Source organism: Microcoleus pseudofavosus SVA1_A4 (assembly GCF_036700565.1).
In the GTDB taxonomy this organism is placed as follows: domain Bacteria; phylum Cyanobacteriota; class Cyanobacteriia; order Cyanobacteriales; family Microcoleaceae; genus Microcoleus.
This window is the reverse complement of record NZ_JAUBPE010000036.1, coordinates 1-56724: the sequence shown is the minus strand read 5'-3', so window position 1 is coordinate 56724 and position 56724 is coordinate 1. Positions and strand designations below refer to the sequence as shown.

The following is a 56724-nucleotide window of genomic DNA, read 5'->3' as shown; positions in this document are numbered from 1 at the left end:
AGGGAAACGGCATTGCCGTTTCCTCTTGTTTCCTCTTCTACACAATCGATTATTTTGAGGTAGGGAAACGGCATTGCCGTGTCCTCTTGTGCCGCCAAGAGTCAACAGTCAACCGTCAACCGTCAACCAATTAACCTAATTCAAAATTACCTTTCCATCCTCTTGAATTTCCAGCGATTTAGTATCAACGCCCAAGTCAGTTGTCGCGCCGAAACTGACTTGCAACATTCCCGGCATCGCGGTGGCTTGCGGGCGAACCAGCATCAATCCGCCGTCTGGACGCTGGTAAGTGAGGGTGATTGGTACTTTGATGTTTGCGAGCAAAATTTCAGATTGTTCGCCCAGAGTGCGCGGTGGGGTAACGCCAATCACTTGATAATTGATGACGGCATTGGTGGTATTCACGAGTTTAATTGCTACCATGCCCTCCATAGGCGTAACTCGCGCAGTTGGCATGGGGAAGCGGGCGGGGGCGTTTTGGGGTGCGGCAGGCATCCCGTTGGGGCCCGGGCTCATGGCGGGACTCGGTTCGCTGACGGGCTTTCCAGTTGCGGGACTGGCTGCGGGTTGGGAAACGGGTTTTCCTTGTTGGGGCGGGGGGCCGCCGGCTTGGGAAAGTGTTGCGAGACTGACGAGTAAACCCCCGCAGGTGGCTGCTAGCAAGCTGATTTTTTTCAACGGTAGATTGTGGCGAAACATAAATAACTCCTCACGAGTTCGATCGAGGTTTTCCAACAACGTTTATGTTAATCTATGGCGGAAATGAATTTTAATAGCTGGGTTTGGGCGCGAGGTAGGAAGAATCTGGGTTTGAGGGGTAGATTTTTTTAACCGCAGAGGGCGCAGAGGGCGCAGAGGAGAGGAAGAGGGGAAGTTTAGAGGCCAGATGCTTCTGATTTGCGGGCGGGGAGGGTGACGGTAACAACTGTACCTCGATCGACTTGGCTGTCAATGCGGATTTGGCCGCGGTGATTTTCGACAATTGCTTTGGCGATGGCTAATCCTAAACCGGAACCGGCGGCGCTGCGGTGGGTGCGGGCGGGATCGGCGCGGTAGAATCGATCGAACAAATGCGGCAGGGCTTCTGGGGAAATCCCGATGCCGGTGTCTGTTACTTTTATTTGCAGCGCTGGATTTAATATCGGCGAATTTCTTTTGTTTTTAGCTGCAAGCTGCAATTGTACTTGAATTTTGCCACCAGACGGCGTGTACTGCACGCAGTTGCTGACAAGATTGGTAAACAGTCGGGCTAGTTGATCCCAATCGCCTAAGACTGTAAAGTTATCCTCAGCGTTTGGTCGATCGACAATTTCTAAAGAAAGAGAGAGATTTTGGGCAGTGGCGATCGCGAGTTGTTCTTCAATTACCTCCATCAGCAAAGCATCGAGGGGAACATCAATCCACTGCTGCTGCACGATACCGCTATCTTGTCTGGCTAAAAATAGCAAATCGTCAACCAAGCGCCCCAAACGGCGGGTGAGGCGTTCGATAACTTGTAGCTGTTGGTACTGCTGCGGTTCGATATCCGGTTCCGCCAAAGCTACTTGGACGTTAGTTTGAATAGTGGCGATCGGATTTCTGAGTTCGTGGGAAGCATCAGCGGTAAACTGTTTGAGACGCCCATAAGATTCCCGCACAGGTTTCATAGCCAATCCCGACAGCAGCCAGCCAATAGCCGCCACGCAAATTAGAGTTAAACCAGCGCCCAAAATCAAATCGAGAATTAATTGGCGGATGGGTTTTGTCACTTCAAACCAAGGATGGCTGACTCGCAAATATCCCAGAACTTGGCGGCCGATTTCCACTCGCTGCGTCACTTGTCTGAGAGAATAGTTTTGAGTTGTCCGAATGCTAATCGGTTTGGTAGAAACGCGATTTGTATTTTGTGCGATCGAATCTCGATTCTCCTCCAAACTTGCATTCAAACCCCCATCAAAATCTCCAATTTCTCCCCTCAGCGCCCTCTGCGCCTCTGCGGTTAAAGCCCTCTTCTCTCTATCCATTAAATCCGTGACATCCCGTGCATTGCCCGTTGCCAAACTTTCTTCTGCCTGATTTGTGCCCTCAAACTGCAACTTATTATTAATTATCCAAACTGTTTCGCCGGTGCGGTTAGCGTGAATGGGAATATTCAGCGGTTCCGATAATGTAGACCACAGCAATTCGCCAGTAGGACTGAACCATTCTAAATCAATGTGGTCGTCTTCTACTGCATCGGTGCTATCTCGAAAACTGGCTTGAATATTAACTTGCAACTTAATTTTATCTTCTCTAGTAGGGAAAGTTAGCGGTTCGATAACGAGAGTTCGCTCTATTACTTCGACAACATGATTGAGGGTGTCATCAATGCGATCGATTAAAGTATTGCGGACGTAGAAATAGAAACCTGTCGCGAATACAAGTAACAACACGGCAGTAACGGCAGTGTACCAAATTGCAAGGCGGCGGCGGGTAGTTTGAAACATTAGGAATTGGGTAATTGGTAATTGGTTGCTTGTTATTTGTTACTTGTTATTTGTTATATCATGTGCGGGGAATCGCCGAGCTTTATTGTTGTTGTGTAGTGCGAGCTTCTAGCTCGCGTTCCGATAGCTCGCGAGCTAGAAGCTCGCACTGTTGTCGCAATCAATTACCAATTCCCAATTACCAATTACCAATTACCCATATTAATATTAATACTTCAGACAGATGTCAAGGTAGCTATCACCCTAGTATTATAAGCGCGAAACTTTTTAGGTAAAAGCCTGTGAACAAATTTTTATTTCGAGCCGCGATCGGGCTGTTAATGGCATTTTTTGGGGCAATTACCTATTTTACAAACGACGTACAAAATCCGGTAACTGGAGAGAGACAGCGGGTGCAGCTTTCTCCCCGCCAAGAGATAGTTTTGGGATTGCAGGCGCGAGATCAAATGGCCTCCAAGTACGGGGGGCTTTATCCCAGCCAGAGTATTCAGCAGTATGTCGATCGAGTAGGAGAACGAGTTGTCAACGGTTCGGCGGCGAAACAAGCAGGTTATCCGTTTGAATTCCACCTGCTGCGAGACGCCCAAACTGTCAATGCTTTTGCTTTACCGGGGGGACAAGTTTTCATTACTGCCGCACTGCTGGGACGGCTGAATTCCGAGGCTCAGTTGGCTGCTGTACTGGGGCACGAAAGCGGTCACGTTGTGGCGCGCCACGCTGCGGAACACTTGGCAAAACAGCAGTTGGGCAGGTCTTTGGTAACGGCGGTTGGGGTGGCGACTAGCGACGATCGCGGTGGCGGCCAGCAGGCAGCATTAATTGCTCAAGCTGTCAATCAAGTTGTCGGTTTGCGGTACGGTAGATCGGACGAACTTGAGAGCGATCGGCTCGGTTTTAGGTTTATGACCGAGGCGGGTTACGATCCGAGAGGTATTGTTGAGGTGATGCAAATTCTCGGTGCCGCTAGGAAGGGCGAAGCGCCGCCGGAGTTTTTGAGTTCTCACCCGAATCCTGAAAACCGGGTGGAAAAGTTGCAAGCTTTAATCGCGCAAAATTACCCTAACGGCGTTCCGGCTAATTTGGTGTCTGGACGCGAAGAGTTTGCTAAGAATGTGTCTGGCGGTTAGCGAGAATTGCATCGGGCTTTACAAAAGTTATTGCTAAAGGCGGATGGAAGTTCGGCTGTAAGTTGGGACGATCGACTTAATGAGCGATCGAGCAATTTGAAAGTTGAGAACCATGATTGAATCTTGGATGATTATCGGCGGTGTGACTTTCTCAGTCGCCTTCGGCACTCTGTTATTCAAACTCCGCGATATTAACTGGGCTGTCAAACTTCAAAGACCGGATTGGATGTTTTTTGAGCCTGCTATTCCGTTGATTTGGACGGTGATTTTTGCTTGCGGGGCCGGCAGCGCTGCTGTCGTGTGGGAACAGGAACCCGGAAGTCTCAAAACATGGCTGCTGATGGCTGTTTACTTGCTTTTAGAAATTGTAACAGTTGCTTATATTCCCGCTACTCTCAGAGCCAAAAGTCTGAAAGTCGGGACGATTTTGGGAGGGGTTGGCGAGATTTTGGGAGTTGTGCTGATGTTGGCTGTTTTGCCGATTTCTCAAACCGCGGCTTTGTTACTTTTGCCTTACGCGATTTGGGGTGCGATCGGCACTTATACTACTTGGGAAATGATTCAGTTAAACCCAGAAGCTGCATAAAGCTCAGGTGCTACTAACGAACCGCTTCGAGGTGCGAAGCTCGCGAAGGAAGATAAGAGCGATTCAGAAGTAATAACCATTAAGTAACTATTAACGAACCCTTCACAACTATAACGCTCTTCTCTTCTCTTCTCTTCTTCTCTTCCTTAGTGTCCTTCGCACCTCGAAGCGGTTCGTAAAAAAAAACATTGTTAATAATAGCAAATCCGTGCTACCGGGTTAACCGACCGATCGAGTGAGGAAATCCGCTTGACAGTATGTGCGTATTTGATGAGAAAATAAATCAATAAAAGTGGTTAAATTTAAAGGATGACCGTTATCAATGGCAATTAAAGACCAGCCCCAACCCCCTCGTTTTCGGCAAATTAGCAATATCTTGTTATTGCTATCAAGTTTGTTTCTGCTGGCAAATATCTTTTTGCCCAATTTGTTCGGACCGCAAATTCCGCAAGTGCCTTACAGCTTGTTCGTCCATCAGGTTCAAGAACAAGATGTGGCGCGAGCTTCCGTAGGCCAAAATGAAATTCGCTACCAGCTCAAAGGCGAAGGAGACAAACCCGGTCAAGTGCTGTCAACTACCCCGATTTTTGACCTGGATCTGCCTAAACTTTTACAAGAAAAAGGCGTTGAATTTGCGGCAACTCCCCCTTCCAAAAATGGCTGGATCGGCAGTGTTTTAAGCTGGGTGGTTCCGCCGCTGATTTTTGTGGCGATTTTTCAATTTTTCATGAACCGGGGCGGTGGCGGGCCGCAGGGTGCGCTGTCGATCGGCAAAAGCAAAGCTAAGGTCTATGTAGAAGGCGAATCGGCGAAAATTACTTTTGCTGATGTGGCTGGAGTAGAAGAGGCTAAAACTGAATTGGTCGAAGTTGTCGAATTCCTGAAAACTCCCGAGAGATTTACGGCAATTGGCGCGAGAATTCCGAAAGGTGTGCTGTTAGTAGGGCCTCCGGGAACTGGCAAAACGCTGTTGGCAAAAGCAGTGGCTGGTGAAGCGGGCGTGCCGTTTTTTAGCATCTCGGGTTCGGAATTTGTGGAACTGTTTGTAGGTGTTGGTTCTGCGAGGGTCAGAGATTTATTCGAGCAGGCTAAGAAGCAGGCTCCTTGTATTATTTTCATTGATGAATTGGACGCGATCGGCAAATCCCGCAGCAGTAACGCTAGCTTCGGTGGGAATGACGAACGCGAACAAACTCTCAATCAATTATTAACTGAAATGGACGGTTTTGCGGCAGGCAATACTACGGTAATTGTGCTGGCTGCAACTAACCGCCCGGAAAGTTTGGATGCTGCTTTGTTGCGCCCCGGCCGTTTCGATCGCCAAGTTTTAGTCGATCGCCCGGATTTATCCGGCCGCGAAGCAATTTTGAACATTCACTCTCAAAAAGTGAAGTTGGGCCCGGATATTGACTTGAAGGCGGTCGCCACTCGCACCCCCGGTTTTTCTGGCGCAGATTTGGCAAATTTGGTCAATGAAGCTGCCTTGCTAGCTGCTCGCAACAAGCGCCTAACTGTAGCTCAGGAAGACTTTTATGAGGCGTTTGAGCGCGTTGTCGCTGGCTTGGAAAAGAAAAGCCGGGTGCTCAACGAAAAAGAGAAAAAGATTGTGGCTTACCACGAAGTCGGGCACGCGATGGTGGGTGCTGCAATGACGGGCGGCGGCGAAGTGTCAAAAATCTCGATCGTCCCGCGCGGTATGGCTGCACTGGGTTACACGTTGCAAGTACCGACAGAAGACCGTTTCTTGTTAGATGAATCGGAGTTGCGCGGTCAAATTGCTACACTGCTTGGAGGGCGATCGGCTGAGGAAGTCGTGTTTGGTAGCATCACTACCGGCGCTTCAAACGACTTGCAAAGGGCCACAGATTTAGCGGAACGGATGGTAACAACTTACGGGATGAGTAAGGTTTTGGGGCCTCTTGCTTACGATCGAGGTCAACAAGCAATGTTCCTCAACGACGGTATGGGAAATGCGCGCCGCGCGGTGAGTGCTCAGACTGCTGAGGCGATCGACCAAGAAGTCAAGGAAATTGTCGAAACTGCACATCAACAAGCTTTGGATATTCTGAAAACAAATCGGGAATTGTTGGAAACAATTACGCAGAAACTGTTGGAAACTGAGGTGGTGGAAGGTGACGCACTTCGCGAATTCCTCGGTCTAGTGCGGCCTTTAGATAAGGTTGCGGCTTGAGTTTAAGAGGGTTAAATTAAACCGCAGATGAACGCAGATGATTGCAATATCATCTGCGTTTTTTGATTGACTACCCCAAAATTTATAATAATTTCAACTGTAAAGATTGTGGTCTGGGTCTAACCAGACAATATAAAAAATATTTTCACTAAAAAATCCATGCACCCTGCCGTATTCATTAGCAGATATTTGAAACTGGTAGGGGATATTTACTAGCTCATCTTCATTGGGAATGCCGAAGCCATTAGGTTCAGTTGTATCTTGCCAGACAATTCCATGACAGCGCAGGCTTTTACTCTGATTATTGATAATTTCTTGAGATTTCAATTGTGATAAATCGCGCAGCCTTCTCAATAGAGATGCCAGATATCTCGAATCTCGACCCCCCAGTGAAAATTTATCTTTATCATCCTGATAATACCTGAAAGAAAAACTAATTCCTTCGGGTATTTGTATTTCGACAACCACTCTCTTAGCTGAAGATGGCTGACTGCGAAGATTTGTGTCTTTTCTTTTTTTATTCTTCTTCGATGACACGGGTTTTGTAGTATGCTTTCATTAATTCTTTAGAAATAATAGCATGGCAAGGTTCATCTCTTGGCAATTCACCTCTAGCCTTAATCCAAGGGTCTTCGCGTCGCACCATCAATTCTAACTCATAAGCATCTCGAAAGAAATAATCATCGGATAACTCGTCTAAAAACTCTTGTACTTTCTGTGGAAAATCGGGTTTTTCGACTTCTTTAATAATTGGCTTAAACCCAAATTGTTCTTTGTATTCATAAAATAAAGCCGGGATAGTCGGCCCGTGCACCCAGGCTTCAAAATCTTCATCAAAAAGCGGTGTATCTTCAAAGGCTAGATACCATGCTTGGGCATAGTACAATAGTTTTTGTAGCTTGTGGTTGCTGAGGTAGGAGCCTACGTCATTAGCGAACCAGATATAGTAATCAGCCAGTTGGGAGGCTGTTGTTACTGTAGTTATTGTGGTCATATAATTCGACTCAATAAGTTTTGTATTCTATGATAGCACAGGGCGATCGTCCAAGAATTGCCCTAATCTGTTTTTTCACGTTTGCGTTTTTCTATTTCGGCGATCGGTAATAGCAACGTATTTTCAATTGCCTCTCTCAATCGTCGGAGATATTGAAGCTGTGCAAGATAGTCCAACTCATGTCAGTATTTTGCCAAGCGCTACAATGCTTTTAGAGAAATATGAAGCAGCCCTGGCCCAGACACAGAGCGAATGGGAGAAAGTTTGATAGTTTAATTAGTCAACGGGAGAACAGCAATGGCATGGGTGTTTAGCTTATCGGCTGAATGTGGCACAAAGCAATCGGAAGCACAGCAATTTGCTCAATATTTCAATAAAAGTTTCTGCGTGCTCTCAAACGGTAGAGTTTCCCAATGTCGGGCAGAAATTTTTCAGGATATAGAAGAAAATTGGTGGTGTCGAGTTTGTCCAAGTGGGATCAGTGAGATTGGCATTGACACTCCAGAAAGTGCTTATTTAATGACGGAAATAGGTAGATTTCTGTATCTACGTTTGCGGTTTGCTCCACCGTTTCGGTATGCTTTAGTTGGTATGGAAGTAGATGAGTTTAGAACCTACAGCGAATTGATTGAAGAGCCTGGCTTGGCTTTTCCTGGATTGGTTTTAGCTGAAGCTGTTTGGCAAGCAACGGGAGCATCTTCGGTTTTTCAATCGTTCAGTCTGGGATATGTTTGGAAGCCCTATGAAGGTGAAGTTTATAGACCACTACTAGCATCACCGGACTTAAAGAACAAGCCTGATGAATTGCTGCGTGGGGTAAATCCTTTCAATAAAGGCATCACGCCTCACAGTAAAGACAAAACTGTGCGATATTTACGGCCAAAGCGATCGCCCTTTACCTATCGAAATCACAGTTCGATATTTACGGAAAAAGCGATCGCCCTTCACCTATCGAAATCGAAGAATTAGTCGCTTCATACAGCGAGCATTATAAACAAACAGAAACCCGGCTGCTTCAAACAACCGGGTTTCTAAATATTGTTGCTGCATTTTCGACGATTAAATTCCGGGCACGTAGGCCATAACTGGAGTACCTTGCTGCTGCTGCGCCAGCGTCAAAAGCCGCTGAATCCGTTCTTCGGTAGAGGGGTGAGTGCGGAAAAGTGACTGCAAACCTTTAGTCGAAAAAGGATTCACAATCAGCAGCGGCGACATCGCAGGATTGCCGTGCATCGGAATTTCATGACCCATTTTCTCCAATTTCTGCAGCGCGTTTGCTAAACCGATGGGATTATTGGTAATTTCCACCGCACCGCTGTCTGCTGCAAATTCCCTCGTCCGAGAAATCGCCAATTGAATTACGGTTGCTGATAGCGGTGCTAAAATGATTAAAAATAGCAAACCAAAGGGATTTGGGCCTTGTCTGCTATCCCGCGTTACCGGGCCGTAAAGCGCTCCAAAAGTCAGAATTCGCCCGACAAATGTAATTGCACCGGCAATTGTTCCTGCAACTGCTTGAGTGAGGGTGTCGCGGTTGCGGATGTGCGTCAGTTCGTGGGCTAAAACGCCTTCCAATTCTTCGCGGGAAAGCAGCTTCATGATGCCTTCAGTAACTGCTATTGTAGCGTGTTCCGGGTCTCTTCCTGTGGCGAATGCGTTGGGAGATTGAGTGGGAACTACAAAGATTTTAGGTACCGGAATTTGGGCTTTTTCACTCAGCGATGCTACCATATCGTAGATTTCTGGTGCTTCGCTGCGGGCGATCGGCTGAGCGCGGTAAGCCATTAACGCGGCCGTGTCGGAATAGTACCAAGAGCTAAAACTTGAGAAGGCGGCTAGCGCTAAACCGATGTAAAGTCCTTGCTCGTTGCCGATTAAATAATAACTTCCTAAAACGAGAAGGCCGCTTAGGAGTCCTAAGAGAGCGGCTGTTCTGAGTTGATTTGTTCCTAACATGGCGGGTTGAGGGCGATCGCGAATTTTGATATTTTTGAGATTGTTATTAGATTTTCATATTTTCGGGCGATCGCGCCTCTATCTGCCGAAATAACTGCTGCCGCCAATAGTAGTATTTCACGTTTTCAGTGAGAAACTGGGAATGCCTCGGGAGGCTCTCTCGCCTGCTCTCAAGAGGCGGCATAGCCGCAGGATATGACATTTCCAGCCAGAACCTGGAAACCAGATTAAAAACAAAATAAACGCAGACAATCTTACATTTATCTGCGTTTACCTGCGTCGATCTGCGGTTGAATTCTCCAACCCTAAACCGCTTGCACTTCCTTTTCCTCAACAGCAACAGGTTCTTGATATACTGTTTGAGACTCGTTAGCCAAAAAGTCAGCTAATTGAGCTTCAATTTCATCCCGCACAATCTGGCGGTATTCCAGAAAATGCTCGTTGTGAGCACACACAGTCAAATAATGATCCCAAACCGCAGGATTGCGCTTGAAAATGCTGAACAAATGATGCCAGAACTTCCAGCGAGTGCTGCGCTTGACTCCTTGCCGCCAAACCACAGTTAACAGTGCTCGCAAATCGATCAAACTAGGAACTCTAGCAGGTATCTTTGCTGTAGGTGCACCTAACATTAAGAAATGGCGATAAGTCCGGTCTAAATATTTCTCAGCATCGTACACTTCGCAGAATGCCTCGACATATTCGCGGGCAATATCTTCGAGAGGCCGCGTCGGAATAAAGTTCATCAAAGTAGTCTGGTTGAGGTTGCCCGATTTGTCGCGCAACCGCCCTTCTTTTGCCAGTCTGTGGGACAATGCAGTGTGCGGCAAAGCTTGCAGCATTCCAAAGGTTGTGCTCGGAATTGCTGCTGCTTCGGCAAAGTCTACAATGCGCTGACCTGCACCGGGTTTTTCGCCGTCAAATCCGATGATAAATCCGGCCATTACTCGCAAACCAGTTTTCGCAATTAACTCTACTGATTCGATCAGGGAATTGCGGGTATTTTGGAATTTCTTGGTCATTTGCAGGCTTTCTTCATCAGGGGTTTCAATCCCTAAAAACACTGCATTGAAATTGCAAGCTACCATCATCTCCATCAATTCTTGGTCTTGGGCTAAATCGATGGATGCTTCTGTGTTGAAAGTAAAGGGGAATTTGTGTTCTTCTTGCCAAACTCTTAAGTCTTTTAGCAACAGTTTGACGCTGCGTTTGTTGCCGATAAAGTTGTCGTCTACCATGAACACGCCGCGCCGCCAGCCCAAGTTGTAGAGATAGTCTAATTCTGCTATCAATTGTTGGGGGTTTTTGGTGCGGGGTTTGCGGCCGTAGAGGACGATGATATCGCAGAATTCGCACTGGAAGGGACAGCCTCGGGAAAATTGAATTGACATCGAATCGTAGGCGTCTAATTCGAGCAAGTCGAAGCGGGGAACGGGGGTTGTGGTAACATCTGGTTTTACGCCGTCCGATCGATAAATTCCGCTTTTTTCGCCCCGCAGTACCGCTTCTACGAACATCGGCAAGGTGATTTCGCCTTCGTCGAGAATCAGGTAATCTATGCCCGCTGCTTGAGGTTCTTCGGGTACGGAAGTGGGGTAGGGGCCACCGCAAGCTACGGATTTACCGCGCTGTTTGGCTTCGCGAATGATGTCTAGCAAATCTTCTTTTTGGACAATCATTGCGGACAGAATAACGAGATCTGCCCATTCCCATTCTGCTTCTGTGATTTGTCTGATGTTGCGATCGACTAACTTAAATTCCCATTCTTGGGGTAAAATAGCTGCTACCGTTACCAAACCCAGCGGTGGCAGCAGCACTTTACGATCGACTAATTCTAGGATTTTCTCGTAAGACCAAAATGTTTTCGGAAACAGCGGGTAAACTAGAAGAACTCGCATTATATGTTAAACCTCACATCAGTAAACAACTTGCGATCGGGCTGGCGTGTTTGAGAGTTCGATCGACTCTCAAGACTTCATGTTAAGGCTAAAATTACGATCTTGCACTCGATCGAATATCTGGCGAGGGGTGATACCCCCTAAGATAAAGAGAATGGGCGCAATTTTTAGCTTGCAGTTCCCTGTTAAAGTTTGCAAATGCTGATATTTTATCGTATTTGACGGTTAATTAACGATAATCGCATTTAAAAAGCATGGGACTAAGGCAAAAAAGAACTTGAAACAGTAAATTAGTCGTTTGATGCACATTTCCCCTTCCTTTTCCCTCAACATTCATCCGTTAAATCCGTTACATCCGTTAAATCCCGTACATTGCTCGCTGCCGAACTTCCTTCTTGCCTACTTTGAATCTTTGCCGGGAATCCCGCTAGTTCTTAACATATCGGCAACTGTGCCGCAGTAACTCGGCATTCCTATGCTTTCGGGATTCACAAGATTTTGATAAGTAAAATGGCGGTAGCTGATGCAAAATCTATCCCAAGCAGCCACCTGAATTCGGAACAGCCAAATAAAGAAATTGGCTAGCCAAGCTGAAAGAGTAATCCGAAAAAATATTTTTTTATTCAAATACTGGCAAGCTTGTTCTACCACTTCGTTAGCTGTAATCGCCGGATTTCCTAGCACAAAATGTCGCGGTTCCTCGGAAGCAGGCGGATGTTCTACTAAATAATTAACTACTTTGGCAATATCTGCGCCGTGGATGAAGTGAAAACTCCCATCTGCCTTAAACCAGCGAATCAAACCAATCCATTTTGCGACAAGTGGCAGGCCCGATGACAAGTGAGAAACTGGTTTTTCTGCGTCTCCTCCCAATACTAATGTCGGGTAAAGTGCCGTAATTGGAGGCAAATTTTTCAAAGCTGACAAATGCACCATGCAGTTGTATTTTGAGCTAATATAATCTGTTCCCAGTTCGCCGGCTTCTTTGAGCAAATTGTTGTCTCGACCGAGAATGCTGGCAGTTGAAAAATAAATTACTTGCTGGCAAGTCTGTGGCGAAAGTAGTTGAATGAGGCGGAGAGTTTTGGTCACGTTAACGTCAAACACTTCTTGAGTTCCTCCCCAAGCAGTAGCGGCTACAATTGCTATATTTATTGTTTGAAGAAGTTCGGCAAATTGCTCGATATCTCGCATATCGCCTTGTATGATATTGATGCCGGGGCGGGCTTTCCAGTCAAATTTTAATTTTTCTGGGTTGCGAACTAATAAGTAAAGTTCGTGGTTTGTTTCTTGAATCAAAGTTTCGGTCATGTAGTGACCGATACAGCCACTTGCACCCGTCACAAAAATTTTTTTGGAGTTCATTTTGCCGGAGGGGAAGGGGGGAGGATTTGAGGATTTTTAGATGGTAGGGACAGGGCATTGCCCATTAGTGACAACTTAAGCCTGAAACCCCTGAGAAATCTCGCTTTTACCTAAGTCTAGATCCCCCTAAATCCCCTTAAGAAGGGGGACTTTGAGTGCTTCATGTCCCCCCCTTATTAAGGGGGGTTAGGGGGGATCTAGACTTTGATACAAACAAGAGAGACGGCCGGTTTTACCTTAAGTTGACACCAATGGGCATTGCCCTGTCGCTACAAATATAATGTGCAATTAACCGGATTCTCTCCGATTATATATTTTTTTCGACGGTAGGGACACGGCATTGCCGTGTCGCTACAAATATCAGGTGCAATTAACCGGATTCGATCGCATTCTACAATCAAAATCAAATCAAGCAGCAACTGCCAGCAATTTGTCGGCTTGTTTTGCCGTTTCAAAGAAGAAACGCACGTTATCTTCGGGAGTTCCCGGTAATACGCCGTGTCCCAAATTGAGGATGTGTCCGCGATCGCCCGCTTTGCGAATTGTATCAAGAATTCGATCGCGAATAAACGCTTGAGAACCAAACAACACGCCCGGATCGAGATTTCCCTGAACGTTCATATTGGGACCCAAACGGCGCCGCGCGTCGGCCATGTCAACAGTCCAATCAACGCTGACGATATCCGCGCCGGATGTTGCCATGCGTTCGAGAATGCCGGCACTTCCAGTGACTAACAGAATTAGCGGGGTGTCGGGATGGGTTTTTTTGACTTGCTCGAATACTTGTTTCTGGTAAGGTAGAGCGAAGGTGTCGTAGTCTTGCGGGGACAGTTGGCCGGCCCAGGAGTCGAACATTTGCACTACTTGCGCGCCGCAGTCGATTTGATAGCGCACGTAAACGGCGATCGCATCTGCGAATTTCGACAGCAACTGATGCAGTAAAGTTGGATCGGAAAATGCCATGTTTTTGATGATCGCATAATCCTTAGAACCTTTGCCCTCAACCGCATAAGCCGCCAGCGTCCACGGCGCGCCCACAAAACCGAGCACGGTGGATTTGTTGCCGACTTCCTGGCGCAGGGATTTGAGGATAGTTTTGATAAACGGCAAGCTTTCTTCCGGGTTCAGCGGTTGCAGGTTGTCGATTTGCTGCTGAGTGCGGATGGGTGCGTGGATAATCGGCCCTTTGCCTTCGGCGATGTCCATGTCGATGCCCAAACCGGGCATTGGGGTGACAATATCGGAAAACAGAATTACGCCGTCGGGTTGAAACGCGCGCCACGGCTGAAGGGAAACTTCGATCGCAACTTCGGGAATTTCGGAACGTTCGCGAAACGAGGGATACTTTTCTCGCAAATCTCGATAAGCCTTCATGTAGCGGCCGGCTTGGCGCATCATCCACACTGGCGGGCGGTCTAGGGTTTCGCCGCGGGCTGCCCGCAGGAGCAAGGGAACTTCATTTAATGCTGACATCTTAACTTTTCTCTGATTTAGGTATTTTAATGCCTTTGGTAGCTTACCACTGTGCGATCGTCCTTTTCGATCGAAAATTCATCTGTTGGCTGTGAGGGAGATGGGGGGAGTGGCTGAGTTCGATTTTGGGGAGTCGGAGTCAGGTTGGTTGCGAGGCTGGCAAATGGCATCTAGACTCCTTCCAATGTATGGGGATTATATTGGAAATATCCTCACTCGCAGGGCAAACTAATTGAATGGAAACGCTACGTGCAAACCGCACGTTTTATTTACTTTACCTCTCCCACTCGCTGGGGAAACTAACTGAATTATGATTGAAAGCATTTGGTATTTCACGGCGTCGGCGGCAGCTTTACCAGCGGTGTATTCACCACCCGCACCAAAGCGGAGGAATTTATTTCCCAACATAACCTGGAGGGTATTCTTACCAAGTACCCATTGGATGTTATCATTTATGATTGGGCAATAGAAAACGGTTTTTTCAAAGTAAAGAAGCCGCACCAGACAAGTCCCGAGTTTATCCAGCGCTTTACTACGGCCTGCCAAGAGCATTACCACTACGAAGCGGGGCGCTCCGCTTCCGACACTGCGGACTAATTCACCAGCAACCGCCCAGATTATACGGGGGATCTCTCCACTCGCTGGGGAGACTAATTAAACGTCTATTATCACACTCGATCGGCGGCTTTATTTCTGAGCTAATATTGCATCGTAATCGCCATGAGTCCCTATCCAAAACCAGACAATACCTTCAGGTTTCTCAACTCCCAAAGCTCGGTAACTATCGCCTACTCGCACCGATTGCAATTGCTTTCGCCTGCCAACTTTTTTAAAATGCAGCGAAGGGTGATACTGATCGACTTTGAGTAATTCGTAATTTTTATCGGCTAAGGCTTGTATTTCTTTAGGTAGCTGGTGATAGCAGTGCCAAAAACGCGGTAAAGTCAGATGCTTCATAACACTTTAGCCAATCCCGCTTCATACTCTGCATCGACTTCATCAAGTAGCGCATCTAACCGCCCATCCTCCAAATCGCCTTCAATTTGCCTATCCCAAACCTGTTGGCGATACTCTATCAGCCAAGCAGTGAGTTCGGATAGTTCCTTAACTGACAAATTCATAATTGCTGTTTCAAGTTCTTTAACGCTCATACATTTTGCCACATTATTAATATTATTAATATACCAATATTCTTGAACGCACGGGTAGTCATAAACCGGGTTTTTTCCGAAAAACGCGTTGCAGCCCACAGATGAGCGTGAAAAACCCGGTTTCTTTGGTTAGTTGTAGATTATACAGAGCGACGCACCCGTAAGTATGGTGCGTCGCTGCGAGATTTTCGAGTTTAGTTGTAGATGGTAAATAGCGACGCACCCACGGTATTTTGTATGGTGCGTCGCTGTGACATTTTCGAGCTTCGTTGTAGATTGTAGAGAGCGGCGCACCCTACTATCTCGTCACGCAGACTCCGCCCACCACTACCCGACATTGATCGCGGGGCTCATCGAACCTCCTATTATCATCAACCCTCGCCGAATCTAAATCTCTAGTCCGCGAATTGTAGTAATAATCTCCCGCCGGAAAGTTTCTAGTCGGGACAGCGCAGTAAGTCGAGTCTTGATTATTATCATCAAACCTTACTCTCACCACAGAACGTCTCTCGCTACAGTCGATCGATCGCAAGCCAAAATCATCTTGCAGAAGCTGTGATCTGTCATATCGCCCGTCATATCGCCCGTTATCTCGCCCGTTATCTCGCCCGGTGTACCAATCGTCCCGCGAATTGCCCGATCGTCTGTCGCCCCCATCAATTCCCGAAACTTCCAGCGTATAGTTACCGCCCCTGGCAGCATCTTTCGTTAACACTAAAAGCTTGTAATCGCCACTACGGGGAATTTGATAATTAAAAGAACGGTCTTGCGTAAAGGCGACTTGTTTGTTGTTACCGTAAAACAGCACCATGACGGGAGTAAAACCGCGACTTCTATCTGTATCTAAAAACACTTCAATGTTGTCGCCTTCCCGAGCGCTGAATGTGTATTCTTGACCCCGCAATTCTTCCGTCGGAGTTCCCGGTGTCCACATATTTCGGAAACGGTAAATCGGGGAAGTGCGGCGAATTACTCCGTCGATGCGATCGTTATTCTGTATCTGTTCGCCAACTGCACTAGACGAAATGCCAGTGAGTGCCAATCCTGCAACTAGCACAGTGGCAGCAATACTGTTTAACAAGTTGTGTGCTTTCATATCAACCTCTCGAAAATTTTAAAATCTTTTTGCTTTCTTGGCGCCGACATTTGCATACAATCCATTTTAAATGTAATTTCTGCCAACCGTGTCAACCTCACCCAACCCGGCTATTTAGCTGGTGCAAAATCTCAAGTTAAAGTTATAGACGTTGATCCTTAATCTAAAGTTGCGATTTATCGCCACAAATCAGCAATCCCGATTCAGCGTCGAGACAAGCCCTAATTCCCATCGGTAAAGCAGCGTTAACCCCCTCGTGCCCGAAGGGCAAATCCGAGACAACGGGAATATTCAAGTCCCCCAGCCGATCGCGCAAAACCTCTTCAATGCTAAAACTGGGAATACTCGGGTCAATCTCGCAGCGGCTGAAGCGCCCCAAAGCAATGCCCCGCACCCCAGCGAAAGCCCCCGCCATCCGCCACAAAGTCAGCATTCGATCGACTCTGTAAGGAGCCTCAGAAACATCCTCAAATGCGAGAATAACCCCGGTCAAATCCGGTTGATACGGGGTTCCGAGCAAATGAGAAGCAACCGTCAGATTCGCCGGAAATAGCCGTCCCGTGGCTTGTCCGCTGCCCCATCCTTTACCTTGCAAAGATTGTAAGGGACGACCTTCGATGCAGTCAAAAAGTCGATCGACAGACCAATCCGGTTCAGCAGCCAAAGTTGTCAGCATCGGCCCGTGAACGCCCCAAATCCCCAATTTGTCGTGATTCCACAGCAAAGCAGTAATGTCGGAAAAGCCGATCAACCATTTCGGCGAATGGTCAGCGGGAGGTGGAAATTGGGAGTTTTCCGCCTTTCCCACATTTCCTTTTTCCAAAAGTCGAGTGCTGCCGAAACCGCCACGAGCACACAGAATACCGCGACAATCCGGGTCATTTAGGGCATCTGCGAGCTGTCGGAGGCGGTTTTCATCGGAACCGGCCAAATAGCCCCAGCGATCGTCAAAACCCGGTGTTAATTCAACTCGATAGCCGCGAGATTTCCAAATTTCTACACCCTTTTCAAAGTTGGTTGATTCTCGCAAAGTGCCACTAGGGGCAATTACTTTGAGCCAATCTCCTGGTTGCAGAAATTTTATGTTAGTCATTAGGTTGATTGTTGACTGTTGACTGTTGACTGTTGGCTGTTGGCTGTTGGCTGTTGGCTGTTGACTGTTGGCTGTTGACTGTTGACTGTTGACTGTTGGCTGTTGACTGTTGACTGTTGGCTGTTGACTGTTGGCTGTTGACTGTTGACTGTTGACTGTTGGCTGTTGACTGTTGACTGTTAACCTTTGGCTTTTTTTAGTGAGTTAAGATAGGCATTAAGTTTTGGTGAAAGTTCATTTAATAAAGGATGCACTCGATCGATTTGTTCTTGAGTCAAAAGATTGCGAGCGTATGCAAGCCTCAACCAATGTCTTGTTTCGTTTAATGAACCCAAGAGCAATTTTCACAAAACGCTGATTATCTTGATAGCTATAGCGTCCATGTCCTTCTGCAATATTAGCACCAACACTATCCGCCGATCGCACTATTTGTTTGCCCATCGTATCCTTCGCAAAGTCGTCCCACTTTTTAACAATAAACCATATTTCGTTTGATATTTTTTCAGCTAACTGATAAACTTGTAGCTGTTGAAAGCTTTCCATATTAGTTCCTTTAAATAGTTGATGGCAAACCATTGACTGTCAACGGTCAACAGTCAACCGTCAACAATTAAGGCAAAGTCAAAATTTCCACCCCAGAATCAGTAACAGCCAGAGTGTGCTCGAATTGAGCCGAAAGCTTTCCATCTTGCGTGATCGCAGTCCAACCATCGCCCAAAATTTCCACTTCCCAAGTACCCTCATTAATCATCGGCTCGATCGTAAAAACCATGCCTTGTCTGAGCTTCTTTCCCGTGCCCCGCTTGCCGTAATGCAGAATTTCCGGTTCGGTGTGAAAGACTCGGTGAACGCCGTGTCCCGCAAAATTTCGCACTACCGAAAAACCCTGTGCTTCAGCATATTCTTGAATCGCTGCACCGATGTCCCCGGTACGAGCACCCGGTTTAACTTCCGCAATTCCTCTTCTTAAACATTCCTCGGTTACTTCCACTAATCTTTTAGCTACAGGCGAAGGTTTCCCGACAAAAAAAGTTTTGGAAGTATCGCCATGATAGCCGTCAACTAAAGGCGTTACATCAATATTAATAATGTCACCTTCTCTCAGAATTTGTTTAGCATTGGGGATGCCGTGACAGACAACTTCATTGACGCTAGCACACAGAGATTTAGGAAATCCTTTATAACCTAGCGGAGCGCTTTTTGCCCCGTGTGCCAAAGTCCAGCGTTCGGCTTCGTCGTTAATTGCTAAAGTGCTGACACCCGGTTTTACCATAGGTTCTAGATGTAGGAGAAGTTCGGCAGCTAAACGGCCTGCTTGGCGCATTTTTTCGATTTCTCTACTGGATAAAAGCACTAAACGTTCGGTTGCCATAGTTTTTTCTGTTTTCTTTTTTTGTGATCGATTAAGAGTTTATTTAACTCAATTTTAGAATAGATTTGAACCAGTGTTCAAAACGATCGCCCAAAGCTCCCAAAGAATATTCTACCTCTGCTTGTCGCCGGCAAGCGCTGCGGTCAATTTGGTCTAAGCGGGCGATCGCACCTACCAAGCCATTTACGCTGTCAGGCTCCACTAAAAAGCCCGTCAGTCCGTCTCGAACAATTTCGGCAGGCCCCCCGCGCTCGTAAGCAATCACGGGCACACCGCACGCTAAAGCCTCGATCGCGACATTTCCGAAAGCTTCCACCCAACGCGGCGTCATCAACAATGCTCGGCACTGCCGGACTTGCTCTTGCATTTGGGTTGTTGTCAAAAATCCTAAATATTCTACCGGAGCATCCGGGTAATCTGCACAAATTTTTTGCCAATAATCCTCATCTTGCATTTTGCCCATAATTTTTAGGGGAATGCCTGTAATTTTCGCTGCCGCTACTGCATCTTCTAAACCTTTCTCCGGGGCGATGCGGCCTAGCCAAGCTAATTTAGACTGCGGTTGGTTGCAAAATTCGTACAGGGATAAATCTATGCCATTTCCCAACAACTGACATTCATCGGCAAAGGCGAATGTTTTGGCTTGAGAAGCGGTATGAACTCCGATCGTACCAGGAAACTGGACGGCGGTTTGTCCGGCAATGCGATCGAGGGATGCCGAAAGGGAGCCCATGCTGATCAAATGTGCGATCGGAGTCCTAAAAAATGGCGTCAAATAAAACGGCAGCCAATCGTAAGCAAAGTTAAGAATGACATCCCATTCATCCTGAACTTGGCGAGCATATTCCCACATATTCGCCAGCACAGCATCGGCGGGCATCACAATACAAGCATTGTAATCTTGTGTTTGGGCGGTTACTTGCAAATCGCCTGTTATTTCGATTACTGGAATTGATTCTAAGACTGAACCTACTGGTGCTACGACTGCTATTTTATGACCGCGGCGCTGCAATTCTTTAGCAATGTTAAGGACTGTAAGTTCGACACCGCCGCCCAACCCGGAACCGAGTTTACCGACAGAAGTTGACAGGAACAATAGTTTTAAAGAGTCAGTAGTCATTAGTCATTAGTCATTAGTCAGCCGTCACTAATTATAACATAATCTAAATTATAAATTCTTCCCTCTCAAATCTAAAATATAAAATCACTTGAAAATTGCTATATTTATCAATCCCTCTCAGAATGAGGACGGATGCGATTCAACTGATTGATAGCCCAGCGAGCAGTTTCCTGAACTTCTGGATCGGGATCGTCCGTCGCACGGTGCAACAAGTGACTGATTTGATTCACCAATTCGTAAATCCGTGTCAAGTCGCGAATCGCATTTTTCCGCACTTCGGGGTTTTCATTTTGCAGCGAAATTGACCAGGCATTATTCATCGGTTTGAGCGTGCGAATGCCAATTTCCGAGAGACTTGCTAAAATTAAACTGTACTGCTTCGAGTCGGAATTTGCTAGCAAATCGAGCAACGGCTCAACTGCTCTGGAATCTCCCCGCTGGCCGAGTTCCCAAATTGCTTTGCGCCTCTTTGCCGGATTTAGGTGCTGCAAATCTTCAATCAGTGCTTCAATAATATCAACTTTAGGTCTACCATCTGTTTCGGGAAGGGAAATATCTTTCTTCCGACTCGCTAGGGAATCGGCTCGATTAGTTGTTTCGGGAATGTTGAAACCTGTGTCGCTGTAGCCGTTGCTGTTAGTTTCCAAGGGCGAGGTGTCGGAATTAATTCGATCGCCCTCGACTGCTGCATCCTCGGATTTTTGTTCCCCCGATTCCAGGATAAAGGGTAAAGGCCGATCGCTGCTGTCGAGACTGTAGCCCTTTGGGAAATCAACAGGGTAGGGCAATGCTGGCCGCGGTTTTTGTCCCCCAAAAGAAACCTCTTGCTGTCCAATTTCGTGCGAGTTTGTATGAGAATTGGGATTGGTGAATTGAGAGTTTCTTTGGTTGTGGCGATCGACTCTTCCGCGTCTTCGCTTAGAATTATTTGACTCGCCGCTGCTAACTAATTTGAGCAGGATAAATACTGCCGCTGCCGTGACGACAACTGCTGCCAAACCCAACATTAACAACCCCCGCTGGCGAGACAAAATGACGATCAAATTGGAGATCGGTTTCGGGATTTTGGAATTAGGTTTAGACGTTTTGGACGGCTTAGATTTGTTTTTATCGGGCGCTGGAGAGGGTTTTGGAGAATTGGAGTCCTGGCGATCGTCCCGGGGAGAGTTCGCCTGAGCAATTTCTTGGGAAACAGCCCCGTAGGAGGCATTGAGAGCCTGTGGCCTTCCGTCCGCACTTGGACTGAAGGCAGCGCCCAGACAGGCAATGCAGGTCAATAAACATAAAGTGGAGCGGTAGTGCGCCATAAGACTCAATCGGGGTTTTGAGAGGCAACGCCGCGTGACGAGCTTTAGTGTAACCTTGAGTTAGCTCGATCCTAGCTGCTATGCGCCCAACTAACTTACAAATAGCACCAGACTCGCGAAAAATTCTGGTTTGAGAGGCCAGCGAGCCGGATCTCATTAACACAATTGCGTCATTATCGGCGGCCGCGGGTAAAGCAGCGCATCCAGAAAGTTCAGTCCTGGACGCATCAATAAGGTATTTTTCTCATTGTTCGCTGTGCGGATAGATCGCAGCATCCGTTTTTCATCGGTTGCGGGTAAGTCCAGAAAGTTGATTCCCACCTCAGCAAGCGGAGTCTCAGCTACGTGCAGTGCAGGCACTGCGTCGCGGGCTGGCGATTCTTGGCAAGCCGTTGATTTCTCACCGATAGCGTGGCATGACAAAGAGTTTAACTGTTTCGTCGCTGCTGCGCCGATCGTGTTTGTCTTAATCTGGGCGGGTACTGGGACAAGGGGGATTGGCGGTGGAAACGAGAAACCGAGTTTTTGAGTGTATTTCTGGCGGCTTTACCGAAGATTTTCAGTATGTTTATTTTTACCTACTTAGTTAAGTTAAATCAATCGGTATTTAATCCTGTGCAGCCACATTTGATATAAGATCGAGCTAAATTTCTAGTGTGAGAGTAGACGCGTTTGTGAGCCAACAAGATATTTTAAATTTAGCAAAAGAAGGCGATGCCAGGGCGATCGCATTTCTGATCGGCCAAGCACTCCAAAGCTTCGGCGTCACGGCTAAAGCCAGCCGCGAACATGACAGCCTGCACCTGCTGCTGGAAGCAGAACAATTGCCCGCAGAAGAAGCCTGTCTCCGAGTCGCAGTCAAAGGGTTGCAGCGGCTGCAACCAAATAACGTTTACTCGGTGACAATTTACGGGCGGCGCAGCGGCCAGCAATTGCCTGCTTGGACTCAGACGGTAGAATTAAAAAAACGCTTGACTTCCGCACCCGTGAGTGCAGCAGTTGCCGTGAATGCAGCAGTAGCTGCGAGTGCAGCAGTAGCGGCTAGTGTACCAGCTTCCCCAATTCCTGTGGCTTTGCCAAAGCTAGAAAAAACTCAAAATTTCACAACTGGGCACACTCAAATACCAGAAAAATCCCCGCCCAAACCCCCTAAAATCCCAACTCCAAAACCCACTAACCAACGGCAGCGAAAGCCATCACCGCAGCCAGAGTTAGCAGCCGCTAAAACTAAAAAATCTAGGCTGTCAATCGGTGCTCTGAGTCTGATTCTCGTGCCGATATCCGGCTTTATTCTGGGTTCTCAATTTTACAAATCCTCAAGCACCGCTAATATTAACCCTCTAACGTCAAAGCCTGCGGTACAAAAAGCGATCTCGACACCCGCACCTGCACCCGCAACCACACCCTTGCCAGCTCCTAAATCGCGCTCCCAAGCTGCAAAAAAACCTGCCACTGTGCCCGCAACTGTCAGCATCAAAGCAGTTGGCGACATGATCCCCGGCACAAATTATCCCTACAACAAACTGCCGGCAAAAAAAGAGCTGTTATTAGAGTCGGTAAAACCGTACCTCAAAGGAGCTGATATTCTGTTTGGCAATTTTGAAAGCACGATGACCGATTATCCTTACAGTTCCAAAGGAGGCGGCGGACGAATGCTGTTTGCCTTTCGCACGCCTCCGAGTTATGCCAAAATTTTCAAAGATGTTGGTTTTGATATTTTGAATGTTGCCAACAATCACTCTTACGATTTTAACGAGCAGGGATTTAAGGACACGATTAAAAACATCGACAGCAACGGCATGAAGGCTGTCGGTAAAAGAGATCAAATTGTTTATCAAAATGTCAAGGGCGTGAATTTTGCCTTTATCGGTTTCAGCAACTACGGCGAAGTTCACAATTCCTTGCTGGAACTGAAAGCGGGGGCAGAAATTGTCAAAAAAGCGAAGCAAAACGCTGATATTGTAGTGATATCAGTTCATGCTGGAGCTGAAGGAACGGGAGCTCTGAATGTGAAAAATAAAAACGAATTATTTTACGGAGAAAACCGGGGAAATATGGTTTTGTTTTCGCGGACGATGATTGATGCGGGAGCAGATTTGATTTTGGGACACGGCCCGCACGTTACCAGAGCTATGGAACTTTATAAGGGGAAATTGATTGCTTATTCGCTGGGCAATTTTTTGGGTTATCGCACTTTGTCCACAGCAGGAGCGCTCGGTCAATCTCTAATTTTGGATGTGAAAATGACTCCGCAAGGGGATTTTGTTTCTGGTAAGATTATCCCCATCCAACTTGACAGGCAAGGTATTCCGTCTGTTGATAACAATTTTAGGACTGTGGGATTGATTGGCCGTTTGACAAAGAGCGATTTTCCCAATAGCGGTTTGACAATTGATGACAAGGGACAAATTTTGAAAAAGAGTAAGTAGTCATTAGTCAGTAGTCATTAGTCATTGGGCATTGGGCATTGGGCATTGGGCATTGGGCATTGGGCATTGGGCATTGGCAATTGGTGATTGGTAACAACAGTCAACAGTCAACAGTCAACAGTCAACAGTCAACAGTCAACAGTCAACAGTCAACAGTCAACCAATTACCAATTCCCAATTCCCAATCACCAATAATTAGTCATCAATCATTGCTGTCAAAGCTGCTTTCATTTCGTCTGCTGTCGTCGTTGCCGTACCGAATTGACGCACGACAATGCTAGCCGCCAAATTGCCCAAAACTGCCGCTTCCCAACCGGATGCACCGACGCACAAAGCTAAAGTCATTGCTGCTACTACTGTATCTCCAGCACCGGTTACGTCGAATACATCAGTCTTGTTAAAAGGGGGAATGTCCCAACTTTGAATGGCAAATTCCCCCTTTTCACAAATGGATGTTGGAGGGGGTGAATTTTTGATTTCTTCGCCGTTCGCCCTTTCAAACAAAGTCATCCCTTCTTCGCCGCGAGTAATCAGGATTTTTTGAGCTTGAGTTAAGTTCAACAAATCGCGTCCTGCTTGCATTAAAGTTTGAGGGTTTTTTATACCATATCCGACTGCTTGCTCGGCTTCTGGCAAGTTCGGAGTAAACAGCATCGCTCCAGAATATCGCTGCAAATTTGTTTGAGCGTCTACAATTGTTTTGCCGGGAACCACTGCCGATTCGATCGCCAAACGAGTCAAAACTCCGTCGCCGTAGTCGGAACAAACCACTGCATCTACTGTCGGTATTTGCTGCCGGATGTAGTCTGCCAGTTGCAACTGCAAGTCTAAATCCGGCAACTCGTCCGATTTGCGATCGACTCGGACAATTTGCTGAGTCACCGACTGCCGCGCGTGCCCGGAGATTCGAGTTTTGGTGACTGTTGGACGCTGCGAATCGATTAAAATCCCAGCCGTATCAATTCCCGCCGCCTCAAAAATACCGCACAAAGCCTTTCCCTGGTCGTCTTTTCCCACCAAACCAGCAACTTTTACCTTGCCTCCCAGTTTGGCTAAATTGTAGACAGCATTTGCGCCACCTCCGGGTAGTTGCCGAGTATTTTCGTAGCGCAAAATCAGCACAGGTGCTTCGCGGGAAATTCGCTCTACTTGTCCGGTAAGAAACTCGTCCAAGGTCAAATCTCCGATCGCTAATACCTGCGCTCGATGGAAGCAGTCTAATCTTTTCAATAATTGCTCTGTTGAGGCACGCAGTTGAGGCAAAAAATCGGAATAGTCGTTAGTCATTAACCAAAAAAATGAGACTGAGGAGTTGATAGTTGAGTGGGGAACGAGCGGGAATTAAAAATCCTAATATTAATTAATAATTAATTTCCTCCCTTGTTGTATTTTTAACTTTTAATTGATTTTCTGACTGGGATTTTGAGAAACCAGTTGCAGGCTGTTGGCGATCGCACTCGCTCAACCAATTTTGCCAAAAATTGCGGATACCAGCGAACCCATTGATACAAAGCGAGAAAGTTTCACGGTGTGGAAGTTTCCTTCTACATAAGTGCCTTCTACATAAGTGCCTTCAAAAGACAGCAGAATTATTTCAATTTCTGCTTGATGATCGTAATCACCTGAGTCATTTGTTTCTTGAGTGCATCAATTTCCGCTTGCATTTTCGCCATTTTCTCAGTCATCGCCTGAATGTCGCCGGCGCCCGCTGCGGAACTGGGTGCAGCAGCGGCGGCGGCTGGGGCTTCCGGTACCGGTTTCTTTTTGGCCAGTACCATCGCCGATTTGATCGCTTCAGTTAGCTGCTTTTTCTCGAAGGGTTTGGCGATAAATGCAAAAAAATGCTTCTCAAAGGGTTTAGGAATTTTCTCCATCACCTCTTCTTCCCGGCCAGACATGATCACCAAAGGTATCTTGCAAAGCGCCGGATGGGCTTGCACTTTTTGATACACTTCCCAACCGCTGACTTTGGGCAGTAGGAAATCTAACATAATTAGATTCGGTCGGGCTTCACGGATCAGTTTGAGTCCCTCTTCGCCGTCTTTTGCTTCTAGAACTTCAAAGTTACCTTGGGGTAACATCTCTCGGACTCGGACGCGGATGACTTTACTGTCATCGATTACCAAGATTTTTTGACCAGCCACGACTGACTCCTTCAGTAATGAGTGATGATTCGCAACCTTTAGTATATCCCTAACAGAATTCTACCCAGAATTCTGGGCGATTTTAGTTTTGCTGCACCTCGGCGCGATTCTGATTTCGGGCGAGACTGCTACAAGTTCAGCGACTTTGATTTCGGATACGATCGAAGGAATTAACTCGATCGCCACTTAATTATATGTCGCTTCCAACTCCTCAAACTCCTACTGTCAAAGCAATTGCCGCCCAAATGCGGGGTGAAATCGAGGCGATGCCGGAGTGGTTGCGCAGACCCGTTGGCAAAGCTAGCGAACTTTCCCAAGTGCAAAAAATTATTAAACAGCGGCAAATTCACACGATTTGCGAGGAGGGCAGATGTCCCAACCGGGGAGAGTGCTACGCCCAAAAAACGGCGACTTTTTTGTTGATGGGGCCGACTTGCACCCGCGCTTGTGCTTTTTGTCAAGTAGATAAAGGTCATTCTCCGATGCCCCTCGACCCGGAGGAACCGAAGAAGGTGGCGGAGGCGGTGCAGTTGTTGGGTTTGCGCTATGCGGTGCTGACTTCGGTGGCGAGGGACGATTTGCCGGATGGGGGTGCTGGTTGGTTTGCCAGGACGATCGCCCAAATCCGCCTTCTTAACCCCGATACTGAAGTTGAGGTACTGACGCCGGATTTTTGGGGGGGAACGGGGAGGACTTCAGAGGGGGAGAATTCCGGCCTCGATGAGTTGCAGCGAGATCGGATTCGCACGGTGGTGGAGGCTAAACCGGCTTGTTACAACCACAATATTGAGACGGTGCGCCGGTTGCAAGGGCCGGTGCGGAGGGGGGCTAAGTACGATCGCTCGATCGACGTTCTCCGTACTGTCAAGCAATTTGACCCCACTATTCCCACAAAATCCGGTTTGATGTTGGGGCACGGGGAAACCGAAGCCGAGATAGTCGAAGCGATGGCCGATTTGCGGGATGCCAAGTGCGATCGGCTCACCCTCGGTCAATACATGAGACCATCTCTAGAACACCTCCCAGTGCGCCAATACTGGACTCCAGCAGAATTTGACCGTTTTGGGTCGATCGCCCGTCAGATGGGGTTTGAGCGCGTGCGATCGGGGCCTCTCGTCCGCAGTTCCTACCACGCTGGAGAGAGCGATTAAAATCAATCAAAATTCAACTCGGTATAAACTCCTAGTTACAAAAAATAACACTAGAGGAATGTGCTTATGTGCGACGCTCTCTGCTATTTGTGAATAGAGTGACATTATGAATTAGGAGCTTTACCTATGGCAGAGATAGCGAAGAACCAATTAAAATCCGACTCCGTGATGAAAACGGGCAAATTCCCTTACACCTTTCGCGCAGGCTGGTTTCTGTTGCTGTTAGGTATCAACTTTGTGGTTGCAGCCTATTATTTCCATATCATTGAATAGTTCTGCAAGTTGACTTTTAGCAGACCCTGCTTTTCTCGACCTCAACGTCGGAGAGTGGGAGAGAGGAAGAGGGAGAGAGTGGGAGAGTGGGAGAGTGGGACAGTGGGACAGTTGGGAGAATAGGACTTCATCCTTCTTGCTTCTGACGAATGACTTCTTCCCTATTCCCTCTTCCCTCTTCCTTCTTGCTTCTGACGAATGACAACTGACGAATGACAACTGACAAACTTAGCGATTTCTCGACGCTTCTAGCTTAGACAACCGCTCTTGAATTTTGATCACATCTTGCTTAGTTTCAATTGCCAAAGTTGCTAAATTGTCAAACATCGGGTCTCCCGACAGCATTCTAGCATTTGTGCGACCCGAACCCGGACGGTTCGGAGACTGAGGCCGGTTAACTCCAGAACCTTGATTCTGCAAACTGTAGATTTGTCCCCTGAGCTCGGAAATTTGACTTTCTAATTGAGTAATGCGAAACTCTAATTGAGTGGTCGATTGAGCGGGCGTAAAAATTGGCGCAACAGCAATTGCTAAGGCGCAAGCAAGACACACAAGACAGATTTTTAGGGCGCGATGGCGAAGATTTTTCGGCATAGCTTTAATAATTTAAATCATACAATTTATAAAGTAACAAATCCCAGCTATTTTTGACCTCTATCAGAAGTATGTCTTATGCCAACTAGAAACGTAGCTATTTTAATGTTCGATGATGTCGAGGTACTGGACTTTGCAGGCCCTTTTGAAGTGTTTTCTGTGACATCAGAATTAAGTAAGGGCGAGCGACCTTTTGCAGTCTCTACCGTAGCCGAACATCCCGGTGCTGTCAACGCCCGCAACGGTTTGAGCGTAAATCCCCACTGCACCATTTCCGATTGTCCCCCACCGGATATTTTGATTGTACCGGGAGGACAAGGTACGAGAAAGTTAATCGATAATTCAGCAGTTATCAACTGGATAAAAGATTGTTCGCGAACAGCAGAATTAGTGCTTTCTGTCTGTACGGGTTCGCTGCTTTTGGCAAAAGCTGGCTTGTTGGAAGGTTTGCCAGCAACTACACACCATCGGGCGTTAGATTTGTTAAGAGAATTAGCTCCCAACACAACTATTATTGAAAATCAGCGATTTGTAGATAACGGCAAAATCATCACTTCTGGGGGAATTTCTGCGGGAATTGATATGTCTTTGCACGTTGTCGGCAAGCTTTTGGGAACAGCACAAGCCGAACAAACAGCAGAGCACATGGAATATAAAATTGGGAATTGGTAATTGCGAATCTAGTTCATTCCGTCCTTTTGCAAAACCTGTATATGTAGTAGGGTGCGCACTGCGCACCTTACTAACTCAAAAGCGAGCATCTGTAGGGACACGGCAATGCCGTGTCCGGCGCGGGGAGTAGGACACGGCATTGCCGTGTCCCTACCGTTCCCTTTTAATAATTGGTATAAGATTGAGGATTGTAGCAAGACTTTTTTAAATTGGTATTAAGCATCTTCGCCCCAAACTTTTAGTTGTAAATAAACTAATATCAAAGCTAAAGCCATCAGGAAAGTTGCCGCAGCGGCTGCATAGCCAAAATCAAATTGCGAAAAAGCTTGCTCGTAAATATAATAAACTAGCAAATTAGTAGAGTTCAAAGGGCCGCCGCCGGTGATGACGTAAACTTGCTCGAAACTCCGCAGAGTAAAAATAGCAGTAGTGACGGTAGCAAATACTAAAGTCGGCCGCAAACCGGGTAAAGTGATGTACAAAAATTGCTGCCAAGCATTAGCTCCATCCAATTCTGCGGCTTCGTAACGATTTACCGGAATTGCTTGCAATCCTGCTAAAAAGACTACCATGTTAAAGCCTAATTGTTTCCAAACACTGAGCAGAATTATCACTGGCATTGCCCAAACTGTGCTGCTGAGCCAAGGAATTTGATTTAAGCCGATCGCCATTAACACACTATTCACCGGGCCTTCCGTTTGAAACAACCACCGCCAACCCAAGCCAACTGCAACTAAAGAGGTAATCGAAGGAATAAAATAAGCGGTGCGGAGAGCTCCTCGCCAAGCAAGCGAGCGATTTAGCAAAACTGCCAAACCCAAGGGAATTACTAAGCTGGGAATGACTGTAGCAGTAGTAAAATAGATGGTGTTTTGGAGAACTTGCCAAAAATCCGGGTTTGTGACGAGACGCCAGTAGTTGTTCAAGCCAATCAAACGCACTCCCGACTGGGTAAAGCTACCGCTGGTAAAGCTGAGGTAAAATAAATAGGCGATCGGCCCAATCAAAAAAGTACCCAGAAACAGCAAAGCCGGCGCCAGAAAAGTCCAAGCTGCGATCGAATCATTATCCAACCAGTTAAAACGCCCAAATTTAATCGGAACCATTGGCTTGTAAATTTTAGCTTTTAGTTTTAAATGGTATCACAATATAGGTCAATCTCAAAATGAATCTTCTCGATATATTAGCCAATTTACCCACTATAGAAACTGAGAGACTGCTGCTGAGGAAAATTACTTTAAACGATGCCAGCGATATGTTTGAGTATGGTTTAGATCCTGAAGTATCAGAATACACAACCTGGTCAACTCATACCTCGATCGAAGACACTAAGTATTTTATAAAATCGCTGCTAAAAATGTACAAAAAACGAGAACTTGTGGATTGGGGAATAGTTCACAAAGCCGATAACAAATTTATCGGTACTTGCGGATACGTGGGATGGAGCATGACACACAGTCGCGCTGAAATGGGATACGCGATTTCTCGCAAATATTGGAATCAAGGATATATGAGCGAGGCTGTCAATGCAATGATGGAATTCGGCTTTCGGGAAATGCTGTTGAATAGAATTGAGGCTAAATGTAAAGTTAGTAATATTGGTTCGGCGCGCGTCATGGAAAAAGTGGGGATGCAATTGGAAGGAATATTGCGACAGCATCTATTTGTCAAAGGCGAATACTGGGATCTCAAAATTTATTCGATTCTCAGGGAGGATTTTTTTGCCGCTCGACCAGATTAGCACTCGTTACAGGTGGTACAATTATTTTGACGATCGGGCTTTAGTATTGATGAGCATAAAAAAGTTAAATATTTCCAGATTGCTGATTTGTGCCTGTTGCCTGTTACATTGGAGCAGAGTAGGTACAAGTGCGATCGCCGAACGACCAACTTTGCGATCGGCAATTATCTCTCAAGCAAATCCCCCAGCCAAAACTGTAGCAGAAAAATTGGTAGGACAGTGGCAACTGAAATATTTATCACCCACTCCTTTAACAGTAATTATCACACCAGAAGGCAAATTATTTATACTCAAGGGCTATCCTTTCCCTAATCCTAGCGCCTATGAATTTAGCTACAAAATTAACTCGCTCTTCCAACCCATGCAAATTGATTTAGCTAGCAGCAGCGATGAAACTTTGCGGACAATTTTTGAATTCAACAATCGCGGTCAACTGCGTGTAGAACTCATGGGTTTAAAGCCAGGAGAACCCAGACCAAATACTTTTACAGCAGGGGCAATTTTTCTCGAAAAAGTTTCTACAGTTACAGCTTTACCGCGAAATACAAAAATCGAAAGATTTAATCTGTTAGAACCAGAAAATCCGCGACGAGTGTATGAAGGCGAAGAATTTATTAGGTATGCGATTAGGGCGCAACAAAGCTTCTACGCCGAAAATACCAAATTTGCTACAACCCTTGAAGAACTGGGCATAGGAATGAGATTAGATACAGAAAATTATCGCTATCAAATTTTACCGGAAAGTGGTTCAACAGAAGGTGTAATTATGACCGTTCAAGCTAAAAAACCTCAATTTAGAAGTTATACAGGTGCAGTTTTTTTAGTTAAAGTTAAAGACGATGACGATAATGCTAAAACTAGCGTCGGATTTATTTGCGAAACAAATAAATCTTCTACTATACCTCCACCTAGACCTATAGTTCCGATAAATAACGACAAAGCCAACTTTAGATGCCCAATTAATTCCTCTTTGATATAAATAACTGGGACAGATATTTATTACCAACCACAGAATAAGGGTTTCAAGGCGATTCGATAATTGAGCTACGAACGGAAAATAAAGTGTTTCAGGCTGGGAATTGAAAACTGTTCGGACTATTGTGATATGAAGGTAAAAATTTTATGATAACAGCAAATACCAATTCCAGAGATTGTTTGATTGTTCCCCCAATTCCTGCCGCCAAAGTCGAAAAAAATGCTTCTCTTAGTAAGCCCTTAAAACTAGGAATTCTAGCATCAGGAAGCGGCAGCAACTTCGAGGTGATTGCTCAAGCCATCCAAAACCAACAACTCAACGCTCAAATCCCAATATTAATTTACAACAACCCCGAAGCCAAAGCCGCAGCCAGAGCCGAAAAATACGGCATTCCCGCGATTCTACTCAATCACCGCGACTGCAAAAGCCGCGAAGAATTAGATACAAAAATTGTCAAAACTTTCCAAGATTATGATGTAGAATGGGTAGTGATGGCGGGTTGGATGCGGATCGTTACCAAAGTTTTGTTGGATGCTTTTCCCGATCGCGTTATTAACATTCACCCCAGCTTACTGCCGAGTTTCCCCGGAATTCGCGCCGTCGAGCAAGCACTGGCCGCCAAGGTTAAAATCACCGGATGTACGGTGCATATAGCGCGTTTGGAAGTAGACAGCGGGCCGATTTTAATGCAGGCTGCCGTGCCGGTATTGCCTGACGATACCGCAGAAACGCTGCACGCGAGAATTCAGGTGCAAGAGCACAAGATTATGCTGGGCGCGATCGCACTTATTGCCGAATCCAATCGAAAATATTGTGACTAAAAACCTCACCAGTGCCGCATCTATCCCCGAATTGCCCGTCAGCGAATCACCCGAAACAGGCCCGCCGCTGACAGACTCCAATCGCCTCAAATTAATTCTCAAAGAAAGGCTCAAAAAGAACATCGGCATCAAGGGAGAATTTTATCTGCCTTGCTTGCCATCGATGCTAGACGACTATCTTAAATTACTGTCAGACTTCTTAAACATCCTCGGACAAAACATCGACGCTGCCCAAACCGAAAACTTGCGAACATTAATCGCCAATGCCTTAGCAGAAGGATTCAAAAATTCCCCCCACGCTAATCTAATAGTCTCATATTTTCCCGCCAATTCCCAAAGCGGTTTAGCCGGCGGCATTACTCTGAATACCAAGATTCAAGTCGAATCGATGGCCCAGAAATATCATAGCTGGCCGGATATTCGCCCCGAACCTTTATTCGGCAGCCATCCCGATGCCAAAGTCCTCGCCGCTGCCGCCGAATTAGGCGAACCGGGAAAAGCACCTATTTTAGATGTTGGTGCGGGTCCAGGGCGCAATAGTTTGCCCTTAGCAAGGTTAGGTCATTCCGTGGATGCGATCGAACTAACACCCATATTTGCCGAAAAACTATCAGCAGCAGCAACCGCCGAAAAGTTGCCGATAAATGTCACCCAAGGCGACGTTTTAGACCCATTATTGAGGATGAAAACTTATCGGTACAAATTAGCCATTGCTACCGAAGTTCTCTCTCATTTCCGCTACCCCGAACAAGTCCGCCTGTTCCTCGGCAAAATGTCCGATGCCGTGTTAAGCGGCGGGTTTATTTTATTCAGTGCTTTTTTAGCTGTAGATGGGTACGAACCCGATGAGATGGCAAAACAAATGTCTGAATTGTGTTGGTCTTATCTGATTACCCGACAAGAATTGCAAGCAGCAATAGAGGGTTTGCCGTTAGAAATTATTTCTGATGAATCTGTAATTGAATACGAACAAAAACATTTGGCTGATTCTGCATGGCCGCCGACACCTTGGTTTGTGAGTTGGGCCAGCGGGCGTGATTTATTTCCCGTGCAAGAAACGCCGCCGTTGGAGTTGCGCTGGATACTTGTTAAACGCTTGTAGCAAAGTAGTAGCTAGCTAGTAGGTGCGTCAGATTGTAGCTTGTCGATTTTTGATAAAATCATGCACTCTGACGCACCCTACGAGAATTTTTCGCGGTGAAAAATCTAATTCTAAACCTCGGATGCCCGCAATTGTCCGCAGGCGGCATCTGCTTCTAAGCCGCGAGAATATCGCACGCTAACTGCAATTTTCTTTTCCTTCAAAACCGAAACAAAACTGTTAATTCGATTGGGAGTCGGTCGCTGATATTCAGCTTCCTGAATCGGATTGTAAGGAATCAAATTGACGTGACACTGAAAACCGCGCAAGTGAGTTGCTAACTCGGCTGCGTGTTCCGGCAAGTCATTCACATTAGCTAAAAGCACGTATTCAAAACTCAATCTGCGCCCAGTCGATCGCACATATTCCCGACATTCTGCTACTAACTCACCCAAAGGATAAGGGCGGGCGCTAGGAATTAACTCTTCGCGCAATCTTTGATTGGAAGCGTGGAGGCTGACGGCGAGGGTAACTTGCAGTTGATGTTCGGCTAGTTGGCTGATGCGATTGCGAATTCCAACTGTGGAAATGGTGATGTTTCGCTGTCCAATTCCTACGTCTTGATTCAAACACTTGACAGCAGCTACAACATTATCGAAATTCAGCAGGGGTTCGCCCATTCCCATAAATACGATGTGGCTGACTCGGCGGCCGAAATCTTGCTGTACTGTCAAGACTTGATCGACGATTTCGTGTTTTTCTAAATTGCGCTTGAAACCGCCTTTCCCAGTAGCGCAAAAGTCGCATCCCATCGCGCAGCCAACTTGGGCCGAGACGCATACAGTCAGCCGTTTTTCGGTGGGAATTCCCACTGTTTCAATGATTTGACCGTCTGCCAATTTTAAGAGATACTTTACCGTGGCGTCTGGTGCGACCGATCGATAATGAATGGTCGATCGCCCGATCGGAATTTTAGCAACAGTCTCGCGCCACTGTTTCGAGAATACAGAAATGTCAGAGATCGATCGCGCGCCTCTCTCATAAATCCATTGGTACAACTGCTTCCCGCGATAAGCAGGTTGCCCGTTTTGCTGCACCCACTCCGTTAACTCAGCTAAACTCGCCCCCAGCAAGGGCGGAATTGTACCAGACTCAACAGCCAAAGCAGCAGTCTTGCGAGACTGATTCGCACCCCTGGAATTACCAGAAGAGTACACCTGAGAAACGGAGGTAGGAGACATAGGTCATCAGAAAATTTAAAGCCACCCTCCATATTAAAACTTCTCGACCAAAGCTGCCGTTAATCCTCAAAAAGGTGCAGTCTCGATCCCCCTAAATCCCCCTTAATCAGGGGGACTTTAAGAATAATCCGGTTCCCCCTTTTAAAAAGGGGGGTTAGGGGGCTCTTATTGTGGACTCACAAAGAAAACTCCAGACAGAAATCTGCACAATCAAGAATCCAGTTAATTTTTGGTAAAATTCCCCAAATATTGCGTGTAAATGACCGCAGCCACCTAAAATAAACTCTGGAGTTTGTTAAAGGGTGTGCAAATTTGACAGCTTTCCATCACAATTAATGCAACTTTTATGGTGCTAAATATTCTTGCGCTGCCCTTAGCGTTTCAATTTACATCGCCAGGCCCAATTATCTTTCAACTTGGCCCCGTAGCCATTCGCTGGTACGGGCTGTTAATAGCTTCTGCCGTCTTGATTGGGGTCAGCCTGTCCCAATACTTGGCCCAAAAACGCCGCGTCAACCCGGAATTGTTGGGTGATTTGGCAATTTGGCTGGTTCTGGGCGCTATTCCCTGTGCTCGAATTTATTACGTGGCTTTCGAGTGGCCGCAATACGCCCAGAGGCCAGAGGATATTATTGCGATTTGGAAAGGCGGAATTGCCATTCACGGGGCGATTTTGGGGGGGATAATCGCAGCTTTAATTTTTGCGAAAATTCAGCGAGTTTCTTTTTGGCAATTGGCAGATTTAATCGCGCCTTCGGCAATTCTCGGTCAGGCGATCGGACGCTGGGGAAATTTCTTTAACTCGGAAGCTTTTGGCGGTCCTACGGATTTGCCTTGGAAACTCTATATTCCGCCAAACAGCCGCCCGCCCGCCTACGCTGATTTTGAATACTTCCACCCCACATTTCTCTACGAATCCCTGTGGAATTTGACAGTATTTGGGTTGCTTCTGACTTTGTTTTTCCGCGATTTGCAGGGCAAAATTCGCTTAAAAACTGGTGCTTTATTTTTGGTTTATATCGCAGCTTACAGTTCCGGTCGAGTCTGGATTGAAGGGTTGCGGACTGATAGTTTGATGTTCGGGCCGCTGCGGGCTGCACAAATGGTAAGCTTGACTGGGATTGTTTTAGGGTTGGGGGGGTTGGCTTGGCTTTATTTGCTCGATCGACCTTTGCCCGATGTTGTCTCCCCCAATAGCGATCGGGCAAAGATCACTCCAAAATCCCCAGAGGATCAATAAAAAACCCCAGAGAGGTTAGTCTCTAGGGTTCAAAACCAGGGTGCATCTACCATCTCTTACTTCCAACCAAAATAGGTGTGCCCGGAAGACTCAATAAATTTAGGAAATTTTTTAGCAGCAATGAGTTTGACAGAGATTGAAGCCCTAATTCCAGCAGTATACATTGTAGGTGCAGGCCCGGGAGACCCGGATTTGTTGACTGTTAAGGCTCAAAAACTACTGGCTGCGGCCGATGTCATATTATTTGCTGATTCGCTAGTCCCAAAGCAAATTTTGGAGGGGGTGCGCGCGGATGCTGAAGTTATCCAAACTGCGGATAAGACCCTCGAAGAGATTGTACCTTTGATGGTGGAGCGAGTGCGCGACGGAAAAAGCGTCGTCCGCCTCCATTCCGGCGATCCCTGTCTCTACGGGGCTGTCGGCGAACAAATGCAAGCTTTGGCCTCGGAGGGAATTGCTTTTGAGGTAATCCCGGGAATTAGCGCTTTCCAACTTGCCGCAGCTAAACTTAAAATTGAGTTGACAGTTCCCGGAGTTGTGCAGACAATTATTTTGACGCGAATTAGCGGCAGAACCGAAGTACCCGAACGCGAAGAATTGGCGAGTTTAGCGGCTCATCAAGCGAGTTTGTGCCTGTATTTGAGCGCCCGCCATGTCGAACAAGCTCAAGCTAAATTGATGGAACATTACCCATCTGATTTGCCTGTAGCGATTTGTTATCGGTTGGGCTGGCCCGATGAAAAAATTGTGCTAGTTCCCCTTGACAAAATGGCAGTTGCTACCCGCGAAAATAATTTGATCAGAACGACAATGTATGTTATTAGTCCGGCGTTGGGAAAATCAGCAGAAGGGCGATCGCGGTTGTACCATCCAGAGCACGATCGGCTGTTTCGTCAGTAGTCAGTTGGCAGTTGGCAGTTGGCAGTTGCAATGCCCAATGCCCAATTCCCAATTCCCAATTCCCCATTACCAATTACCAATTACCGAAAAACATGAGTGATTTAACTCGCAGACAATTTATCGCCGTCACCGCATTAAGCGCCGGATTTGCCTTAGCAGTTCATCCTATTGCGGCTGCCGTTATCACTACTGATGCTGCTGGTTTAACAGCAGGTGAGGTAAAAATTCCCGTAAAAGACGGCTCAATTCCAGCCTACAGAGCAATGCCTGCTACTGGCAGCAATTTTCCAGTAATTTTAGTAATTCAAGAAATCTTCGGAGTTCACGCCCACATTCAAGATATTTGCCGCCGTTTTGCCAAATTAGGTTATTTAGCGATCGCCCCAGAAATGTTTGCCCGTCAAGGTGATGTTTCTAAAATCACCGACATTCAAGAAATTATTAGTAAAGTTGTCTCGAAAGTTCCTGACGCTCAAGTTATGTCGGATTTAGATGCTACCGTAGAGTGGGCACAAAAGTCAGGAAAAGGCAATATTAATAAGTTGGGAATTACAGGATTTTGCTGGGGTGGCAGAATTGTTTGGCTGTACTCTTCTCACAACCCAAAAGTCAAAGCTGGAGTGGCTTGGTACGGGCGTTTCGTTGGCGCTTCTACGGCTTTAACTCCCAAACAGCCGATCGACCTTGCAGCAACTTTGAAAGTGCCTGTATTGGGGCTTTACGGCGGCAAAGACGAGTCAATTCCCAAGGATACAGTCGAGAAAATGCGGGAAGTTCTCAAAACAGGCAGCAGCGGTTCGGAAATTGTGCTTTATCCAGATGCGCCCCACGGTTTTAACGCCGACTATCGCCCCAGTTACCGGGAAAAAGAAGCTGAGGATGGTTGGAAACGGCTGCAAGATTGGTTTAAGAAGCACGGAGTTGCACAATAGTTTTGAGTTGTTAATTTTGACTTAAAACTGGTGTCAAGTTTGGGATCGAAAAAGGCAATATTAGCGAATAGCCCTTAAGACAGGTGGGTTTGCGATCCCGACATTGGTAAACTGGGCGGTGTAGAATTATCGATCGAACAGGTAAGCCCGTGCTAGACGAACAAGCTAAAAAGACCATCTTGCGGAAAATCCCTCACGGATTGTACATCTGCGGTGTCAAAGACGGGGAGGAAGTCAACGGTTTCACCGCGAGCTGGGTGATGCAATCTTCCTTTACCCCTCCCTTAGTTGTCAACTGCGTCAAGCAAGACTCCAAATCCCACAGCATGATCAAAGCCAGCGGTGTCTTTGCTTTAAGTTTCCTAGAAGCAGGACAGAAAGACTTAGCCCAGAAATTCTTCAAGCAGCAGCGCCGCGTTGGCAATAAATTTGAGGATGTAGAATTTTATCCTGGCGCGGAAACTGGTTGTCCGATTATCTCGGATTCTCTGGGTTACATCGAGTGCAAAGTTGTCGGTGCTGTGGAACACGGGGATCACACGGTTTATGTGGGAGAAGTTTTGGCCGCAGGCGTCCACCGCGAGGGAAATCCGTTGCTGCTAGAAAGCACCGGTTGGAATTACGGCGGTTAGAAAGTTGGCAATTGGCAATTGTCAGTAAAAACTCTTTGTGGAACAGGCATCTTGCCTGTTCTTGAGAATTGTGCCAGATGTCAGATTATAGCGACTTATATCATTTCCGGTTGCATCGGAATCATATATTTGGATGATAGCAGTGCGAGCGTCTCGCTCGCGGCTACAGATCGCGAGCGAGACGCTCGCACTCATAATTCCGATGCTACCGGATTTGATATTATTTATGAGCTGCGAGAGTTAAGCGGTGCATAACTAATAAAAAATCGGCGACAATTCTGTCAGTGTTTTCGGGAGTTAAAATTGGTACGTGGACGAAAATACATTTAGCGGGTATTTGAGAATCGCAAATATGGTTTAAAACCGCATAATATAGGGCTTCGCAAACAAATTTCCCGGCTTCGTGACTGATTTCTGTTGCGGCTAAATCAGCGACTAGCGGTTCGAGATTAACTGCGGTTTTCCGAATGTCGCTATCGCAGCAAGCGCAGGATTCTACGGTTAATTTTTGCCTAGTTTCGGCCATGCCGCAGCAGATAATAGTGTCGGGTTGGAGTTGGTTGATTTGGGCGATCGCCAAATTCGGTGCTAGCTGAAAATCTACTGGCAGTTTCCTCAAAAAAGTCAGGGAATCAGGCAAATATTTTATCTGGGAAATCTTGGCTAATAAGTCGTCCGAAGAGTTGGATTTCTGATGGGGAAGCCAAGTATCAAATGAGGTTAGCAGGATTTTCGCCGTCATATTTGTGCAATAATACTGATATTGATAATATAAGGCAAGTAAGTCAATGTCTGTCATTGCAGTAATAGACTATGGCATGGGCAATCTGCACTCGGTCTGTAAAGGCTTGGAAAATGTGGGTGCAGTGCCAAAAATTACAGATTCTCCTGCTATAATCGAGCAGGCTGATGCGGTGGTTTTGCCGGGAGTTGGTTCGTTTGACCCGGCAATGCAGAATTTACGATCGCGCAATTTGATAGAACCGATAAAAAGTGCGATCGCCTCGGGAAAACCTTTTTTAGGCATTTGTTTGGGTTTGCAAATTCTGTTTGAAAGTTCCGAAGAAGGCGTAGAACCGGGATTGGGCGTTATTGCGGGAAAAGTGCGCCGATTTCGCTCGGAACCGGGTTTGACAATTCCCCACATGGGATGGAATCAATTGCAATTTACTCAGCCGGATTTGCCGCTGTGGGAAAATTTACCGTCCGATCCTTGGGTTTATTTCGTGCATTCTTATTATGTCGATCCGGTGGAGTTGGAAGTGCGATCGGCAATTGTGACTCACGGCAGTCAAAACGTGACGGCGGCTATAGCTAAAGACAATCTGATGGCCGTGCAATTTCACCCCGAAAAGTCTTCGAGTACGGGATTGCAAATGCTGTCAAATTTTGTCAGTCTGGTGAGGGAAAAAGTCGCCGCTTAGGCGATTTGTGCAAAACCCGGTTTGTGATATAAACCGGGTGTTTATAGTTTTAAATAATCCCATTTTTAATAAATAATGCAACTGTAAGTATGCACAAAATTCCTATTTAGTCAGTCATCCCCAATCTAAAATCTAAAATCTAAAATCTAAAATTGTATGAGCCTGAGAATCTGTGGCAACCGCCAAATCAAAACCCTGCCGGGACTCGCAACTCGCCCTACACCTTCGCGAGTCAGAGAAGCTTTATTTAATATTTGGCAAGGGACGATCGCAGATTGCAGGTGGCTTGACATTTGTACCGGCAGCGGTTCGATGGGTGCAGAAGCTTTGTGTCGCAAAGCTGCGAGTGTCACCGGCATCGAACAGTCGGCGAAAGCTTGTGCAATTATCCGCGAAAACTGGGAGCAAGTAGCAGACTCGTCCCAAACATTTCAAATACTGCGGGGAAACGCGACGGCGAAATTGGCGGCACTAGCGGGGCAGCAGTTCGATCGCATTTACTTCGATCCGCCCTACGCCAGCGACTTGTACGAACCTGTGTTAAACGCGATCGCCAGCCAAGAAATGCTAGCACCAAACGGCGAAATCGCGATCGAACACAGCCCGGAGCGATCGACACAACCGATTTCCGGCCTAGAAATTTGTCGCCACAAAGTATACGGCAATACAGCATTAACTTTCTACATTTGCGGTTGCTGACACGCTCAAACAGTTGCAGTAGCGTCATATCAAATCCGGTGGCATCGGAATTAATATTACCCAGAGTCAGGACACAGCACAGCCGTGTCCCTACAATTAATCGGGAGATAGTTACATCAAAGGAAGAGCGCGGGGAACTATTTTGGGGTAGGGAAACGGCATTGCCGTGTCCTCCGCTGCTAAAAATTTCCCCTTGGGTACAATACAAATTTTTCCCAGGAAGTTAAGCTTTGTGCGTAGGTTGTCAGAGGAAGTTTCCCTAGCAATCGACGAAATAAATGGAGTTTACGCTGAAAATAAAGACTTTCAGTTGTAACATAAACTGCAAAGTGTGAGTGTGAATATTCCTAAAGGAGTGAATATGGTTCAGACACCTTCGCGCCATCGTGGCAGCGAGTTTCCGGCTGCTAACTCGGTACAGCCAGCCAAACGCGATACGATTCTGGTGGGAGATAGCCTCTCCCTACCAAATACAAAACTCTTCGGCACAGACGGCATTCGCGGGAAAGTTGGAGAATTGCTGAATGCACCCCTAGCCCTGCAAGTTGGCTTCTGGGCTGGACAAGTTCTACGCCAAAATTCCCCCAACCAGGGCCCTGTTATTTTGGGGCAAGACAGCAGGAATTCCAGCGATATGCTGGCAATGGCACTGTCAGCGGGTTTGACGGCCGCCGGTTTGGAAGTTTGGAATTTGGGCTTGTGTCCCACTCCCTGCGTTGCTTATCTGGCAAGCATTTCGGAGTCTGTCGGCGGAGTGATGATTTCGGCCAGCCACAATCCCCCAGAAGACAACGGCATTAAGTTTTTCGGCTCAAACGGCTCGAAGCTGTCGCAGCAGTTGCAGGAACAAATCGAAGCGGGAATCCGGGGGGCTAAGGTTCCGGTTGCTAGCTTGGGTTGGGGACACCACTACCATCGCTCTGAGTTGGTTAAAGATTATGCCACTTCCCTCTGTGATTCGCTGCAACAGATGAATTTGGAGGGAATGCGGATAGTTTTGGATTTGGCTTGGGGGGCTGCCGCGGGTTTGGCGCCGGCGGTGTTCGCGCAAATGGGGGCGGATGTGATCTGTTTGCACGATTCTCCTGATGGATCTCGCATTAATGTTAACTGCGGTTCTACTCATCTCGACAGTTTGCAAGCGGCTGTTTTGGAACACAATGCCGATTTGGGATTTGCTTTTGACGGTGATGCCGATCGAGTTTTGGGTGTTGACAACCAAGGTCGATCGATTGACGGCGATTACATTCTTTATCTGTGGGGCCGGCAGTTGCGCGACTCCCAACAGTTACCGTCCAATTTAATTATTTCTACTGTAATGGCTAACCTCGGCTTCGAGCGAGCTTGGGAAGAATTGGGAGGCAAACTAACTAGAACGAACGTGGGAGATCAGTACGTTCATGCTGAAATGCAGCGCACCGGTGCGATGTTGGGCGGCGAACAGTCGGGACACATTCTTTGTCCGCATTACGGTATCAGTGGCGATGGTTTGCTGACAGCTTTGCATATGGCTTCGCTGGTGCGCCAGTCCGGGGAATCTTTAGCACAATTGGTAAGCGGCAGTTTCCAAACTTATCCGCAGTTGCTGCGAAATATTCGGGTGGACGATCGCGAAAAACGTCTAAAATGGCACGAGTGCGAGGCCATGCAAAATGCGATCGAACGTGCTACAACTGCAATGGGAGAACAGGGACGGGTTTTGGTTCGCGCTTCCGGTACTGAACCGCTAATGCGAGTTATGGTGGAAGCTGCTAGCGCCGAATTGGCTAATTTATGGACAGAAAATTTAGTTTTAGCCGTTCAGCAACACATAGCTATCTGATGGAAATGGGGACTTGCTAAAAGTTGTGAATTTTGAGTGTTGAGTTTTGAGTTGAAATCCTTTAATTCAAAATTCAGAAATCAAAATTTATAACTATTAATTTCGAGTTTTAATCAACTTCTCCAAAAATAAAGTTAAGGGCAGGCATCCTGCCTGCCCTTAACTTTATTTTCACTCAATTGTGTGATGATGATGATGATTTCTGTTGTGATACCCACCTACAACCGCGAGCAACCACTGCGAGAGACATTGGCTGACGCGATCCGGCAAAATTACCCGAATTTTGAAGTGCTGGTAATCGATCAAACTTGCACCCACGAATCGGAAACTCAAGTTTATTTAGAGGAATTGGCAAATGCGGGAAAAATTCGGTGGTTTCGGGTAGATTGGGCGAGTTTACCTGGTGCTCGAAATTATGCGGTGCGGCGCGCAGTTGGAGAGATTATTTTATTTATTGATGATGATGTACAATTGCCAGATGGTTTTTTGACGGCTCACGCTGGCAACTATTTAGAAAAACCAGATGTGGGATGTGTGGCGGGCAGGGTTTTTGACAGAATGAAATTGGATTTTTCTGGAGGCGATTTGGCGATCGAATATTTGCCCTCAGAAGCGATGGATGCAGGCATTGCCTGGTATTTTATCGATTTGGTGCATACAGTCAAACCGCAGCAGGTGCTCTCGGCTAGAGGCTGCAATATGTCGTTTCGCAGGCAGGTTTTTGCCGAGTGGGGTTTGACATTTGATGAGCGGTTTGCAGGGAGTGCGGTGCGGGAGGAGTCGGATTTTTGTTTGAGATTGCGATCGACTGGCATGAAAATTTGGTACGATCCAAATGCGTGTTTAGTTCACTTTGGGGAAGAGAGCGGCGGATGTCACGATGTCAGCACGCGATCGATCGAATATCAAATCACATTTTATCACAACCATTTCCTCATGGGATTGAAAAATTTAACAGCCTTTGAATGCCTGCGATTTTTCGCCAAACTCTTTGACTGCCACGTTTTGGGAAATCCGCCTTGCTATAAAAGCCGATCGCCCATTAAAATCCTAACTAGATTTGCTTTTTATATCCTGGGTTTTCTCAGTGCGCTCATGACACTCATCAAATCGCTCTGGAATGACGGACAAATTTACACCAATCAAGACAACATTAACCCTAAATAATGCCCAATGCCCCATGCCCAATGCCCCATTCCCCATTCCCTATAAATGAGAATTCTCGTGGCTAGTCACACCTATATTGTGGACATTAATCGGGAAAAATTCAAGATATTAGCCAACCTAGAACCCGATATTGAAGTAACAGTTGTAGTGCCGCAGCGTTGGAAACCCGGAGGCGTACAAAATAAAATTATAGAAACGCAATTCTCTCAAGAAGGTTCATTTAAAGTAGTCCCAGTCTCCAACTTTAGTCAAAACAATCAAGGATTGCTAACTTTTGGTATAGATTTAATTGAACTTTTGCATAAAATAAAGCCCCAGATAATTCAAGTTGAACAAGGTTCAAAATCTATCGCTTGCGCTCAGTTAATATTACTAAATAAACTCCTAAAATTGCAAGCAAAAAATATATTATTTACTTGGTGGAATCTGCCTTATAAATTGAAGTGGCCTGTTTCAATCTTAGAAAATTACAATCTTCAGCACACCGACGGAATTATTGCAGGCAACCTAGATGGAGCTAAAATTTTGCGGCAGCGGGGCTATCAAGGTGCGGTGAAAGTAATGCCACAACTCGGAGTAGATGAAACTTTGTTTCGCCGCAGCGGTAAAGACGCTGATTTATCGCGCAGGTTCGGCATTGAACCGACCGATTTTGTGGTAGGATTTGTAGGGCGATTTGTCGAAGAAAAAGGATTGTTGACTTTAGCTGAAGCCTTGGCAGGGTTGAAAAAAAGCTCTTGGAAGTGGCTGTTAGTAGGGCAAGGAAAATTGCGGACGTACCTCGCCGAAAAATGTATTGAATGGGGAATCAGCGACAGAATAATCTGGGTAGAAAGCGTTTCGCACGAGGAAATCCCCCCCTACATTAACTTAATGAACTGTTTGGTATTGCCCTCGCAAACCAGCTATAAATTCAAAACTTTGACCGCTGTGGGCTGGAAAGAACAATTCGGTCACGTTTTAATCGAAGCGATGGCTTGTCACATTCCGGTTATTGGTTCCGACTGCGGGGAAATTCCCCATGTCATCGGCGATGCGGGGTTAGTATTCCCCGAGGGAAATGCTGGGGTTTTGCGAGAGTGTTTGCAGCAATTGATGGAGGGGCAGGAGTTGGCGGCAGATTTGGGCGATCGGGGTTATCAGAGAGCGATGAGCAATTATACCAATAAAGCTTTAGCTGAGCAGTTGTTGGAATTTTACAAAGAATTGTTGTAATTTTTAGTAGTAGAATGCAAGTGTTAAATAAAAGCTGTGGTAAATGTCTATTCCTTCCGACATACGACCTTTGGTAGACGAACTCTACCAGGTACTACATGATACCGAACGCCAAGCAACGCAGGGACTTTTTGCACTTACAAGAGCAATGTCTCTTTTTCCCCAGAATGAAATACTGATGCAATACTTTTCTTCCATCACCAATTTTCAATTCAACGTAGCAGGTACTCGCTTACAAGCAGAGCACATTGTGGGCAATGTATTGATGGCTGGTGTGCCCGATGAAGATGTTCAAAAAGCAGGAGATTATTTAGCAGCCTTGCTACAGATGGCTCCACAATCTAAAATTATGATAGACAAAGTAGTTGAGAGATTAGAAGCATTGCCATGAAACAATTACCAGATGAAAGCCAACTCCTGGAAATCCTTGAAATTGTGAAAGCGGCGGAAGCCAAAGCCAGTGAGATGTATGAATTTTCCAAGAAAATATGTCACAATACCCAAATTACAGCAACAAAGAGAGAGGAAGCTGAACAGCTAGACGGGCAGCCTTTTCCAGATAATTAAATTTGTAATGGGAGATGTTGATATGTGGATTTAAATAACTATCCCTGATGCGGATTCTCCAAATTATCCCCTCAATTTCCCTAGTCTACGGCGGGCCGAGTCAAATGGTACTCGGACTTTCTGGGGCCCTGGCTTCCCGAGGTGTTGATGTCACAATTATCACCACAGATTCTAACGGAGATATCGGTCAAATTCCCTTAGATGTCCCCTTAAATCAACCAATAAAACAAAACGGCTATCAGATTATTTATTTCCGCTGTTATCCCTGGCGCAGATATAAATTTTCATTCTCGTTATTGCAGTGGTTAAATGAAAATGCGCGACAATTTGACCTGGCTCACCTTCACGCTCTTTTCTCACCAGTAACTACCCTTGCGGCTACAATTGCTAGATATCACAAGTTGCCATATATTATGCGTCCCTGCGGTATGCTTGACCCCGCCGACTTGCAGAAAAAAAAGCGCTTGAAACAGATTTATGCCTCGCTTTTAGAACGCCCTAATTTAGCAGGGGCAGCCGCAATTCATTTCACAAGTAAAGAAGAGGCTAAAATCTCAGAAAGATTTGGTTTGGGCAGCACAGCCAAGATGCCTGTGCCACAAGATTTGGTAATTCCATTGGGGGTGACAGCAGGTTTGTTTCCTAAGAGATTGCGAGAATCTCAAGTGCCCATCATCTTATTTATGTCGCGAATTGAACCTAAAAAAGGGCTTGATTTGCTAATTCCAGCATTAGAAAGTATTTTAGGATCTGGGATAGAGTTTCACTTTATTTTAGCTGGTTCAAATCCCCAAGATGCTGATTATGAAACACAAATTAAAGTACAAATTCATAATTCCAGCTTAGGAAAATACACAACAATAACTGGCTTTGTGAGCGGTGATTTAAAAGCTGAACTATTGACAAAGGCAGACTTATTTGTATTGCCTTCTTATTACGAAAACTTTGGCATTGCTGTAGCGGAAGCGATGGCCGCCGGTGTACCTGTCGCTATTTCCGATCGCATACATATTGCGGAAGACATACAGCAAGCAGAAGCTGGTTGGGTGGGGCCTTTGGAAGTAGGGGCGATCGCCAATTCAATCAAATCAGCACTTCTGAACCCACAGGAATGCCAACGGCGGGGATTGAACGGCCAAGAGTATGCCAAAAAGCATTATAACTGGGAAGCGATCGCCCAACAAACCATTGATGCTTACCAGCAGATTTTGTCATCTATTAACTAATGCGACGGAGGTTTACCTTTTACTTCTTTTCCTGCTGCGAGTTCTTGTGCTGCTGCTATCAGAATTTGCAGGCGATATTTTTTCATCGCTACTACTTTAGCTGCAATACTTGTCAACAAAACTCTGCAATCCTGCCTGATATCCTGCTCCTACCGCCTGAAATCTCCACTCTCCATTCTTTTTATACAAACGACCAAATTCTACAGCCGTCTCTCCCGAAAAATTCTCTTTTAATTCATACCGAACAAGTTCGCTTCCTGTATCCAAATTGGAAATTTTGATAAAAGCATTTTTGATATTGCTAAAATTTGCCTTGATTTTATCTGCTTCGTGAATAGTCACAACAAAAGTTATTTCCTCAATTTCAGGATTAACTCTTTCTAAGATAACCCCGTAAATCGTCTTATTCTCTTGGCCTGGGTTGTTTTTTTCAGGAATCGATTGCAGTAACGAACTGTCATACGATTGCAGATTATTGTAAAAGATAAAATATTTATCGTTAGGTATTTTGCCGTCAGCACCTAGCATAAACGCAGAGACATCAATCTCGTAGCTTTCTCCTGCCTCTGTCACCTGCCAACCGAGGGCGATCGCCATTTTTTTTAAACCAGGCGCTTCTTTAGAGATATTAAATCTCTCACCCTTACTTAATTGCATTACCATCTGCTTATTTGTTAAACATAAAACTTTATAGTCTTCATGTTAATATTAAGTGGCACAATAACTTTTCTTATTTAATAAAACTTAATATATTGCTTCTTATAGCGGGCTTGATTAAAAATATGTGCTGCCTGTATCCGAATTTATTGAGATTTACTTACATAAAATTAAGTAAGTAAAAACCGGGCTTTATACAAAACCCGGTTTCTACAATTGAACTTAATTTGACTCTACTTTTGAGCATTTTCAGAACTAGGTGGCAGCGTCACGAAATTCCCAAAAGCTCCAACCGTTTGATAGCTTTTTTTGCCTAATTCAGTTGTGTAAATACTGACCACACCTAAATTTTGACGCTGCGTTGTATTGTCGAGCAAGCTTTCGATCGTGTCCCGCTGCGAAGTCAGCAAATTCTTGCAACTGCCGATCAAAGTATCTGCAACGCCGCTCAAAGCTTTCGGCACGCGAGAATCTTTGCACACAGTGCTTTCCAACTCGGTTTGCAGTACGCCGGAAGCATAAGTTAGGTATTTGTCTCTCCCAGGATTTGTAAATCCCATACCGGCGGCTAGAAGAGTCAGGGCGATCGCAACTTTTCCCACATTGCCGAAAAAATTAGAGGTTGACTTGTTAGCATTCATTGGTTTATCAATAATCATTTTTTTTAGCCCGGTTGAGTTATAAGCTTCTCTTGATTTAAACTACACTTCGTCGGAAACAGATTTCAGAAAGGAGAGGACAGTTTTTAGATTGGAGGCGAGTTGCGAGTAAGTCTCTGTCTTCCCCACCTTCCTTTTACCTTCCTCCCTGCCGCAAATCCGCTAAATTTCCCAAATAATACCAATTCTGAAAAGTAGGGACACGGCAATGCTGTGTCCGGCGCGGGGAGTAGGACACGGCATTGCCGTCTCCCTACGGTTCTGGTTACTAAACTCTTCCTAGTGAGGAGAAACTGACATTTCACTGCGATTTGCGCCGATCGATCTCCCGCTGCAACTCTTCAATCTGACGGCGCAAAGCCTCCGTCTCGCTGTTAGGCGTTTGGGACTTCACATCAACCGCACCCTCAGCTACAGCCCGCTTGTAGTTCCCCAGCTTAATTTGGCGGTATTCCTCGGAACTTGCCCAGTCTCGCAAATACCGCAGGCGTTCCACCGGGAAAGGGTGACTCAGCATCACGCCCTGGCCGCCGTTGTAAAGTAAAAACTTATACACTTGGTTGAGATTGTCTCGATCGAGCTCTTGATAGTTGTCAGACTGGCGGATAAATTCTTGCAAACTGCATTGGTCAGCATATTTACTGCTAACTCCCGCAAGTTGCATCATCGTCTTCATCACGCTATTCAAGTCATCCGTTACCAACAAAGCCGCCCGGTCTGCTGACAATTCAGCCTTGCGGCGCCACTCGTAAAAAGCGAAAATTAAACCGCTACCGACCATATTTCCCAGCCCGAAAGTCATCTCGCCAATTGTCGATGCAACGCTCATCGCCCACATCGCCATTTGATTTAAAGTTGGATGACCACATTTAATGTGTCCCAACTCGTGAGCCAATACTACCCGCAGTTCTGGCTCGTCCAACAAGTCCAAAAGACCAGTATTTAATACTACATAAGGCTGATTTTTTCCCAGGGCATAGCTGTTAACTGAGGGGTTTTGAGAAACAAACAAACCCGGTTCTGGAAAAACATCTAAAGCCTGCACGCACTCCCGAAATATATGATAAATGCTGGCATATTGGCGCGGCCCGACTTGAATGCTATTTCCCATTAGGTAAACGAATTGCGGTCGTTCGTAGACAAATTCTACAAATTTGCTGGCAATTAAGTCAAATCCAGGTACGCTGCGCAGCGCTTCCTCAGCTTGGCGATCGAGGGGATGCTGAAAAGCTTCGCTAGAAATTCCAGTATAAGTAGGCATAGTTGTTGCAAAAGTTACATTTAAGATATCAGTAATGCCATCGCTGCTGGTGCTAGCGGGCGCCTGACTTATAATATTATCGCGACAAATATTGAACTGTTGTGGAACAGGCCGGAAGCTTGTTCAAATTAGCGTTAAAATTGTGATTCTGGTACAGGCGCGATCGACAAACATCTTTCGCTGTGTCTGTTTATCGCCTCACCCAAAAATTGGAACGTGCAAAAATGGCTATCCTGCGACTCGAAAACGGTACAACCTACACTCAACAAAGCGACATTACCCGAGAACTCGCTTCCTTAAACATTCAACTCAACCGCTGGCCCGTGGGTGACAGCGCTGAAATTCAAAATTTGTTAGCTAAAGATGCTCTTGACGACAATCAAAAAGAGCAAGTGCTGCAAGCCCTCGACGGCTACTTTCAACAGCTAAACCAAAGTGCAGGCTATCAGGATCGCGACTTAATCGTACTGCACCCAGACATTCCCAACCTCGACACCATGCTGTCCAAATTCAACAAGTGCCACATCCACGCCGAGGATGAAGTCCGCTATATCGTAGCAGGCGAGGGCATTTTCGGCTTCGTGCGGCCCGACGGCAGCCAAGTCGAACTCACAGTGCAGCCGGAAGAATTTATCAACGTGCCGGCGAATACAGAACACTGGTTTTATTTGACAGCAGCGCGGAAAATTAAAGCGGTGCGCTATTTTACCACCACGGTCGGCTGGACGCCGGAGTACACAGATACGGAAATTCGATCGCGTTTAGCTGCTGTTTGAACAGAGTTGACGGTTGACGGTTGACGGTTGACAGTTGACAGTTGACAGTTGACGGCAATCTTCAAACCATCTAAAAATCCTCAAATCCCGCATCAAATTTTGTGGTTTGAAGAGCGCAAAATACTCAAAGCAACCGCCTCCGCCACCTTAATCCCATCAATCCCAGCCGACAGGATTCCACCCGCATATCCTGCACCTTCCCCAGCAGGATAAAGACCTTCTGTATTTAAACTTTGATAATCTTCCTTGCGTTTAATCCGAATCGGTGAAGAAGTGCGCGTTTCCACCCCAGTCAAAACAGCATCATCCATTGCAAATCCTTTAATCTGTTTGTCAAAAGCCGGAAGTGCTTCGCGGATAGCTGCGATCGCATAATCCGGCAAACTTTCGCTCAAATCAGTCATCACAACTCCCGGCGTATAAGACGGCTGCACAGCGCCTAGCGCCGTGGAAGGGCGATTTGCCAAAAAATCACCCACAAGCTGCCCAGGGGCGTTGTAAGTGCCACCACCTAACTCAAATGCCCGTTCTTCTAGGCGACGCTGAAACTCAATTCCTGCTAAGGGATGACCGGGATAATCCTCCGGCGTGATACCCACCACAATCCCGCTGTTAGCGTTGCGTTCATTTCGAGAATATTGACTCATCCCATTAGTGACAAGTCGCCCCGGTTCTGACGCAGCCGCCACTACCAATCCACCGGGACACATACAGAAACTATATACAGAACGATTGTTTTGGCAGTGGTGAACCAGTTTGTAATCGGCGGCGCCCAAAAGCTTGTGGCCGGCCCGATCGCCAAAACGACAGCGATCGATGATAGTTTGGGGATGTTCGACCCGAAAACCAATAGAAAAAGGTTTTGCTTCGATGTAAACCCCGCGCGAAAACAACATTTCAAAAGTATCGCGGGCGCTGTGTCCCACCGCCAGAACTATATAATTACTAGCAATATATTCTCCACTGGCGAGGGTAAGTCCCTGCACTTTTCCATTTTCGATGTGAATATCTTCCACACGACTTTGAAACCGAATTTCTCCGCCTAATGATTCAATTTGAGCGCGAATACTTTGGACAATTCCCACCAGTTTGAACGTGCCAATATGCGGTTTATTAATATATAAAATTTCCGGTGAAGCTCCCGCATTCACAAGTTCCGTCAGCACCTTCCGCCCATAATGCTGAGGATCTTTAACTTGGCTGTAGAGTTTGCCATCGGAAAAAGTACCCGCACCACCTTCGCCAAACTGAGCGTTAGATTCTGGGTTAAATTCTGCTTTTTTCTTCCAAAATCCAAAGGTGTCAACCGTGCGATCGCGCACTGCTTTTCCGCGTTCTAAAAGGATAGGGCGAAACCCCATTTGTGCTAGCATCAGCCCTGCAAACATCCCGCAAGGCCCTGTACCTATCACAATGGGGCGAATCGTCAAATTTCTGGGTGCTTCGGCTACAAAGCGATAACTCGTGTCTGGTGTTACCATCACATGAGGATCTTTTTTGAAGCGTTGGAGAAGTTGCTTTTCCTGTGTCGTCTCTACATCCACAATATAGACAAGGAGGATTTCTGCTTTTTTACGAGCATCGTAGCTGCGCTTGAAGATGGAATAGCCGAGCAATTCTTCGGGGGGAATTTGCAACTTTTTGAGAAGGGCGCTGGCGATCGCATCTTGAGGATGATCTAGGGGGAGTTTGATTTCAGTTATTCTTAACATATAGCAGAGAGAAGTTCGGCAACAGATTGGGTAACGGATTTAACTGAGATGTTGCACCATTCTCAACAACAGGCAAGATGCCTGTTCCACACAAACTCAATTTTATTCAACAACAGGCAAGATGCCTGTTCCACACAAACTCAATTTTATTCAACAACAGGCAAGATGCCTGTTCCACACAAACTCAATTTTATTCAACAACAGGCAAGATGCCTGTTCCACACAAACTCAATTTTATTGTGGAACGGGCAAGATGCCTGTTCCACACAAACTCAATTTTATTCAACAACAGGCAAGATGCCTGTTCCACACAAACTCAATTTTATTGTGGAACGGGCCGAAGAGCCCGTTTCTAAACAGATTTAAATTTTAGATTGAAAAAGCGTTATAATCAACAAAAAATTAAGTTTTGTAAAGACCCTTGACTGCAACATTCATACCCAAAAACAGCCGAACCTGGCACGCTCTCAACCCCCTGTGGCAAGGAGCAGAAGACGCAGTACAGAAGGGTTTACCCCACACCAAGCTAGCACCGGCGTGGCAAATACTGCTCCTGGGCGACGGTTCCCCCACCCGTCACCTGCAACTGCTGACAGGGGAACCCACAGAAGTAGATGTGATCGATATGTCCTTAGTGGGTGAAGACGCAGATGGCGCACCAGAGCAAATTGTCGCCGTTCCCGGGCCGCGCCTGCGCCGCCAAGTGTGGCTGCGGACTGCTTCTGGACAGCGCCTGGCCTATGCAACTTCTTGGTGGGAAGCGAGCCATGTAGATGAATATTTGCAAAATAAATCTTTGCCAATTTGGGCCAATTTAGCGCGGCTGCGGACGGAATTGTATCGGGACGTGCAAGGCATTTATTTGGGTAATTCGGCTGCTTTGGAGTCAGCTTTTGAACAGTCGGGACCTTTTTGGGGGCGACACTATTTGTTTTGGCATCGCGGTAAGCCACTGACGCTGATTTATGAGGTGTTTTCGCCTTATTTAACTAAGTATTTGGGGCCGATGCATTGACACTCCCCGGCCTGAAGGCACGGGGATTCTTAAGACATTTCGATCTTAATATCCCTATTGCTAGGGTTCCCAAACTCACCACATTTGCTTTTTGAGCGTGGTAATATCTTTTGGGCGTTTAGGCACATTGCACCAGGTTTCGCAGAGTCCCCACGTACCATTTCCAAAGCTCTATCTCTAATTGTTTTTGCAGCACCGATATCGGCGTGTTCGTGATAGCCACATTTAACACAGATGAACTTTTCTCCATCTCTGTTTGACTTGTCAATGTGTCCACAATTTCTGCATTTTTGGCTGGAGTGTTTAGGATTGACTTTAATTACGACTTTTCCTTGCTTTGCAGCTAGATACTCAATCTTTAAGCTCAATTCTCCCCAACCTGCATCAGAGATAGAACGATTCAAACCTTTCTTTCTAGATTGTCCATTCTTGAGATATCTTCCCGTTTTATCATCAATTTTTACTCGACAACGACGCATCATCCCGCAAATATTCAAGTCTTCTAAAGCAATTGCGTCAATATTTCGAGACACTATTTTCTGAGCAGTTTTCCATTGATACGCTTGACGCTTATCGCTGATTTTTTGATGTAACAGCCCTACTTTTTTAGCTACTTTATTGCGATTTTTGCTGCCTTTGACTTTGCGGTTAACTCTTCTTTGTCTAATTTTGAGGGTGCGTTTAGCTTTTTTTGTGCTTGAGAATTTGGGGTTTTCTATCTGACATCCATCGGATAGATGAACTAGCTTGGTAATTCCTAAGTCACATCCAATTACTTTGACAACATCATTGAGAGGTTTCGTAATGTAATCAGGAACCGACTTGTTCTCGATCCTGATGGAAATGTACCAACCATTTTGACGCTTCCTGACAGCACAAGCCTTGATAGTAAAACCATCAGGGATTGAACGCGAATTATAAAATCGCATCCAACCTAATTTAGGCAAGTAGATTTTGTTACCTTGTATCTTTACTCCCATTACAAAAGTAAAAGAGGTAAAGTTACTACGGTTTTTAAATTTAGGGAAACCTCTACCTTCAAAGAAGTTTTTGTAGGCAGTATCTAAACGTTTAACGTTCTGCTGTAGAACTGTTGAGTCTATTCCACTATACCAAGGTCTAGCTGTTTTTAAATCTGGCAAAGCTGTAATTTGAATGTCGCCAGCAGTGCGACGAGGGTTCTTGGCCTTACCTTCAAAATCGGTTTTTGAGTTTTTCCAAGGATTTCCTGTTGCACCATTTTTACTGACATAGCAGGTTAATGGGGAAACTTCGCTTTGAGTTCTAATATCGCAGTAATTTCCTTGAATGAACTGTTGGTTATACTGGGTGATTCTGTCGTTGAGACACCAATTATAGTGACTTCGCAACATATCTACCCAGTTTGACATTTTTGAGTCTTGTGTTTGATTAGGACGCAGCTTGTAAACGTAGTTTGTTAGCAAGATTGAGTCACATTTTATTGCTTGTAAACTGGTTTTATTCTAAACTAAAAACCTACTTGATTCAAAAATTGTCGCAATCCTTAATATTTCAATGATTTAAAGCTTTACCGACTTACTTGAATTAAAGCCGTCCTAAAAGGACGGGGTTTTAAACCCAATTTTCTGATAAACCCGTAGGGATAGGTTCATGGATTGACAGCGCCCTTCCTTGTCCATCCCGCCCCGTCGGAGTCAGCGAGGTTGTCTGCTGAGCAATGTCACGATCGCCTTGAGTAATTCATTTGGTTCGATAGGTTTTGCTAAATGACGTTGAAACCCAGCAGCGAGAGCTTGTTTCTGATTAAAGTCTCCAGCATACGCAGTCAGCGCGATCGCCGGAACTTGCCCACCCTGTTCTGGTGGCAAAGCTCTCACTTGCCGGATTAACATATAGCCATTTATATCTGGCATCCCAATATCGCTCAGGATGATATCCGGCTGGGATTGCGTTAACGCTGCAAAGGCTTTGTCTGCTGAGCTTGCTGAAATAACGCTTGCCTGGGCCTGCTGCAACAGAAACACCACAAATTCGCGTGAATCGATATCATCATCAACCACCAAAACTCGAACGCCTTGCAAATTGAGAGATGGCTGGGAGAATTGCTCCGCCTGATTTTTGGCTGGACTAATCGGCATCAGCGGCAACCTAACGGTAAAAGTGGCTCCTAGTCCTTCACCGGGGCTATCTGCCTCAACTGTGCCGCCATGTAATTCAACGAGATGACGCACGATCGCCAATCCTAATCCCAAGCCACCAAACTGGCGTGTCGTACTACTATCAGCTTGACGGAAGTAGTCAAAGACGTAGGGCAAAAACTCTGAAGGAATTCCCTTACCGTTGTCGCGGACGGTGATTTGAGCTTGATTGTCCGCTTGTGCTAATCGCACCTCAACCCGACCACCTGCGGGGGTAAACTTAACAGCATTAGAAAGCAGATTCCATACGACTTGCTGCAAGCGGGTGGCATCGCCTGAAACAGAGCTGATGTTCGGATCGAGGCTGACCTCTACCCCAATGGATTTGGCTTCTGCTGCCAAGTGCACAGTCTCGATCGCGGCTCTAATCGTTGATGCCAAGTTGACTGAAGTAACACTGAGACTGAGTTTGCCTTGCAAAATCCGGGAGACATCAAGCAAATCTTCAATCAGCTTAGATTGTAGCTTGGCATTGCGCTCGATCGTTGATAGTCCTAGTGCCGTCTTTGATGCGTCTAGCTTGCCGTTTTGGAGCAACCTTGACCAGCCCAAAATTGGATTGAGGGGCGATCGCAACTCATGCGACAGCACCGCCAAAAACTCATCTTTAATGCGGTTGGCATTTTCGGCGGCTTCCCGTGCCATCTGTTCGCGTTGCAGGAGTTGTTCGCGTTCAGCTTCGATGCGCTGGCGATCGGTGACGTTTCTGAAGTAGACAGTGATTCCGTCGGCGGCAGGATAGGCTTGGACTTCGTACCAGCGGTTGTGGTCAGGATAGAACGAGATAAACGAAGAAGCAACCCGCTCGCTGGCGGCTTGGCGATAGGCTCGCTCGAATTCCATGCCGACGGTGCCTGGATATTCTTCCCAGATCGTCTTTCCCAGCAGATCGCCCGGAGTGCGATCGAGCAAGCGTTCTCCCTGCCGATTCACGTAGGTGAACCGCCAATCTCGGTCGAGCGCGAAGAATCCGTCGGTAATACTCTCCAAGATATTGCGGCTCTGCTCCTCGCTTGCCTGCAAAGCTTTCTGGGCTGCGATGCGCTCGGTTTCGATGCGCTTGCGATCGCTGATATCTTTAAAGACGATCGCAACTTTTCGCTCCTCTGGCTGCCCGGTGCGGCAGGCATAAACGTCGAACCAACGATTCATTACCTCGGAACCACTCTCAAAACGAACGGATTCACCTGTCAGTACGACTTGGCCGTAAATCTTCATCCAGTGATCTTCAATATCGGGAAGTAACTGACGCGCCGTTTTACCGACTGCTTCTCGAAGTCCCGTTTGTGCCTCGAAGACGGGATTGATTTCCAAAAAGCGGTAGTCGATCGCTGTGTCATTTGCATCAAACAGCACTTCGATGACGCAAAAGCCTTCATCGATCGATTCAAACAGCGTTCGATAGCGTTCCTCCGATCGGCGTAAAGCAGACTCGCCTTGTTTGCGATCGTCAATGTCAATCACCGAGCCAATGTAGCCTTTAAATTGACCCTCTGGCCCAAACCAGGGATTCGCCATATCGATCGCCCAAATATACTCACCGTCAGAGCGGCGCAAGCGATACTCCACTCGGAACGCCTTTTGGCGCTCATTCGCTGCTAGGAACGTTTGCTCTGCATACTCGCGATCGTCTGGATGGGTCATGTTCAACCAGCCAAATCCCAAACCCGTTTCTGGGGTTTGTCCTGTAAATTCGTACCAGCTTTGGCTGAGATAGTGGCAGTAGCCCGTAGGATCTGTCACCCAGACCATAAAGGGAGCATGGTCTGCCATGTTGCGGAATTTCTCTTCACTGTCTCGCAGTGCCGCTTCTGTCTGTTTGCGATCGGTAATATCTCGCGTCACGCCTGCTACCGCTTCTACTGCGCCGTTGGCGTTGAAAAGGGGGACGAAAATGTATTCATAGGTGCGCGTGCCCAATGCGCTGGTGTACAGCATTTCATCCTTGAGCGGTTGGCGCGTCTCTATGACTTGCTGAATCCGATCTTGAAGTCTGGTCGCTAAATCCGTTGGGTAATCCAGCTCAACAAAGTTTTTTCCCAAAGCTTGGGCCGAAGTTTTTTGCCAGAGATTGAGCAACGCTGGATTGATGTAGGTGAAGCGTCCCGATAAATCGAAGGTGTAAATAAAATCTAGGACAGAAGATGCGATCGTGTCGAACTTTCGCAGTTGTCGTTCGAGTTCGCCGGACTGTTGCCGCAAAGCCTCTTCTGCTTGTTTGCGATCGCTAATGTCCCGAAACTACCTAGGGCTTGCTGAATCAGTGAGAAAAGTAAACAGTGTATGGGTTTTCCGACCAAAAAAGTAGTAAGGGTGCAAGAAA

The 56724-nt window shown here is 46.4% G+C and carries 60 protein-coding genes and 1 pseudogene; 30 read left to right on the top strand and 31 right to left on the bottom strand.

The window, feature by feature from the left end:
- Positions 1-135: 135 nt before the first annotated feature.
- Positions 136-699 (bottom strand): hypothetical protein, encoded by a 564-nt coding sequence (locus QUA02_RS17155; RefSeq protein WP_333029389.1) that lies wholly within the window; start codon positions 697-699, stop codon positions 136-138.
- Positions 700-875: 176 nt separating this feature from the next.
- Positions 876-2465 carry a sensor histidine kinase gene (locus QUA02_RS17150; protein ID WP_333029388.1) on the bottom strand — a complete coding sequence of 530 codons (1590 nt, stop codon included), beginning with the start codon at positions 2463-2465 and terminating at the stop codon, positions 876-878.
- Between the two features lie 281 nt (positions 2466-2746).
- Between QUA02_RS17150 and QUA02_RS17145 the strand changes: the two genes are divergently transcribed.
- From QUA02_RS17145 to ftsH4, 3 genes are all read left to right on the top strand, one after another.
- A complete protein-coding gene (locus QUA02_RS17145) occupies positions 2747-3592 on the top strand; it encodes a M48 family metalloprotease (RefSeq protein WP_333029387.1) in 846 nt (281 codons plus the stop codon).
- A gap of 112 nt (positions 3593-3704) precedes the next feature.
- A complete protein-coding gene (locus QUA02_RS17140) occupies positions 3705-4178 on the top strand; it encodes a TspO/MBR family protein (protein WP_333029386.1) in 474 nt (157 codons plus the stop codon).
- A gap of 322 nt (positions 4179-4500) precedes the next feature.
- Positions 4501-6369 carry an ATP-dependent zinc metalloprotease FtsH4 gene (ftsH4, locus tag QUA02_RS17135; protein ID WP_333029385.1) on the top strand — a complete coding sequence of 623 codons (1869 nt, stop codon included), beginning with the start codon at positions 4501-4503 and terminating at the stop codon, positions 6367-6369.
- Positions 6370-6462: 93 nt separating this feature from the next.
- On the opposite strand, the gene QUA02_RS17130 is transcribed toward ftsH4, so the two are convergent.
- Both QUA02_RS17130 and QUA02_RS17125 read right to left on the bottom strand, forming a co-directional pair.
- Entirely contained in the window at positions 6463-6906 is a 444-nt protein-coding gene (locus tag QUA02_RS17130) for a hypothetical protein (RefSeq protein WP_333029384.1), read from the bottom strand.
- Complete coding sequence (locus QUA02_RS17125) at positions 6887-7363, bottom strand: Panacea domain-containing protein (protein ID WP_333029383.1); 477 nt, start codon at positions 7361-7363, stop codon at positions 6887-6889. The genes QUA02_RS17130 and QUA02_RS17125 overlap by 20 nt, the downstream gene beginning before the upstream one ends.
- 139 nt (positions 7364-7502) lie before the next feature.
- Here QUA02_RS17125 and QUA02_RS17120 point away from each other — a divergent pair.
- Positions 7503-7631, top strand: a pseudogene (locus QUA02_RS17120) (Tse2 family ADP-ribosyltransferase toxin); the annotation flags it as partial.
- A 29-nt stretch (positions 7632-7660) separates the two neighbouring features.
- Positions 7661-8332 (top strand): hypothetical protein, encoded by a 672-nt coding sequence (locus tag QUA02_RS17115; RefSeq protein WP_333029381.1) that lies wholly within the window; start codon positions 7661-7663, stop codon positions 8330-8332.
- 90 nt (positions 8333-8422) lie between these two features.
- Here QUA02_RS17115 and QUA02_RS17110 read toward each other — a convergent pair whose 3' ends face one another.
- From QUA02_RS17110 to QUA02_RS17090, 5 genes are all read right to left on the bottom strand, one after another.
- Positions 8423-9319: a M48 family metalloprotease gene (locus QUA02_RS17110; protein ID WP_333029380.1), complete on the bottom strand. Its 897-nt coding sequence runs from the start codon at positions 9317-9319 to the stop codon at positions 8423-8425.
- Between the two features lie 305 nt (positions 9320-9624).
- A complete protein-coding gene (locus QUA02_RS17105) occupies positions 9625-11217 on the bottom strand; it encodes a B12-binding domain-containing radical SAM protein (RefSeq protein ID WP_333029379.1) in 1593 nt (530 codons plus the stop codon).
- Between the two features lie 399 nt (positions 11218-11616).
- Positions 11617-12582, bottom strand: coding sequence for an NAD-dependent epimerase/dehydratase family protein (locus QUA02_RS17100; RefSeq protein ID WP_333029378.1), 966 nt, complete (start codon positions 12580-12582; stop codon positions 11617-11619).
- Between the two features lie 408 nt (positions 12583-12990).
- Positions 12991-14055 (bottom strand): uroporphyrinogen decarboxylase, encoded by a 1065-nt coding sequence (gene hemE, locus QUA02_RS17095; RefSeq protein ID WP_333029377.1) that lies wholly within the window; start codon positions 14053-14055, stop codon positions 12991-12993.
- A 26-nt stretch (positions 14056-14081) separates the two neighbouring features.
- Complete coding sequence (locus QUA02_RS17090) at positions 14082-14225, bottom strand: hypothetical protein (protein ID WP_333029376.1); 144 nt, start codon at positions 14223-14225, stop codon at positions 14082-14084.
- 154 nt (positions 14226-14379) lie between these two features.
- On the opposite strand from QUA02_RS17090, the gene QUA02_RS17085 reads away from it, so the two are divergent.
- Positions 14380-14652, top strand: coding sequence for a DUF7710 domain-containing protein (locus tag QUA02_RS17085; RefSeq protein ID WP_333029375.1), 273 nt, complete (start codon positions 14380-14382; stop codon positions 14650-14652).
- Between the two features lie 90 nt (positions 14653-14742).
- Here the strand turns inward: QUA02_RS17085 and QUA02_RS17080 are convergent, their stop codons facing one another.
- The 9 genes from QUA02_RS17080 to QUA02_RS17040 form a co-directional block, all read right to left on the bottom strand.
- Positions 14743-15012 carry a ParE family toxin-like protein gene (locus QUA02_RS17080; protein ID WP_333029374.1) on the bottom strand — a complete coding sequence of 90 codons (270 nt, stop codon included), beginning with the start codon at positions 15010-15012 and terminating at the stop codon, positions 14743-14745.
- Positions 15009-15206 carry a hypothetical protein gene (locus QUA02_RS17075; RefSeq protein WP_333029373.1) on the bottom strand — a complete coding sequence of 66 codons (198 nt, stop codon included), beginning with the start codon at positions 15204-15206 and terminating at the stop codon, positions 15009-15011. Before QUA02_RS17075 ends, QUA02_RS17080 begins: the two co-directional genes overlap by 4 nt.
- Positions 15207-15504: 298 nt before the next feature.
- Positions 15505-16302 carry a hypothetical protein gene (locus QUA02_RS17070; protein WP_333029372.1) on the bottom strand — a complete coding sequence of 266 codons (798 nt, stop codon included), beginning with the start codon at positions 16300-16302 and terminating at the stop codon, positions 15505-15507.
- Positions 16303-16465: 163 nt separating this feature from the next.
- The gene (locus tag QUA02_RS17065; protein WP_333029371.1) at positions 16466-17395 is read right to left on the bottom strand and encodes a S66 peptidase family protein; all 930 of its coding nucleotides are present in this window, start codon (positions 17393-17395) and stop codon (positions 16466-16468) included.
- A 179-nt stretch (positions 17396-17574) separates the two neighbouring features.
- A complete protein-coding gene (locus QUA02_RS17060) occupies positions 17575-17673 on the bottom strand; it encodes a hypothetical protein (RefSeq protein WP_333029370.1) in 99 nt (32 codons plus the stop codon).
- Complete coding sequence (locus QUA02_RS17055) at positions 17630-17938, bottom strand: four helix bundle protein (protein WP_333029369.1); 309 nt, start codon at positions 17936-17938, stop codon at positions 17630-17632. The genes QUA02_RS17060 and QUA02_RS17055 overlap by 44 nt, the downstream gene beginning before the upstream one ends.
- 67 nt (positions 17939-18005) lie before the next feature.
- Positions 18006-18767, bottom strand: a complete 762-nt coding sequence (gene map, locus QUA02_RS17050) for a type I methionyl aminopeptidase (RefSeq protein WP_333029368.1) — start codon at positions 18765-18767, stop codon at positions 18006-18008.
- A 43-nt stretch (positions 18768-18810) separates the two neighbouring features.
- Complete coding sequence (locus QUA02_RS17045) at positions 18811-19887, bottom strand: glycosyltransferase family 4 protein (protein WP_333029367.1); 1077 nt, start codon at positions 19885-19887, stop codon at positions 18811-18813.
- Positions 19888-19994: 107 nt separating this feature from the next.
- The gene (locus tag QUA02_RS17040) at positions 19995-20918 is read right to left on the bottom strand and encodes a HEAT repeat domain-containing protein (RefSeq protein ID WP_333029366.1); all 924 of its coding nucleotides are present in this window, start codon (positions 20916-20918) and stop codon (positions 19995-19997) included.
- 1 nt (position 20919) lies between these two features.
- Here QUA02_RS17040 and QUA02_RS17035 point away from each other — a divergent pair, with 1 nt between their 5' ends.
- Complete coding sequence (locus tag QUA02_RS17035) at positions 20920-21063, top strand: hypothetical protein (protein ID WP_333029365.1); 144 nt, start codon at positions 20920-20922, stop codon at positions 21061-21063.
- 287 nt (positions 21064-21350) lie between these two features.
- Here the strand turns inward: QUA02_RS17035 and QUA02_RS17030 are convergent, their stop codons facing one another.
- Positions 21351-21617, bottom strand: coding sequence for a hypothetical protein (locus tag QUA02_RS17030; RefSeq protein ID WP_333029364.1), 267 nt, complete (start codon positions 21615-21617; stop codon positions 21351-21353).
- Between the two features lie 251 nt (positions 21618-21868).
- Here QUA02_RS17030 and QUA02_RS17025 point away from each other — a divergent pair, with 251 nt between their 5' ends.
- Positions 21869-23623, top strand: a complete 1755-nt coding sequence (locus QUA02_RS17025; RefSeq protein WP_333029363.1) for a CapA family protein — start codon at positions 21869-21871, stop codon at positions 23621-23623.
- 195 nt (positions 23624-23818) lie between these two features.
- Here the strand turns inward: QUA02_RS17025 and QUA02_RS17020 are convergent, their stop codons facing one another.
- Both QUA02_RS17020 and QUA02_RS17015 read right to left on the bottom strand, forming a co-directional pair.
- Complete coding sequence (locus QUA02_RS17020; RefSeq protein WP_333029362.1) at positions 23819-24910, bottom strand: bifunctional heptose 7-phosphate kinase/heptose 1-phosphate adenyltransferase; 1092 nt, start codon at positions 24908-24910, stop codon at positions 23819-23821.
- A 302-nt stretch (positions 24911-25212) separates the two neighbouring features.
- The gene (locus QUA02_RS17015) at positions 25213-25767 is read right to left on the bottom strand and encodes a response regulator (RefSeq protein ID WP_333029361.1); all 555 of its coding nucleotides are present in this window, start codon (positions 25765-25767) and stop codon (positions 25213-25215) included.
- A 194-nt stretch (positions 25768-25961) separates the two neighbouring features.
- Between QUA02_RS17015 and lipA the strand changes: the two genes are divergently transcribed.
- Positions 25962-26918, top strand: coding sequence for a lipoyl synthase (gene lipA / locus QUA02_RS17010; protein ID WP_333029360.1), 957 nt, complete (start codon positions 25962-25964; stop codon positions 26916-26918).
- A gap of 126 nt (positions 26919-27044) precedes the next feature.
- The gene (locus QUA02_RS17005) at positions 27045-27191 is read left to right on the top strand and encodes a photosystem I protein PsaX (protein ID WP_333029359.1); all 147 of its coding nucleotides are present in this window, start codon (positions 27045-27047) and stop codon (positions 27189-27191) included.
- Positions 27192-27419: 228 nt separating this feature from the next.
- On the opposite strand, the gene QUA02_RS17000 is transcribed toward QUA02_RS17005, so the two are convergent.
- On the bottom strand, positions 27420-27785 hold the full coding sequence (locus QUA02_RS17000) for a hypothetical protein (RefSeq protein ID WP_333029358.1): 366 nt from the start codon (positions 27783-27785) through the stop codon (positions 27420-27422).
- Positions 27786-27863: 78 nt separating this feature from the next.
- Here QUA02_RS17000 and QUA02_RS16995 point away from each other — a divergent pair, with 78 nt between their 5' ends.
- Entirely contained in the window at positions 27864-28457 is a 594-nt protein-coding gene (locus QUA02_RS16995) for a DJ-1/PfpI family protein (RefSeq protein ID WP_333029357.1), read from the top strand.
- A gap of 215 nt (positions 28458-28672) precedes the next feature.
- Here QUA02_RS16995 and QUA02_RS16990 read toward each other — a convergent pair whose 3' ends face one another.
- Positions 28673-29563 carry a carbohydrate ABC transporter permease gene (locus QUA02_RS16990; RefSeq protein ID WP_333029356.1) on the bottom strand — a complete coding sequence of 297 codons (891 nt, stop codon included), beginning with the start codon at positions 29561-29563 and terminating at the stop codon, positions 28673-28675.
- Positions 29564-29622: 59 nt separating this feature from the next.
- Here QUA02_RS16990 and QUA02_RS16985 point away from each other — a divergent pair, with 59 nt between their 5' ends.
- The 4 genes from QUA02_RS16985 (at position 29623) to QUA02_RS16970 (ending at position 33097) form a co-directional block, all read left to right on the top strand.
- Positions 29623-30198, top strand: coding sequence for a GNAT family N-acetyltransferase (locus QUA02_RS16985; protein ID WP_333029355.1), 576 nt, complete (start codon positions 29623-29625; stop codon positions 30196-30198).
- Positions 30179-31177 carry a type IV pilin-like G/H family protein gene (locus tag QUA02_RS16980; RefSeq protein ID WP_333029354.1) on the top strand — a complete coding sequence of 333 codons (999 nt, stop codon included), beginning with the start codon at positions 30179-30181 and terminating at the stop codon, positions 31175-31177. The genes QUA02_RS16985 and QUA02_RS16980 overlap by 20 nt, the downstream gene beginning before the upstream one ends.
- Positions 31178-31320: 143 nt before the next feature.
- Complete coding sequence (purN, locus tag QUA02_RS16975) at positions 31321-31995, top strand: phosphoribosylglycinamide formyltransferase (RefSeq protein ID WP_333029353.1); 675 nt, start codon at positions 31321-31323, stop codon at positions 31993-31995.
- Positions 31988-33097 (top strand): class I SAM-dependent methyltransferase, encoded by a 1110-nt coding sequence (locus tag QUA02_RS16970; RefSeq protein ID WP_333029352.1) that lies wholly within the window; start codon positions 31988-31990, stop codon positions 33095-33097. Before purN ends, QUA02_RS16970 begins: the two co-directional genes overlap by 8 nt.
- A 110-nt stretch (positions 33098-33207) precedes the next feature.
- Here the strand turns inward: QUA02_RS16970 and rlmN are convergent, their stop codons facing one another.
- A complete protein-coding gene (gene rlmN / locus QUA02_RS16965; protein WP_333029351.1) occupies positions 33208-34317 on the bottom strand; it encodes a dual-specificity RNA methyltransferase RlmN in 1110 nt (369 codons plus the stop codon).
- Between the two features lie 346 nt (positions 34318-34663).
- Between rlmN and lgt the strand changes: the two genes are divergently transcribed.
- From lgt to QUA02_RS16945, 4 genes are all read left to right on the top strand, one after another.
- Positions 34664-35557, top strand: a complete 894-nt coding sequence (gene lgt, locus QUA02_RS16960; protein WP_333029350.1) for a prolipoprotein diacylglyceryl transferase — start codon at positions 34664-34666, stop codon at positions 35555-35557.
- A 120-nt stretch (positions 35558-35677) separates the two neighbouring features.
- Entirely contained in the window at positions 35678-36457 is a 780-nt protein-coding gene (gene cobM, locus QUA02_RS16955) for a precorrin-4 C(11)-methyltransferase (RefSeq protein ID WP_333029349.1), read from the top strand.
- 92 nt (positions 36458-36549) lie between these two features.
- On the top strand, positions 36550-37389 hold the full coding sequence (locus tag QUA02_RS16950; RefSeq protein ID WP_333029348.1) for a dienelactone hydrolase family protein: 840 nt from the start codon (positions 36550-36552) through the stop codon (positions 37387-37389).
- 149 nt (positions 37390-37538) lie between these two features.
- The gene (locus tag QUA02_RS16945; RefSeq protein WP_172190125.1) at positions 37539-38021 is read left to right on the top strand and encodes a flavin reductase; all 483 of its coding nucleotides are present in this window, start codon (positions 37539-37541) and stop codon (positions 38019-38021) included.
- A 220-nt stretch (positions 38022-38241) separates the two neighbouring features.
- On the opposite strand, the gene QUA02_RS16940 is transcribed toward QUA02_RS16945, so the two are convergent.
- Entirely contained in the window at positions 38242-38820 is a 579-nt protein-coding gene (locus QUA02_RS16940; protein ID WP_445305181.1) for a pyroglutamyl-peptidase I family protein, read from the bottom strand.
- Here QUA02_RS16940 and hisH point away from each other — a divergent pair.
- The 8 genes from hisH to hpsP all read left to right on the top strand — a co-directional run bounded on the left by hisH (position 38810) and on the right by hpsP (position 46141).
- Entirely contained in the window at positions 38810-39445 is a 636-nt protein-coding gene (gene hisH, locus QUA02_RS16935) for an imidazole glycerol phosphate synthase subunit HisH (protein ID WP_333029347.1), read from the top strand. The two genes, QUA02_RS16940 and hisH, sit on opposite strands and share 11 nt — an antisense overlap.
- A 156-nt stretch (positions 39446-39601) precedes the next feature.
- On the top strand, positions 39602-40144 hold the full coding sequence (gene rsmD / locus QUA02_RS16930) for a 16S rRNA (guanine(966)-N(2))-methyltransferase RsmD (RefSeq protein WP_333029346.1): 543 nt from the start codon (positions 39602-39604) through the stop codon (positions 40142-40144).
- Between the two features lie 361 nt (positions 40145-40505).
- Complete coding sequence (glmM, locus tag QUA02_RS16925) at positions 40506-41966, top strand: phosphoglucosamine mutase (RefSeq protein WP_333029345.1); 1461 nt, start codon at positions 40506-40508, stop codon at positions 41964-41966.
- A 192-nt stretch (positions 41967-42158) separates the two neighbouring features.
- Positions 42159-43133, top strand: coding sequence for a hormogonium polysaccharide biosynthesis glycosyltransferase HpsN (gene hpsN, locus QUA02_RS16920; RefSeq protein WP_333029396.1), 975 nt, complete (start codon positions 42159-42161; stop codon positions 43131-43133).
- Between the two features lie 45 nt (positions 43134-43178).
- Positions 43179-44348 carry a hormogonium polysaccharide biosynthesis glycosyltransferase HpsO gene (gene hpsO, locus QUA02_RS16915; protein WP_333029344.1) on the top strand — a complete coding sequence of 390 codons (1170 nt, stop codon included), beginning with the start codon at positions 43179-43181 and terminating at the stop codon, positions 44346-44348.
- Positions 44349-44391: 43 nt separating this feature from the next.
- Positions 44392-44739 carry a hypothetical protein gene (locus tag QUA02_RS16910; protein ID WP_333029343.1) on the top strand — a complete coding sequence of 116 codons (348 nt, stop codon included), beginning with the start codon at positions 44392-44394 and terminating at the stop codon, positions 44737-44739.
- Positions 44736-44915: a hypothetical protein gene (locus QUA02_RS16905; RefSeq protein ID WP_333029342.1), complete on the top strand. Its 180-nt coding sequence runs from the start codon at positions 44736-44738 to the stop codon at positions 44913-44915. The genes QUA02_RS16910 and QUA02_RS16905 overlap by 4 nt, the downstream gene beginning before the upstream one ends.
- Before the next feature lie 47 nt (positions 44916-44962).
- Entirely contained in the window at positions 44963-46141 is a 1179-nt protein-coding gene (gene hpsP / locus QUA02_RS16900; protein WP_333029341.1) for a hormogonium polysaccharide biosynthesis glycosyltransferase HpsP, read from the top strand.
- A 96-nt stretch (positions 46142-46237) separates the two neighbouring features.
- On the opposite strand, the gene QUA02_RS16895 is transcribed toward hpsP, so the two are convergent.
- The 3 genes from QUA02_RS16895 to QUA02_RS16885 form a co-directional block, all read right to left on the bottom strand.
- Positions 46238-46804, bottom strand: a complete 567-nt coding sequence (locus QUA02_RS16895) for a TerD family protein (protein WP_333029340.1) — start codon at positions 46802-46804, stop codon at positions 46238-46240.
- A 227-nt stretch (positions 46805-47031) separates the two neighbouring features.
- Positions 47032-47457: a DUF4359 domain-containing protein gene (locus QUA02_RS16890; protein ID WP_333029339.1), complete on the bottom strand. Its 426-nt coding sequence runs from the start codon at positions 47455-47457 to the stop codon at positions 47032-47034.
- 301 nt (positions 47458-47758) lie between these two features.
- Positions 47759-48718, bottom strand: a complete 960-nt coding sequence (locus QUA02_RS16885) for a M48 family metallopeptidase (protein WP_333029338.1) — start codon at positions 48716-48718, stop codon at positions 47759-47761.
- 224 nt (positions 48719-48942) lie between these two features.
- Between QUA02_RS16885 and QUA02_RS16880 the strand changes: the two genes are divergently transcribed.
- Complete coding sequence (locus QUA02_RS16880) at positions 48943-49494, top strand: 1,2-dihydroxy-3-keto-5-methylthiopentene dioxygenase (protein ID WP_333029337.1); 552 nt, start codon at positions 48943-48945, stop codon at positions 49492-49494.
- 92 nt (positions 49495-49586) lie between these two features.
- On the opposite strand, the gene QUA02_RS16875 is transcribed toward QUA02_RS16880, so the two are convergent.
- Entirely contained in the window at positions 49587-51206 is a 1620-nt protein-coding gene (locus tag QUA02_RS16875; protein WP_333029336.1) for an NAD(P)/FAD-dependent oxidoreductase, read from the bottom strand.
- 48 nt (positions 51207-51254) lie between these two features.
- Between QUA02_RS16875 and QUA02_RS16870 the strand changes: the two genes are divergently transcribed.
- Together QUA02_RS16870 and QUA02_RS16865 are read left to right on the top strand one after the other, a co-directional pair.
- Complete coding sequence (locus QUA02_RS16870; protein WP_333029335.1) at positions 51255-51572, top strand: hypothetical protein; 318 nt, start codon at positions 51255-51257, stop codon at positions 51570-51572.
- A gap of 55 nt (positions 51573-51627) precedes the next feature.
- Positions 51628-52221, top strand: a complete 594-nt coding sequence (locus tag QUA02_RS16865; protein ID WP_333029334.1) for a chorismate lyase — start codon at positions 51628-51630, stop codon at positions 52219-52221.
- A gap of 29 nt (positions 52222-52250) precedes the next feature.
- Here the strand turns inward: QUA02_RS16865 and QUA02_RS16860 are convergent, their stop codons facing one another.
- Both QUA02_RS16860 and QUA02_RS16855 read right to left on the bottom strand, forming a co-directional pair.
- Complete coding sequence (locus tag QUA02_RS16860; protein WP_333029333.1) at positions 52251-53666, bottom strand: RNA-guided endonuclease InsQ/TnpB family protein; 1416 nt, start codon at positions 53664-53666, stop codon at positions 52251-52253.
- A 231-nt stretch (positions 53667-53897) separates the two neighbouring features.
- On the bottom strand, positions 53898-56603 hold the full coding sequence (locus QUA02_RS16855) for a PAS domain-containing hybrid sensor histidine kinase/response regulator (RefSeq protein WP_333029332.1): 2706 nt from the start codon (positions 56601-56603) through the stop codon (positions 53898-53900).
- Positions 56604-56724 lie beyond the last annotated feature (121 nt).

Bases quoted from the DNA above. Each gene is read 5' to 3' on its own strand.
- rsmD (WP_333029346.1), top strand. From the start codon at position 39,602: ATGAGCCTGAGAATCTGTGGCAACCGCCAAATCAAAACCCTGCCGGGA.
- QUA02_RS17140 (WP_333029386.1), top strand. From the start codon at position 3,705: ATGATTGAATCTTGGATGATTATCGGCGGTGTGACTTTCTCAGTCGCC.
- QUA02_RS16910 (WP_333029343.1), top strand. From the start codon at position 44,392: ATGTCTATTCCTTCCGACATACGACCTTTGGTAGACGAACTCTACCAG.
- QUA02_RS17150 (WP_333029388.1), bottom strand. From the start codon at position 2,465: ATGTTTCAAACTACCCGCCGCCGCCTTGCAATTTGGTACACTGCCGTT.
- QUA02_RS16995 (WP_333029357.1), top strand. From the start codon at position 27,864: ATGCCAACTAGAAACGTAGCTATTTTAATGTTCGATGATGTCGAGGTA.
- QUA02_RS16990 (WP_333029356.1), bottom strand. From the start codon at position 29,563: ATGGTTCCGATTAAATTTGGGCGTTTTAACTGGTTGGATAATGATTCG.
- glmM (WP_333029345.1), top strand. From the start codon at position 40,506: ATGGTTCAGACACCTTCGCGCCATCGTGGCAGCGAGTTTCCGGCTGCT.
- hpsO (WP_333029344.1), top strand. From the start codon at position 43,179: ATGAGAATTCTCGTGGCTAGTCACACCTATATTGTGGACATTAATCGG.
- hisH (WP_333029347.1), top strand. From the start codon at position 38,810: ATGTCTGTCATTGCAGTAATAGACTATGGCATGGGCAATCTGCACTCG.
- QUA02_RS17000 (WP_333029358.1), bottom strand. From the start codon at position 27,785: ATGCCGAAAAATCTTCGCCATCGCGCCCTAAAAATCTGTCTTGTGTGT.
- QUA02_RS17045 (WP_333029367.1), bottom strand. From the start codon at position 19,887: ATGACTACTGACTCTTTAAAACTATTGTTCCTGTCAACTTCTGTCGGT.
- ftsH4 (WP_333029385.1), top strand. From the start codon at position 4,501: ATGGCAATTAAAGACCAGCCCCAACCCCCTCGTTTTCGGCAAATTAGC.
- map (WP_333029368.1), bottom strand. From the start codon at position 18,767: ATGGCAACCGAACGTTTAGTGCTTTTATCCAGTAGAGAAATCGAAAAA.
- QUA02_RS17035 (WP_333029365.1), top strand. From the start codon at position 20,920: ATGACGATCAAATTGGAGATCGGTTTCGGGATTTTGGAATTAGGTTTA.
- QUA02_RS16870 (WP_333029335.1), top strand. From the start codon at position 51,255: ATGTTGCACCATTCTCAACAACAGGCAAGATGCCTGTTCCACACAAAC.
- QUA02_RS17125 (WP_333029383.1), bottom strand. From the start codon at position 7,363: ATGACCACAATAACTACAGTAACAACAGCCTCCCAACTGGCTGATTAC.
- hpsN (WP_333029396.1), top strand. From the start codon at position 42,159: ATGATGATTTCTGTTGTGATACCCACCTACAACCGCGAGCAACCACTG.
- QUA02_RS17055 (WP_333029369.1), bottom strand. From the start codon at position 17,938: ATGGAAAGCTTTCAACAGCTACAAGTTTATCAGTTAGCTGAAAAAATA.
- QUA02_RS17115 (WP_333029381.1), top strand. From the start codon at position 7,661: ATGGCATGGGTGTTTAGCTTATCGGCTGAATGTGGCACAAAGCAATCG.
- QUA02_RS16905 (WP_333029342.1), top strand. From the start codon at position 44,736: ATGAAACAATTACCAGATGAAAGCCAACTCCTGGAAATCCTTGAAATT.
- QUA02_RS17105 (WP_333029379.1), bottom strand. From the start codon at position 11,217: ATGCGAGTTCTTCTAGTTTACCCGCTGTTTCCGAAAACATTTTGGTCT.
- hpsP (WP_333029341.1), top strand. From the start codon at position 44,963: ATGCGGATTCTCCAAATTATCCCCTCAATTTCCCTAGTCTACGGCGGG.
- QUA02_RS17100 (WP_333029378.1), bottom strand. From the start codon at position 12,582: ATGAACTCCAAAAAAATTTTTGTGACGGGTGCAAGTGGCTGTATCGGT.
- QUA02_RS16875 (WP_333029336.1), bottom strand. From the start codon at position 51,206: ATGTTAAGAATAACTGAAATCAAACTCCCCCTAGATCATCCTCAAGAT.
- QUA02_RS17075 (WP_333029373.1), bottom strand. From the start codon at position 15,206: ATGAGCGTTAAAGAACTTGAAACAGCAATTATGAATTTGTCAGTTAAG.
- QUA02_RS16950 (WP_333029348.1), top strand. From the start codon at position 36,550: ATGAGTGATTTAACTCGCAGACAATTTATCGCCGTCACCGCATTAAGC.
- lgt (WP_333029350.1), top strand. From the start codon at position 34,664: ATGGTGCTAAATATTCTTGCGCTGCCCTTAGCGTTTCAATTTACATCG.
- QUA02_RS16885 (WP_333029338.1), bottom strand. From the start codon at position 48,718: ATGCCTACTTATACTGGAATTTCTAGCGAAGCTTTTCAGCATCCCCTC.
- QUA02_RS16985 (WP_333029355.1), top strand. From the start codon at position 29,623: ATGAATCTTCTCGATATATTAGCCAATTTACCCACTATAGAAACTGAG.
- QUA02_RS17005 (WP_333029359.1), top strand. From the start codon at position 27,045: ATGGCAGAGATAGCGAAGAACCAATTAAAATCCGACTCCGTGATGAAA.
- rlmN (WP_333029351.1), bottom strand. From the start codon at position 34,317: ATGTCTCCTACCTCCGTTTCTCAGGTGTACTCTTCTGGTAATTCCAGG.
- lipA (WP_333029360.1), top strand. From the start codon at position 25,962: ATGTCGCTTCCAACTCCTCAAACTCCTACTGTCAAAGCAATTGCCGCC.
- QUA02_RS16895 (WP_333029340.1), bottom strand. From the start codon at position 46,804: ATGGTAATGCAATTAAGTAAGGGTGAGAGATTTAATATCTCTAAAGAA.
- QUA02_RS16890 (WP_333029339.1), bottom strand. From the start codon at position 47,457: ATGATTATTGATAAACCAATGAATGCTAACAAGTCAACCTCTAATTTT.
- QUA02_RS17090 (WP_333029376.1), bottom strand. From the start codon at position 14,225: ATGCCATTTGCCAGCCTCGCAACCAACCTGACTCCGACTCCCCAAAAT.
- QUA02_RS17110 (WP_333029380.1), bottom strand. From the start codon at position 9,319: ATGTTAGGAACAAATCAACTCAGAACAGCCGCTCTCTTAGGACTCCTA.
- QUA02_RS16880 (WP_333029337.1), top strand. From the start codon at position 48,943: ATGGCTATCCTGCGACTCGAAAACGGTACAACCTACACTCAACAAAGC.
- hemE (WP_333029377.1), bottom strand. From the start codon at position 14,055: ATGTCAGCATTAAATGAAGTTCCCTTGCTCCTGCGGGCAGCCCGCGGC.
- QUA02_RS17020 (WP_333029362.1), bottom strand. From the start codon at position 24,910: ATGACTAACGACTATTCCGATTTTTTGCCTCAACTGCGTGCCTCAACA.
- QUA02_RS17080 (WP_333029374.1), bottom strand. From the start codon at position 15,012: ATGAAGCATCTGACTTTACCGCGTTTTTGGCACTGCTATCACCAGCTA.
- QUA02_RS16940 (WP_445305181.1), bottom strand. From the start codon at position 38,820: ATGACAGACATTGACTTACTTGCCTTATATTATCAATATCAGTATTAT.
- purN (WP_333029353.1), top strand. From the start codon at position 31,321: ATGATAACAGCAAATACCAATTCCAGAGATTGTTTGATTGTTCCCCCA.
- QUA02_RS17155 (WP_333029389.1), bottom strand. From the start codon at position 699: ATGTTTCGCCACAATCTACCGTTGAAAAAAATCAGCTTGCTAGCAGCC.
- QUA02_RS17065 (WP_333029371.1), bottom strand. From the start codon at position 17,395: ATGACTAACATAAAATTTCTGCAACCAGGAGATTGGCTCAAAGTAATT.
- cobM (WP_333029349.1), top strand. From the start codon at position 35,678: ATGAGTTTGACAGAGATTGAAGCCCTAATTCCAGCAGTATACATTGTA.
- QUA02_RS17070 (WP_333029372.1), bottom strand. From the start codon at position 16,302: ATGAAAGCACACAACTTGTTAAACAGTATTGCTGCCACTGTGCTAGTT.